The 57671-nt window shown below is 73.1% G+C and carries 47 protein-coding genes (2 of these 47 only partly in view); 28 read left to right on the top strand and 19 right to left on the bottom strand.

Going from position 1 to position 57671, the window contains the following annotated elements:
- The 10 genes from Q6349_RS06940 to Q6349_RS06895 all read right to left on the bottom strand — a co-directional run.
- Window positions 1-870 carry the 5' portion of an ABC transporter substrate-binding protein gene (locus Q6349_RS06940; RefSeq protein ID WP_304603455.1) on the bottom strand. The gene continues 735 nt to the left of window position 1, outside the view, so only the first 870 of its 1605 coding nucleotides appear in the window; the start codon lies at window positions 868-870; its stop codon lies off the left edge, out of view.
- Between the two features lie 245 nt (window positions 871-1115).
- Window positions 1116-1799 (bottom strand): ABC transporter ATP-binding protein, encoded by a 684-nt coding sequence (locus Q6349_RS06935; protein ID WP_304603454.1) that lies wholly within the window; start codon window positions 1797-1799, stop codon window positions 1116-1118.
- The gene (locus tag Q6349_RS06930) at window positions 1799-2680 is read right to left on the bottom strand and encodes an ABC transporter ATP-binding protein (protein WP_304603453.1); all 882 of its coding nucleotides are present in this window, start codon (window positions 2678-2680) and stop codon (window positions 1799-1801) included. The genes Q6349_RS06935 and Q6349_RS06930 overlap by 1 nt, the downstream gene beginning before the upstream one ends.
- An 18-nt stretch (window positions 2681-2698) precedes the next feature.
- A complete protein-coding gene (locus Q6349_RS06925; RefSeq protein WP_304603452.1) occupies window positions 2699-5494 on the bottom strand; it encodes an FtsX-like permease family protein in 2796 nt (931 codons plus the stop codon).
- Window positions 5491-8316 (bottom strand): FtsX-like permease family protein, encoded by a 2826-nt coding sequence (locus Q6349_RS06920; protein ID WP_304603451.1) that lies wholly within the window; start codon window positions 8314-8316, stop codon window positions 5491-5493. Before Q6349_RS06920 ends, Q6349_RS06925 begins: the two co-directional genes overlap by 4 nt.
- A gap of 9 nt (window positions 8317-8325) precedes the next feature.
- Window positions 8326-10080 carry an ABC transporter ATP-binding protein gene (locus Q6349_RS06915; protein WP_304603450.1) on the bottom strand — a complete coding sequence of 585 codons (1755 nt, stop codon included), beginning with the start codon at window positions 10078-10080 and terminating at the stop codon, window positions 8326-8328.
- On the bottom strand, window positions 10080-10988 hold the full coding sequence (locus Q6349_RS06910) for an ABC transporter permease (RefSeq protein WP_304603449.1): 909 nt from the start codon (window positions 10986-10988) through the stop codon (window positions 10080-10082). The genes Q6349_RS06915 and Q6349_RS06910 overlap by 1 nt, the downstream gene beginning before the upstream one ends.
- Window positions 10989-11033: 45 nt before the next feature.
- Window positions 11034-12551, bottom strand: coding sequence for an ABC transporter permease (locus tag Q6349_RS06905; RefSeq protein ID WP_304603448.1), 1518 nt, complete (start codon window positions 12549-12551; stop codon window positions 11034-11036).
- Between the two features lie 95 nt (window positions 12552-12646).
- On the bottom strand, window positions 12647-14488 hold the full coding sequence (locus Q6349_RS06900) for an ABC transporter substrate-binding protein (protein ID WP_304603447.1): 1842 nt from the start codon (window positions 14486-14488) through the stop codon (window positions 12647-12649).
- A 432-nt stretch (window positions 14489-14920) separates the two neighbouring features.
- The gene (locus Q6349_RS06895; protein WP_304603446.1) at window positions 14921-15445 is read right to left on the bottom strand and encodes a TetR/AcrR family transcriptional regulator; all 525 of its coding nucleotides are present in this window, start codon (window positions 15443-15445) and stop codon (window positions 14921-14923) included.
- Window positions 15446-15521: 76 nt separating this feature from the next.
- On the opposite strand from Q6349_RS06895, the gene Q6349_RS06890 reads away from it, so the two are divergent.
- From Q6349_RS06890 to Q6349_RS06865, 6 genes are all read left to right on the top strand, one after another.
- Entirely contained in the window at window positions 15522-16229 is a 708-nt protein-coding gene (locus Q6349_RS06890; RefSeq protein ID WP_304603445.1) for an MBL fold metallo-hydrolase, read from the top strand.
- A gap of 121 nt (window positions 16230-16350) precedes the next feature.
- The gene (locus tag Q6349_RS06885) at window positions 16351-18150 is read left to right on the top strand and encodes a sodium:proton antiporter (protein WP_304603444.1); all 1800 of its coding nucleotides are present in this window, start codon (window positions 16351-16353) and stop codon (window positions 18148-18150) included.
- 74 nt (window positions 18151-18224) lie between these two features.
- The gene (locus Q6349_RS06880; RefSeq protein ID WP_304603443.1) at window positions 18225-19529 is read left to right on the top strand and encodes an MFS transporter; all 1305 of its coding nucleotides are present in this window, start codon (window positions 18225-18227) and stop codon (window positions 19527-19529) included.
- The gene (locus tag Q6349_RS06875; RefSeq protein WP_304603442.1) at window positions 19522-20178 is read left to right on the top strand and encodes a metalloregulator ArsR/SmtB family transcription factor; all 657 of its coding nucleotides are present in this window, start codon (window positions 19522-19524) and stop codon (window positions 20176-20178) included. Before Q6349_RS06880 ends, Q6349_RS06875 begins: the two co-directional genes overlap by 8 nt.
- A 9-nt stretch (window positions 20179-20187) precedes the next feature.
- On the top strand, window positions 20188-20868 hold the full coding sequence (locus tag Q6349_RS06870) for an SDR family oxidoreductase (protein WP_304603441.1): 681 nt from the start codon (window positions 20188-20190) through the stop codon (window positions 20866-20868).
- A 61-nt stretch (window positions 20869-20929) separates the two neighbouring features.
- Complete coding sequence (locus Q6349_RS06865) at window positions 20930-22360, top strand: serine hydrolase (protein ID WP_304603440.1); 1431 nt, start codon at window positions 20930-20932, stop codon at window positions 22358-22360.
- Window positions 22361-22405: 45 nt separating this feature from the next.
- Here Q6349_RS06865 and Q6349_RS06860 read toward each other — a convergent pair whose 3' ends face one another.
- The 5 genes from Q6349_RS06860 to Q6349_RS06840 form a co-directional block, all read right to left on the bottom strand.
- Complete coding sequence (locus Q6349_RS06860) at window positions 22406-22597, bottom strand: dodecin family protein (RefSeq protein WP_304603439.1); 192 nt, start codon at window positions 22595-22597, stop codon at window positions 22406-22408.
- Between the two features lie 314 nt (window positions 22598-22911).
- Complete coding sequence (gene ychF / locus Q6349_RS06855) at window positions 22912-23997, bottom strand: redox-regulated ATPase YchF (RefSeq protein WP_171247846.1); 1086 nt, start codon at window positions 23995-23997, stop codon at window positions 22912-22914.
- A gap of 117 nt (window positions 23998-24114) precedes the next feature.
- The gene (locus tag Q6349_RS06850; RefSeq protein WP_304603438.1) at window positions 24115-25167 is read right to left on the bottom strand and encodes a GNAT family N-acetyltransferase; all 1053 of its coding nucleotides are present in this window, start codon (window positions 25165-25167) and stop codon (window positions 24115-24117) included.
- A 48-nt stretch (window positions 25168-25215) separates the two neighbouring features.
- A complete protein-coding gene (locus Q6349_RS06845) occupies window positions 25216-26820 on the bottom strand; it encodes a hypothetical protein (protein ID WP_304603437.1) in 1605 nt (534 codons plus the stop codon).
- Window positions 26790-27584 carry an ABC transporter ATP-binding protein gene (locus Q6349_RS06840; protein ID WP_304603436.1) on the bottom strand — a complete coding sequence of 265 codons (795 nt, stop codon included), beginning with the start codon at window positions 27582-27584 and terminating at the stop codon, window positions 26790-26792. Before Q6349_RS06840 ends, Q6349_RS06845 begins: the two co-directional genes overlap by 31 nt.
- An 81-nt stretch (window positions 27585-27665) precedes the next feature.
- Here Q6349_RS06840 and Q6349_RS06835 point away from each other — a divergent pair, with 81 nt between their 5' ends.
- On the top strand, window positions 27666-29195 hold the full coding sequence (locus tag Q6349_RS06835; RefSeq protein WP_304603435.1) for a DNA recombination protein RmuC: 1530 nt from the start codon (window positions 27666-27668) through the stop codon (window positions 29193-29195).
- Window positions 29196-29212: 17 nt separating this feature from the next.
- On the opposite strand, the gene Q6349_RS06830 is transcribed toward Q6349_RS06835, so the two are convergent.
- Window positions 29213-30217, bottom strand: a complete 1005-nt coding sequence (locus tag Q6349_RS06830) for a 4-hydroxy-3-methylbut-2-enyl diphosphate reductase (protein WP_304603434.1) — start codon at window positions 30215-30217, stop codon at window positions 29213-29215.
- Between the two features lie 90 nt (window positions 30218-30307).
- On the opposite strand from Q6349_RS06830, the gene xseA reads away from it, so the two are divergent.
- Entirely contained in the window at window positions 30308-31594 is a 1287-nt protein-coding gene (xseA, locus tag Q6349_RS06825; RefSeq protein WP_370375381.1) for an exodeoxyribonuclease VII large subunit, read from the top strand.
- 42 nt (window positions 31595-31636) lie between these two features.
- On the opposite strand, the gene Q6349_RS06820 is transcribed toward xseA, so the two are convergent.
- A complete protein-coding gene (locus Q6349_RS06820) occupies window positions 31637-33256 on the bottom strand; it encodes an ABC-F family ATP-binding cassette domain-containing protein (RefSeq protein WP_304603432.1) in 1620 nt (539 codons plus the stop codon).
- A 119-nt stretch (window positions 33257-33375) separates the two neighbouring features.
- Between Q6349_RS06820 and Q6349_RS06815 the strand changes: the two genes are divergently transcribed.
- From Q6349_RS06815 to Q6349_RS06795, 5 genes are all read left to right on the top strand, one after another.
- Window positions 33376-33645, top strand: coding sequence for an exodeoxyribonuclease VII small subunit (locus tag Q6349_RS06815; protein WP_304603431.1), 270 nt, complete (start codon window positions 33376-33378; stop codon window positions 33643-33645).
- Window positions 33642-34565 carry a carbohydrate kinase gene (locus Q6349_RS06810; protein WP_304603430.1) on the top strand — a complete coding sequence of 308 codons (924 nt, stop codon included), beginning with the start codon at window positions 33642-33644 and terminating at the stop codon, window positions 34563-34565. Before Q6349_RS06815 ends, Q6349_RS06810 begins: the two co-directional genes overlap by 4 nt.
- Entirely contained in the window at window positions 34562-35200 is a 639-nt protein-coding gene (locus Q6349_RS06805; protein ID WP_304603429.1) for a carbonic anhydrase, read from the top strand. Before Q6349_RS06810 ends, Q6349_RS06805 begins: the two co-directional genes overlap by 4 nt.
- Window positions 35201-35254: 54 nt before the next feature.
- Complete coding sequence (locus Q6349_RS06800) at window positions 35255-36688, top strand: aspartate ammonia-lyase (RefSeq protein WP_304603428.1); 1434 nt, start codon at window positions 35255-35257, stop codon at window positions 36686-36688.
- 87 nt (window positions 36689-36775) lie between these two features.
- Window positions 36776-38470, top strand: a complete 1695-nt coding sequence (locus tag Q6349_RS06795) for a DUF5979 domain-containing protein (RefSeq protein WP_304603427.1) — start codon at window positions 36776-36778, stop codon at window positions 38468-38470.
- Window positions 38471-38684: 214 nt separating this feature from the next.
- On the opposite strand, the gene Q6349_RS06790 is transcribed toward Q6349_RS06795, so the two are convergent.
- Window positions 38685-40037, bottom strand: coding sequence for a PhoH family protein (locus Q6349_RS06790; RefSeq protein ID WP_171247858.1), 1353 nt, complete (start codon window positions 40035-40037; stop codon window positions 38685-38687).
- A gap of 241 nt (window positions 40038-40278) precedes the next feature.
- Here Q6349_RS06790 and Q6349_RS06785 point away from each other — a divergent pair, with 241 nt between their 5' ends.
- The 15 genes from Q6349_RS06785 to Q6349_RS06715 all read left to right on the top strand — a co-directional run bounded on the left by Q6349_RS06785 (window position 40279) and on the right by Q6349_RS06715 (window position 55016).
- Window positions 40279-40827 carry a DUF1697 domain-containing protein gene (locus Q6349_RS06785; protein ID WP_304603425.1) on the top strand — a complete coding sequence of 183 codons (549 nt, stop codon included), beginning with the start codon at window positions 40279-40281 and terminating at the stop codon, window positions 40825-40827.
- 56 nt (window positions 40828-40883) lie between these two features.
- Window positions 40884-42239: a Na+/H+ antiporter NhaA gene (gene nhaA / locus Q6349_RS06780; RefSeq protein ID WP_370375609.1), complete on the top strand. Its 1356-nt coding sequence runs from the start codon at window positions 40884-40886 to the stop codon at window positions 42237-42239.
- 218 nt (window positions 42240-42457) lie between these two features.
- Entirely contained in the window at window positions 42458-43663 is a 1206-nt protein-coding gene (locus Q6349_RS06775; RefSeq protein ID WP_304603424.1) for a substrate-binding domain-containing protein, read from the top strand.
- Window positions 43664-43665: 2 nt separating this feature from the next.
- Window positions 43666-44445: an ABC transporter ATP-binding protein gene (locus Q6349_RS06770; protein WP_304603423.1), complete on the top strand. Its 780-nt coding sequence runs from the start codon at window positions 43666-43668 to the stop codon at window positions 44443-44445.
- A complete protein-coding gene (locus Q6349_RS06765) occupies window positions 44442-45155 on the top strand; it encodes an ABC transporter ATP-binding protein (protein WP_304603422.1) in 714 nt (237 codons plus the stop codon). Before Q6349_RS06770 ends, Q6349_RS06765 begins: the two co-directional genes overlap by 4 nt.
- Window positions 45152-46024: a branched-chain amino acid ABC transporter permease gene (locus Q6349_RS06760; protein WP_171247863.1), complete on the top strand. Its 873-nt coding sequence runs from the start codon at window positions 45152-45154 to the stop codon at window positions 46022-46024. Before Q6349_RS06765 ends, Q6349_RS06760 begins: the two co-directional genes overlap by 4 nt.
- Before the next feature lie 104 nt (window positions 46025-46128).
- Window positions 46129-47175: a branched-chain amino acid ABC transporter permease gene (locus Q6349_RS06755; protein WP_304603795.1), complete on the top strand. Its 1047-nt coding sequence runs from the start codon at window positions 46129-46131 to the stop codon at window positions 47173-47175.
- The gene (locus Q6349_RS06750; protein ID WP_304603421.1) at window positions 47172-48707 is read left to right on the top strand and encodes a class I adenylate-forming enzyme family protein; all 1536 of its coding nucleotides are present in this window, start codon (window positions 47172-47174) and stop codon (window positions 48705-48707) included. Before Q6349_RS06755 ends, Q6349_RS06750 begins: the two co-directional genes overlap by 4 nt.
- Entirely contained in the window at window positions 48704-49399 is a 696-nt protein-coding gene (locus tag Q6349_RS06745) for a TetR/AcrR family transcriptional regulator (protein WP_304603420.1), read from the top strand. The genes Q6349_RS06750 and Q6349_RS06745 overlap by 4 nt, the downstream gene beginning before the upstream one ends.
- A complete protein-coding gene (locus tag Q6349_RS06740) occupies window positions 49396-50151 on the top strand; it encodes a 3-hydroxybutyrate dehydrogenase (protein WP_171247867.1) in 756 nt (251 codons plus the stop codon). Before Q6349_RS06745 ends, Q6349_RS06740 begins: the two co-directional genes overlap by 4 nt.
- Complete coding sequence (locus Q6349_RS06735; RefSeq protein ID WP_304603419.1) at window positions 50148-51125, top strand: alpha/beta fold hydrolase; 978 nt, start codon at window positions 50148-50150, stop codon at window positions 51123-51125. Before Q6349_RS06740 ends, Q6349_RS06735 begins: the two co-directional genes overlap by 4 nt.
- Window positions 51122-51967, top strand: coding sequence for a CoA transferase subunit A (locus Q6349_RS06730; RefSeq protein WP_171247869.1), 846 nt, complete (start codon window positions 51122-51124; stop codon window positions 51965-51967). Before Q6349_RS06735 ends, Q6349_RS06730 begins: the two co-directional genes overlap by 4 nt.
- A gap of 3 nt (window positions 51968-51970) precedes the next feature.
- On the top strand, window positions 51971-52672 hold the full coding sequence (locus Q6349_RS06725) for a CoA transferase subunit B (RefSeq protein WP_304603418.1): 702 nt from the start codon (window positions 51971-51973) through the stop codon (window positions 52670-52672).
- 11 nt (window positions 52673-52683) lie between these two features.
- Window positions 52684-53802 (top strand): alpha/beta fold hydrolase, encoded by a 1119-nt coding sequence (locus tag Q6349_RS06720; RefSeq protein ID WP_304603417.1) that lies wholly within the window; start codon window positions 52684-52686, stop codon window positions 53800-53802.
- Window positions 53799-55016 (top strand): acetyl-CoA C-acetyltransferase, encoded by a 1218-nt coding sequence (locus tag Q6349_RS06715; protein ID WP_304603416.1) that lies wholly within the window; start codon window positions 53799-53801, stop codon window positions 55014-55016. Before Q6349_RS06720 ends, Q6349_RS06715 begins: the two co-directional genes overlap by 4 nt.
- A 136-nt stretch (window positions 55017-55152) precedes the next feature.
- Here the strand turns inward: Q6349_RS06715 and Q6349_RS06710 are convergent, their stop codons facing one another.
- Window positions 55153-57671 carry the 3' portion of an NAD-glutamate dehydrogenase gene (locus Q6349_RS06710; RefSeq protein ID WP_304603415.1) on the bottom strand. 2266 nt of this gene lie beyond the right edge of the window, so the window shows 2519 of its 4785 coding nt (coding positions 2267-4785); its start codon lies off the right edge, out of view; it ends in the stop codon at window positions 55153-55155.

Here is a 57671-nt window from a genome sequence, read left to right as displayed (position 1 = left end):
GATGACCTGGATCACCGCGGCCGGCTGGTTGACGGCACGCTCACCGAGGTCGTCCTCGAAGGTGGCGAAGGCCGACGACGGCACGTTCGGCAGCACGTCGAGGTTGCCGTCGAGCATGTCGTTGTACGCCGTGTCCTCCTCGACGTACGCGACCATCTCGAGCCCGCCGTTGGCCGGCTGGCGCGGACCCTCGTAGCCCTCGCGGGGCACGAGCGTGATGAGGCTGTCGTTCTCCCACGACTCGAGCTCGTAGGGGCCGTTGCCGATCGGGTCCTCACCGAAGCCCTCGGGGTCCTCGAAGAAGGCCTCCGGCATCGGGTTGAACGCCGAGTAGCCCACCCACAGCGGGAAGTCCGACGCGGGCTCCGACAGCTCGGCCGTGAAGGTCAGGTCGTCGACGACCTCGACGGCGATGTCGGAGGGCTCCTCGAAGCTGAAGCCCTCGAAGCCGTTGAAGAAGTACTGCTGGTTCTGGGCGTTGTCCAGGTTCGCGACGTACTTCCACGCGTCGACGAAGCTGCTCGCCGTGACGGGCGTGCCGTCCGAGAAGGTCCAGCCGTCCTGGATGGTGATCGTCCAGGTCTTGTTGTCCTCCGACTCGATGGACTCGGCGACCTCGTTCTCGATCGCGCCGTCCGCCGTGTAGTAGACGAGGCCGGAGTAGATGTTCTTGACGACCAGACCGCCGTAGACCTCGTTGGTCATACCCGGGGTCAGCGGGTTCTGCGGCTCACCGCTGCTGATCGAGACGATGCCGGCGCTCTCGCCGTCGCCCGATGCGGTCGAGTCGCCTTCCTCGGAGCTTCCGGAGCCGCCGCAGGCGGAGAGAAGCAGGGCCGAGGCCAGGGTGAAGGCCCCGATGCCTGCCAAACGTCCTCGAGGTGTCACGTGTCCTCCTGAGTTGGTGTGCACGCCACCGGAGGGATGCTCCGGCAGCGAGGGGGGCGGGAGCTGATCCGCTCCCGCAGCACAAGATGCGCCAAGGAGCCTAACCCCTGGATCGTGGCCCCGGTCACCATCTGCCGGAATTGATGGCGCGATCGTGACCTGATCGGAACGTGGCGTACATCTGGGAGCGTTCCCATGCACCCCGTGGCACCGGAATGTGACGCACCTCACAGGGTGACGTCGACCGCTCCGTCGTGCAGGTCCACGACCCGGTCGGCCCGCCGGACCAGCTCCGGGTCGTGGGTCGTGACCACCGCCGCGACGCCCTCGGCGTGCACGAGCTCCGCGAGGACGTCCATCACCCGGCGACCGGTCGCCGTGTCGAGCTGACCGGTGGGTTCGTCCGCCAGCAGCACCCGCGGCGCGGCCACCAGGGCGCGGGCGATGCCCACCCGCTGCTGCTGCCCGCCGGAGAGCTCGTAGGGCCGCTGGTCGGCGTGATCCGCCAGGCCGACCCGGTCCAGCGCGTCGGCCACCCGTCGCGTCCGGTCGGCGGCCGGGACCCGGCGCAGGCGCAGGGGGACCTCGACGTTCTCCGCCGCCGAGAGCACCGGGAGCAGGCCGAACGACTGGAAGACGTAGCCGATCTCGTCCCGGCGCAGGGCGAGCACCGTGTCCTCGTCCATCGCGGTCAGCTCGCGGTCGTCGAGCCACACCCGGCCCGACGTCGGGCGGTCCAGGCCGCCGAGCACGTTGAGCAGCGTCGTCTTGCCCGAGCCCGACGGGCCCCGCACCACCAGGAGCTCGCCCGGCGCGACGGCGACGGAGACCCCGCGCAGCGCGTGCACCTCGCCGGCACCCCGGCCGAACGTACGGCGGACGTCCTCGGTCCGCACCACCGGCGTCGTCATCACTGCCTCTCCCCCGTCGGGTCACGGTCCGGCCGGACCTGCACGTGGTCGTCCCGGAGCCGCAGCCGGACCCGGTCGCGCAGCTCGAGCGTCTCGACCACGTCGTGCGGCAGCTGCAGGCGGCCGACGCGGTCCAGCACGGCGAACTCCTCGGCGACGTCCCGCTGCACGCCGTCCGCGTCCGTCGCGGTACGGCGCAGCACCTCCGTGGAGGTCCGGCCGTCACGGATCTGCACGGTGCGGGCCACGTGCTCCGACACCGCCGGGTCGTGGGTGACGATGAGGGTCGTGGTGCCCGTGGCCGCGTTCACGGCCCGGAGCGCCTCCAGCACGTCCGCGCTGGTGGCCTCGTCGAGCTCCCCCGTCGGCTCGTCGGCCAGCAGCACCCGGGGCCGGTTGGCCACGGCCACCGCGATCGCCACCCGCTGCTGCTGCCCGCCGGACATCTCGGCCGGGTACCGGTCGGCGACGTCGGCCACCTGCAGCAGGTCGAGGAGCTCGGTCGTGCGCTCGGCCCGCTCCGACCGGGAGCCGCCACCGAGGTCGAGCACGAGGCGGACGTTCTCGGCCGCGGTCAGGTACGGCAGCAGGTTGCGGGAGGTCTGCTGCCAGACGAAGCCGACCGTCCGGCGCTGGTAGGTGACCCGGTCACGACGTCCCATCGTCAGCAGATCGGTGCCCGCCACGACGGCGGAGCCCCCGGTCGGCGTGTCCAGACCGGACAGGATGCCCAGCAGCGTGGACTTCCCGGACCCGGAGGCGCCGACCACGGCCACCAGGTCGCCGGCCTCGACCACCAGGTCCAGGCCCTGGAGGGCCTGCACCTCCACGCCGTCGGTGGCGAAGATGCGCACCAGACCGCGGCACAGGATCTCGCTCATCGTCCGTCCTCTCCCTCGTCAGTCCGTCGCCGTCCGCCACGCGTCGGTCCCGCGGCCCCGGCCGGTGATCCGCACCAGCGACGTCCCCGCCGCGACGGCGGCCAGCAGCCCGGCCGCCAGCGCGACCGGGCCCCACGGGTCCACGACCAGCGCCGGGGCACCGTCACCCCCGGTCAGCGGTGTCAGGTCGACCACGGCGACCACCAGCGCCGGCACCGCGAGGCCGACCACGCCGCCGGCCAGCAGCGCGGCGCCGGCCCACGGGCCGACCTCCCAGGCCACGAGTCCCCGCTCGGCGCGCCGGGGCAGGCCGAGGGTGCGCAGCACCGCGAGCACCCGGCTGCGCGCGGGAGTGCCGAGCACGAGCATGAGCGCCACGGTGGCGACGCACAGCGCCACCGAGAGCACCACGGCGACGGTGAACGCCGCCGCCAGGCCGCCGGTGGCCGGCGCGGCGAGCAGCGCCCGCTCCCCCGCCCGGGGGTCGTCGACCACGGCGGTCGGCAGCAGAGCGGCGATCTCCGCCTCGACCCGGTCCCGGCCGGCGCGGTCCGTGCCGTCGGCCAGGCCGAGCAGCGCGAGTCGTGCGGTACCCGGCTCGATCCCGGCCAGCTCCCCGGCGAGCGCTGTGTCCACGAGCAGCGCACCCGACGACGGGGGCAGGCCTGGCAGCGCGTCGACGCGGTCGACCACGACGATCTCCACGCGGGCACCGCCGGGTCCGGACAGCACCTGCCCCTCGGTCGGTCCGCTCGCGGCGTTCCCGGCCGCGACGACGGGGAGCCGGCCGTCGTCGGGTGTCGAGAGCCGGTCCAGGCCGCTCGGGGCACCCGGGACCTCGCGCTGGACGCGTCCCAGGGCGTCGGTGTCCGTCGTCCAGACCGTCACCGGCGTGCCGCTGCCGACGCGGCCCAGCGGGTAGCGGCCGGCGTCGGCCAGGGACGCCGCCGCGTCGACCTGCGCGACGGCCTCGAGCGCGGGCACGGTCTCGGCGCCGACGACGGGGCCCGCGACCCGCAGGTCTCCCCCGACCTCGCTCCAGGCCTCCTCGGTGATCGCCTGGCGCACGGTGCCGGACAACACGAGCGACGACATCGCGACCCCGACGGCGAGCACGAGCGCGACCGCCGGCAACGGACCTCCGGCCGGGTCGCGCCGCACACGCGCCGCACCCAGGAACGGCACGATCCCCGGTCGTCGCGCTGTGACCCGCTCGGCGGCGCGCACCACGGGCGGCACGAGGCGCAGCGTGAGCAGGGCGACGGCGACGCCCACCAGCAGCGGCGCCACGGCCAGGAGGGGGTCGACGCCGGTGGTGCCGGCCCCCGCACCGGACGCGACGACGCCGCGGTCGACCGCCAGCCACGACGTCCCCGCGGCCGCCGCCACGACCGCGACCTCCACGCCGAGGCGGGCCCGCCGGCGCCGTGCCGGGACCGTCCCGAGGTCCGCGCGGGCGGCGCGCAGCCCGGCGGCCGGGGTGACGGCGGCCAGGACGAGCGCCGGGGCGACCCCGCACGCGGCCGTCGCCGCCAGCTGACCGACCGTCACCTCACCGGGCACGACGAGGAGCCCCACGGCCAGCCCGACGGTAGCGGCGGGCAGCCCGACGACCGCACCCTCCAGCGCCACCACGGCACGGACCCCGGTCATCGAGGCACCCCGCGCCCGCAGCAGCGCGAGGGTCGGACGCCGCCGGTCGACCACCAGGCCGGCGGCCAGCACCAGGACGGCCACCAGGGCCCCCAGCGGACCGACCGCGAGCACCGTGACGATCGCGTCGACCCCTGCCCGTTGCCCCAGGGTCGTCTCGAGCACGTCGAGCAGGCCGGACGCCGGTTCGAGCACCGCGGCGTCCCCCTCGACGACGGTGGTGCTCCGCGCCGTCAGACCCCGCAGCTGGGACAGCAGCGCCGGCGCGCCCTGGGCCGAGACGTCGGAGGTGTCGACCGGGTACCAGATCCGCGTCGACGGGGCGTCCACCCACGCACCCAGCGTCGCGGGGTCGGCGAACACGCCCGCTGTGACGATCTTGCCGATGTTCGGGTCGAAGACGATCTCGGGAGTGGTCGTGCGCGGCACGTGGGTCCAGTAGTCGGCGGCACCGTCCCGGGGCTCCCACAGGCCGACCACCCGCAGCGGCGGCAGGAGCGGCTCGCCGGTGGCGTGCACCGACCCGAGCGTCCAGTCGAGCTCGGCGGCGACGGCGGTCGAGACCGCCACCTCCATCGGGTCCGGCTCGAACTCGACGACACCGTCCGAACCGGGCAGCAGCTGCGCCGTGTCGGACGGCACGCGCGTCACCTGCGGCCACCGTCCGTCGACGACCTCCACGTGCTCCGGAGCGGACGGCCCGGCCTGCGGCACGACGCCCGGCTGCGCGACGTCGTTGCCGTCGACCCGCTCCACGACCGTGCGGTCCGCCGCCACGAGCAGGTCGGGAGCACCGAGGACGGCGGACAGCGGCGCGGGCTGGTCGGCCGCCACGTCCTGCAGCGCGGCCAGGTAGCCGTCCAGGTCCGGTTCCGGCGGCACCACACCCGCGTCGTCGTCGCCGGTCTCCTCGCGGTGCACGCCGCCGTACGTCTCGTACCCCTCCCCGTACCCGGGGAAGGCCGGGGTCGTGGCGATGAGGTCGGCGGCGAGGGGGGACGACTGCGCCGTCACGTGGGCGAGCTGGTCGGCGTGCACGGCCGCCACCGCGCGCGGCACCGCCGAGAGCGTGCCGGCGGCCAGCACGGTGACCGCGACGAGGGCGGCGGTCGCACCGGCGGCGGTCCGCAGGTGACGACGCACCAGCAGGAGCAGGCTCATCGCACCTCCGTCCGGTAGGCGGTGTCCCGCGCCTGGGCGGCGACCCGCGACGAGACCGCACCCGCCACGAGGACGACCCCGAGCGCGGCCGTGGCGAGCAGCGGCGCGAGCACGCCGGGGCTGATGACGAGGTCGGGGACGACGCCGCCGCGGACCACGGCGTGCGCGAGACCGGGCACGGTGACCGCCGCCACCGCGGCCCCGGCCAGGACCCCGGCGCCGAGCCCCACCGCGCCGAGGACGACGAGCTCGACGGCGCGCCCCCGCCCCTGGGACCGCGGACCGACGCCGAGGGCGCGCAGCACCACGACCTCGTGCCGGCGGGCGGCGGACGTCGCCGCGGCGACGACCGCGAGCCCCAGGACCGCGAGAGCCGTCGCACCGGCGGCGGCGAGGACCATGGCGAGCCGGACCGGGGAGCCGCCGTCGGACCCGATGACGTCGGCGGCTGTCCGCACCTCGGTCCCGTCCGCCCCACCGGCACCACCCAGGGCGCCCTCGACGGCCTGCGCCAGGTCCCCGACCGCGGCGGGGTCCTCCGGGCGGGCAGCGCCCACCCACGCCTCGGCGGGCCGGGGCAGCTGGCCGGTCGTGGCCAGCAGCACGGCGTCCAGACGGCCCAGGTCGACCCAGGCCGCCTCCGCCGTCGGCCGGCCGGGCACGACGTCCGTGGTCCCGGCGACCTGCAGGACGACCTCGGTCCCGGTCAGCGTGATCTCCAGCTCCTCACCGACGGCGGCGTCCCACCGCTGCGCCGCGGCACGGGTGAGCACAGCGGGCACGACCGGGCGGGCGGTGGCCCCCGGGGCGGCCGTCCCGTCGTGGGCCACCAGGCGCAACCACGTCCCGTCCCGCTCCTCCAGGGTCAGCTCCGCACCCAGGACGTCCCCGTCCGTGACGGCCGGTGCCGTGCCCGCGCGGGACCAGGCCGTGCCGGCGAGGTCGAGCGGGGTGCTGCCCTCGGCGGTCCGGGCGTCGACGCCACGCACCGCGACCGTGGCGTCCGTCGGCACCAGGACCCCGTCGACGTCCCACTCGACGGCGGCCAGCCGCAGGTCGTCGGCGGCGGCGAGGCCCTCGGGCAACGGCACGTCCAGCCGTTCGTCGACCGGCTCCTCCCCGAGCTCGAGGCGACCGGCGTCGAGCATCGTCAGGCTGCCGGTCGCGTCGGCGACCCACAGCGTCACGGCCACGTCCAGGGTCGGGTCCACGCGACCCTGGTAGAGGGGAGCCAGCAGCGACGTGTCGGCGATCGCGAGCCCCGCCGCGTCGACCTCCAGCGCGGTGACACCCTCCGGCAGCGACGGCGCGCCGGCGAAGGGGTCCGGACCGCGCAGCGGGGTGGTCGCGTCGGCCGCGGACGCCGGGCGGACGACCCCGTGGACGGCCCCGACCGGGGTCGCGAGCAGCCCGAGCGGATCTCCCTGGACGGTCGCGTCCTCGGCCAGCACGGGCATCGCTCCCGCCGCCCCCTCCGTCCGGGCGAGCGGCTCGGTCCGCACCGGGGGCCGGCCCGGCGCGAGCCGTGCACCCGGCGCCACGACGGCCCGGACGTCGGTGCCGAGCCGTTGCGCGGCCAGGTCGGCGCGGGCCTGCGGAGCCGTGCCGGCATAGGCGGCGGCCAGGACGGACGCTCCCCCGGCGAGCACCAGCAGCACCACCGGGACCGCGGCGACCCCCAGAGCACGGGACACCTGCCGCGAGGCCAGCACCGCGGTGGCCCCGTCGCGCCGCGCGGCCAGTCGGGCCGCGGCCCGCGCGGCCGGGCCGAGGAGAGCCAGCGTGAGCAGTCCGAGCGCGGACAGGGCCACGGCCGGTCCGGCGGCGGCGAGGGGGTCCCAGGTCGTGCCGCCGTCGGCGACCACGAGCGGCGACCCCAGGTCGACCAGCCGCCACGTGCTCGCGGCAGCGAGCAGCCCGACACCGACGACCGTGCCTGCCGTCGCGGCGCGCCGCAGCCGCCCCGACCGGTCGGCGACCCGGCGGCCCGCGACCGCTCGGGCCCGGGTGCCGGTCACGACGGTGAGCACGGTGGTCCCGGCGAACGCGGTGAGCACGCCGCCGGCCACCAGCACCGTCGACGCCGGCGGGGGCGACCCGGTCGCGGCCAGCGCGGCCGCGGCCGCCGCGGTCCCGAGCGTGGCGGCCCCCAGGCAGACGACGAGTGCCTCGAGGCCGGCGGCGGCGGTGATCTGCCGGCCGTCGGCGCCGCGCGCGACGAGGATCTCGGTCTCCCGCTCCCGCGCCTGGGCGAGCAGGCGTGCGACCTGCACCAGCGCGACCAGGGCGACGAGGGCCAGCAGCGCAACCGGCACCGTGAGCACCGCCCGGGCGGCGGCCTGGGCCTCCTGCTCGGCGGCCGCGCGCTGCGCCAGGTCCCCCTCGACGGTCAGGCCGCGGACGGCCACGGCGTCGGCGGCGCGCAGCGCACCGTGGAGCGTGCTACCGCCCGCGGCGAACCCGGCCAGGTCCGCGGGCAGGACCTCGCCGACGACGGGGACGAGGGTCCACTCGACGAACGGGGTGTCGTCACCGTCGGGGCGTTCGGCGCGGTCGATGCGCAGCGGCGCGTCGCCGAACAGGTCGGCGACCGTGGAGCGCACCCGGGCGTCCTGGGCCGCCGGGTCCTCGGCGAGTCGGGTCGTCACCTGCAGCGACGCCGTCGAGCCGCCGCCGAGGGCCGCCCGGGCGGCGTCCGTCGTCGTGGCGGCGACCGCTCCCGCGGTCACCCCGCTCGTGGCCGCGATCGCGGCCACGAGCAGGGTGACGAGGGCGAGGAGGCCGCGGTGCGCGACGGCACGCCGCCACGCGGTGCGCACCATGGCGAGCGGTCAGGCCTGGTCGCGCAGCCGGATCTCGGCGACCTCGTCGCCGAACTCGGCCAGCAGCCGGTGCCTGTCCTCCCGGCGCTGCCGCTGCTCGTCCGGGTCCGGCACCGGAGCCGCGGCGAGCAGCCGCTTGGTGTACTCCTCGCGCGGTGAGCGCAGCACCTCGTCCCGGGTGCCCTTCTCCACGATGCGCCCCTCCTGCATCACGACCACCTGGTGGGCCAGGAGGTCGATGACGGCCAGGTCGTGGCTGACGAAGAGGCAGGCGAACCCGAACTCGCGCTGCAGCGAGAGGAACATCTCCAGCACCGACGCCTGCACCGACACGTCCAGCGCCGACGTCGGCTCGTCCGCGACCATCAGCTCCGGTTCGAGCGTGAGGGCGCGAGCGATGCTGACGCGCTGGCGCTGCCCGCCGGACAGCTCGTGCGGGTACCGGTTGTAGTACGACCGCGGCAGCTCGACGGCGTCGAGCAGCTCCATGACCCGCTTCTCGCGCGAGGCGGGGTCACCGATCTTGTGCACGGCGAGCGGCTCGTTGATGGCCTCGCCCACGGGGAAGCGGGGGTTGATCGAGGCCGCCGGGTCCTGGAACACGACGCCGATGCGACGGCGCAGGTCCTTGAGCTCCTTCTTGCGCAGCGCGCCGAAGTCCTCGCCGAGGATGCGCACGGAACCGGACCGCGCGGGGATGAGCCCGAGAGCACACTTGGCGATCGTGGACTTGCCCGACCCGGACTCGCCCACGAGACCGACGATCTCCCCCGCGCCGACGGTGAACGAGACGTCGTCGACGGCCCGGAACGGCGGCTTGCCGAGCCGGTGGTACTCGATGACGAGCTGGTCGAGCTCGAGGGCCGGCGTGCTCCCGCCGGCGTCCTCGGTGTCCGCGGAGCGGACCACCGCCTCGTCGTCCTGCCCCTTGCCCTCGCCGAGGTGCGGCACGGCCTTGAGCAGACGCTTGGTGTAGTCGTGCTGCGGGTCGGTCAGCACCTGGTGGGCGCTGCCGGTCTCGACGATGTCGCCCTTGTACATCACGGCGACGCGGTCGGCCATGTCGGCCACCACGCCCATGTTGTGGGTGATGAGCAGGATGCCCGTGTCGAGCTTGTCCTTCAGCGACCGCAGCAGGTCGAGGATGTCGGCCTGCACGGTGACGTCGAGCGCGGTGGTCGGCTCGTCGGCGATGATCACCTTCGGGTCGCAGGAGATCGCCATCGCGATGACGACACGCTGCCGCTGCCCGCCCGAGAGCTCGTGCGGGTACTGCTTGAGGCGACGCTGCGGTTCGGGGATGCCGACCATGTCGAGCAGCTCGGCCGCTCGGGCCATCGCCTGCTTGCCGAACGCGATGCCGTGCAGCTGCAGCGCCTCGGTGAGCTGGTCACCGATCGTCAGCACCGGGTTCAGCGCCGTCATCGGCTCCTGGAACACCATGGCGATGTCGTTGCCGCGCATCTTGCGCAGACCCGCCGGGTCCAGGTCGCCGACCACCTGGTCGCCGACCTGGACACGTCCGGAGACCCGGGCGTTGCCCGGCAGCAGACCGAGCGCCGTCGTCGACGTCACGGACTTGCCGGACCCGGACTCACCGACGAGCGCCACGACCTCGCCGGGGTGCACCTCGAGGGAGATGCCCTTGACGGCGTGGACGTCGCCGAACTCGGTGCCGAAGGTGACCTCGAGGTCGGTGAAGGACAGCACGGCTTCGCCGGGGATGGTGGCGTCCGGTGCGGAGGAGAGGTCGAGGGTGGTCATCAGGCCTTGGTCCTGTTCTGGCGGGGGTCGAACGCGTCGCGCAGACCGTCGCCGATGAAGTTCACGCTCAGGGCGATGGCGAGGATCATCAGTCCCGGCCACCAGAAGAGCCACGGGCGCGTCGTGAACGCCGTCTGGTACTCGGAGATGAGCAGACCCAGCGACGTGTCCGGTGCCTGCACGCCGTACCCGAGGAAGCTGAGCGCCGACTCGAGCAGGATCGCTGCCGAGATCGTCAGCGTCGCCGAGACGATGATCGTCCCGATGGCGTTGGGCAGGATGTGCTTGAAGATCGTCCGGCTGCTGCTCGTGCCGACGGCGTAGGCCGCCACGACGAACTCACGCTCCCGCAGGGAGAGCACCTCGCCGCGCACGAGCCGGGCGAGCCCGGTCCACGTGACGATGCCGAGCATGAGCGTCAACCCCCAGATGCCCCAGGAGCTGGCCATCTTGCCGAGCACGGCGGCGAGCACCAGCAGCGGGATGACGAGCAGCAGGTCGGTCATGCGCATGAGCACCGACTCGATCCACCCCCGGAAGTACCCGGCCAGCGCGCCGACGAGCGTCCCGATGACGGTCGAGATGAGCCCCACCCCGAAGGCGATGATCAGCGACTTCTGGGTGCCCAGCATGACGAGCGAGAAGTAGTCCTTGCCGCCCGTGTCCTGACCGAACGGGTGCGTCCACGTCGGGGAGCCGTCGTCGATCTTCGGGTACTGCAGCTCGGGCACCTTGTCCCACCAGCCCGGGATGGGCCCGATACCGATGGACGTGAACGCGACGAGGATCACGAGCGCCATGACCACCATCGAGATGATGGCGCCCTTGTGGCGGAAGAACCGCATCCGCACGAGCTGGCCCTGGCTGTAGGACTTCTCCTCGGCCGGCGGATTCTGGAGTTCAGTCATGGTGCGCTCCGCAGGTGTGGTGCGTACGGGGTCCGGTCATGGGTCTCACCGCCGGATCCGTGGGTCGAGGTAGGCGTAGGCGATGTCGGCGAGCATGTTCATCAGCACCGCCGCGGTGCCCGTCACCAGGAAGAACGCCATCACCGGGTCGGGGTCGACCCGGTTCAGCCCCTCCTGGAACATCGCACCCATGCCCCGCCAGCCGAAGACGCGCTCGGTGATGATCGCACCGCCGATGAGGCCCGCGAAGTCGAAGGCCACGATGGTGGTGATCGGGATCAGCGCGTTGCGGAAGGCGTGCTTGGTGATGACCGCCCGCTCGGACAGGCCCTTGGACCGGGCCGTGCGCACGTAGTCCTGGTTCATGACCTCGAGCATCGAGGACCGCGTGTACCGGGAGTACGAGGCGACCGAGACCAGGGTCAGCACGATCGTGGGCAGGATGAGCTGCAGTCCCGAGTCGAGCACGGACTCCCAGAAGTCGCCGGTGAAGTTCGGCGTCTGGGACCCGATCGTCGAGATCGGCCGCGACTTGAGCTGCAGGAACCCGGCCCAGTGCGCCACCAGGATGTCGAAGACGATCACACCGGAGGTGATGATCCCGGTGACCGCGGAGATGAACATCGCCTGCTTGCGGGCGTAACCACCCCACGCGGCGCCGATCCCGATCGACACCGCGATCGCCAGCACGAAGAGCCCGATGAGCTGCGGCCAGGTCGGTTCGAGCAGGATCCCGCTGAAGAGCAGGTAGCTCAGCGTCCCGACGACGGCCGTCGTCAGCGCCGCGTAGAGCACCCGGCGGTTGCCGAGCCCGGCGATGATGGCCGTCACCAGGACGGCTGCGCCCAGCGAGGTCAGCAGCACCATCCCGAGACCGAAGAACGGGGCGCGGTACCAGTTCAGGACGTTGAGCACGTAGAGCAGGACCGCGACGAAGGTGAAGGTGGCCGCGCCGGTGTAGATCCGACGTCGCCACGGCCCGCCGAGGACGGCGGGGATGATCAGCCCGGCGAACAGGGCGAAGCCGAGGATCATCGGTGGTTCCATGTCGCCGCTGGCGATCCAGTCGTTGAAGCGGATCGCGCCGTACTCCTTGAGGAGCACCGCCGCCCAGAAGACGGGCAGCGAGAAGAAGAGGAAGGCGAGGAAGGTGACGGTGTAGTCGAACCCGGCGTACTGCCGGATCGCCGAGACGATGCCCGCGGCGATGCCGACGACGATCGCCAGCAGCGTGGCGAGCGTGACGAGCCGCAGCGTCGAACCGGCGGCCTGCGCGGTGAGGTCGAGGACGTTGGCGCCGTTGACTGTCGTCCCGAGGTCGCAGCTGCCGGTGAAGCAGCCACCCACGCCGGACAGCCACTCGAGGTACCGCTCGTACCAGGGCTGGTCGAGCCCCATCTGCGCGGTGCGCAGGGCCATGAGGCTGTCTCGGTTCTCGGCGTTGGACTCGCGCAGATCTGCCAGGGGGTCACCCGAGTTGATCGTGAGCACGAAGATGAGCAGCGAGGCCGCCCACAGCACGAGGAACGAGATCCCCAGGCGTCGAAGGATGAACTTGAGCACGTTGTGCCCCTTTACGGTCAAGGCAGGCGTGTGGGGGCAGGGAGGTCTTCCCTGCCCCCACACGTTGCCTGTCAGGCGGTCAGGACGTCAGGACGTCAGGAGGCGCGAGACCACTGCTCGGCGTTCCAGACGATCCCGTCCTGGGCCGCGGTGAAGCGGACGTTCTCCAGGTCGGCCGAGTGCGCGACGACACCCGGGTGAGCGAACAGCGGGATACCGAACAGCGAGTCCCACAGCTCCTTCTCGATCACCTTGGTCTGCTCCAGGTGGACCGACTCGTCGACCGTGGAGGCCAGGGTCTCCCAGGCCTCGTCGACCGTCTCGTTCGAGTAGCCGCTGAAGTTCTGCGGGCGACCCGTGGCGTAGATGTTCTGGCCGGAGGCGATCTGGCCGGAACCGGCCCAGGCGAACAGGGCGATCTCCCAGTCACCGGTCTCCAGCGCACCACCGGCGGCGAAGAACTCCGGGTCACCGGCGTCGACGATGTTGAAGCCCACCTGGTCGCACGACGACTTGATGGCGGCGACCTCGTCGGCACGACGCGGGTTCGGCGCGGAGTAACCGATGCGGATCTCGGTGCCCTCCTCGAGACCGGCCTCCTCGAACTTCTCGGTGGCCATCTCCAGGTCGACCTCGTCGTAACGGCCGTCGTAGGACTCGGCGGTGACCTCGTCGTACTTCTCGGTCTGGTACGGGAAGACCTCGCGGGCGTTCATGACGACCGCGTTCTCGTCGATCGGCTTGATCAGGTCGTCGACGATCTTCTGACGCGGCACGCAGTAGGCGAACGCCTCACGGGCGGCCAGGTTGTCGGCGAACACCGAGCTGTCGCCGAAGTTGTAGTCCAGGTGCTCCCAGATCAGGGTCTGACCGGTGAGGACCTCGACGGACGAGCCGATCTGCTCGAGCTGCGGGATCGTGTCGACGGTGGCCTGCGGCTCGATGACGTCGAGGTCACCGTTCTGCAGCGCCTGCACGTGGGTGTCCGCGGCGGCGAAGCGGAAGGTGAGCTCCTTCGTCGCGGGCGGCGTGCCCCAGTAGTTCTCGTTGGCCGTCAGGGTGATGGACTGACCGGCGATCCAGCCGTCCTCCTTGAGCATGTACGGACCCGAGACCGGGACCGTCTCCGGGTCGGGCAGCTCGCCCGGGGTCGAGGACAGCCAGCCGGTGTTCCAGAACTCGGCCGCCGGCTTGAGGACCGACATGTCGACCTCTTCGATGGCCGTGACGAGCTCCTCGAGGCTGACGCCGGCCTGGTCGGCCACGATGTGGGCCGGGAAGGCGCCCGAGACGTTCAGCTGCCAGTCGGCGTAGACGCGCTCGTAGTCGTACTGGAACGACTTGGCGTCCGGCGAGTCCGCCTGCGGGCCCTCGGGGACGTAGTCACCCAGGGTCAGGCCGGAGACGTGGTTGAACAGCGGCTCCTCCGAGGCGTCCTCGGTGACCGCGCCGTCGGCGGTGATCGCCTGGGTGGCCCAGTCGAGCAGGTAGTCGGCGTAGGTGATCGGGGTGCCGTCGGACCACACCGCGTCGTCCGCGAGGGTGTACTCCACCTGCAGCGGGTCCTCGGAGATGGCCTCGAACGTGCCGTACTCCTCGTCCTGGCAGATGGTGCCGTCGACGCCGAAGTACATGAAGCCGCCCATCATGCGGTCATTCACGACGGAGTTGTACGTCGAGTAGGTGTCCGGCAGCAGGCCGTTGTAGCCCGCCCACTGGACCTCGCCGGCGGAGTACTGGATCTCGCCGTCCGCGGACTCGGTGACACCGGTGTCGACCTTGCAGGGGTCGCTGATCTCTTCGGTGTCGGCGGACTCCTCCGCCATCGACTCCTCGGTCTCCGGCTGGTCGTCCGCTGCCGGGCTGGAGCAGGCCGACAGCAGGAGTGCGCCGGTGGCGACGGCCGCGACGGCCGCGCTTGCACGCCTGATCTTCACTGGGTTCCTCCTCATGGGAAGGGCCCCCCGCCTGGCGTGACCGACCGCTCGAGTTGCGAGTGGCCAACCTCACCGCCGGAGGGTCCGTGGTGTTCGCCACACCGTACCCAGCGATCCGCAGCCGAAAATGCCACTTTCCGGAATTGGAGGTGATCGTTATGGATCTGAGACTGCCAAGAATCACGGGCGACGAACGCGGCGGTTGCGCCGAAACCGCGAAGAAACACCGTTCAGATTCCATCACATATTCGTCCTATTTCCATGTTATGGAATGGCGATGATGGAGGGAATTGCGCCTGTCGAGCCGTTTTGACAGCGACGCCTTTCCGTGACCATACGGCCGATGCGCCGTCCTCGCCGGACGAGTCCCGCTGACCGGACGCCGGCGTCCGGTGCGGGGTGGCGAGGGCGCCGACCCCGAGCCGGGCGAGGTCAGGCCCGCAGTCCGGCCACGAGGTGGCGCAGGCCGTAGTCGAAGGCCTGGTCGATGTCCCCACCCATCCGGAACGCTCCGGCGAGCTCCATGTGCAGGAACCCGGTCGCCCACGCGGTGAACAGCCGGGCCGCGTCGAGCGCGTGATCCTCACCGACGACGAGGGCGCACGCGTCCACGACGGGCCCCGCTGCGCGCCGCAGGACCTCCTGCGGGGCCGAGACGGCGAAGATCAGCCGGAACGCCTCGGGCCGTTCATGGGCGAAGGCGCGGTAGGCGACGGCGAGAGCCTCGAGCTCGGGTGCCGCCGCCTCGAGGCACCGGCCGAGCTCCTCGACGGACGCCCGGCTCACCGCGGCGACCAACGCCTCCCGGTCGTGGAACCGCTTGTACAGCGAGGGGGCACGGACACCGACACGCGTGGCGACGGCCTGCATGGTGAGCCCCGCCGGCCCGGCGGACTCGAGGACCTCCTGCGCGGCAGCGACGACCTGCGCGTTCGTCGTGCGTCGGGGTGTCGGCACGTCCGCCCTCCTTTGGCTATTGACCTTAGCCATCATGGCTACGTACCGTAGCCATGTCAACCGAGAGAGGTCCGCCATGAAGATCGCACCGCACCTGCACCGCCTGGGCAACGACATCGTCGCCTCGTACCTCGTCGACCTGCCGGAGGGGATCACGCTCGTGGACGCCGGGCTGCCCGGTCACTGGCGCGACCTGCACCGCGAGCTGGACGCGATCGGCCGCCCGCTCTCCGACGTCCGCGGCGTCGTGCTCACGCACGGGGACTCCGACCACATCGGCTTCGCCGAACGTCTGCGCCGCGAGGCCGGGGTCCCGGTCCTGGTCCACGACGCCGACGCGCACCGGGTGCGCACCGGGGAGAAGCCGAAGGTCCCGATGGGCCCCGCACGGTTCGGCCCGATGGTCGGCTTCCTGGCCTACAGCCTGTCCAAGAACGGGCTGCGGACCCGGTACGTGCAGGACGTCGTGACGGTCACCGACGGCGAGACGCTCGACCTGCCGGGCCGCCCGGTCGTCGTCGGGCTGCCCGGGCACTCCCCCGGCAGCATCGCCGTGCACGTGCCGGCCGTGGACGCCGTGTTCGTCGGCGACGCCCTCACGACCCGTCACGTGCTCACCGGGCGCGAGGGCGCGCAGCCCGCCCCCTTCACGGACGACCCGGCAGCGGCCCTGGCCTCCCTCGACCGGCTCGCCGACCTCAGCGCCTCGTGGGTCCTGCCCGGGCACGGCACCCCCTTCCACGGGTCCCCCGGCGACATCGCCGCCGCCGTGCGCGCCGCCTGACCCGGTTCCGCACGGCCCGGCCACCGCGACCGACCGGGAACCCGTCCCCGTGCGCCCGGGCGCGGGCGGCGGTTCACTGAGTACGGCGGCGTCTGCCGGCGCGGCCCGGGAGGGATCCGTCGTGGACGACGTGGACGTGTTCGTGAACGTGGGTACCGTGGTCGCCCTCGGCGTCGGCGCCCAGTGGCTGGCGCGCACCCTGCACGCCCCCGCCATCGTGCTGCTGCTGTTCGCGGGCATCCTCGCCGGTCCGGTCACCGGCCTCGTGGACCCGCCGGCCCTCTTCGGCGACAGCCTCGACCCGCTGATCACCCTCGCGGTCGGGCTGCTCCTCTTCGACGCCGGGTTCTCGCTCCGCTTCGCCGACATCGGTCAGAGCCGTACGGTCGTCCTGCGGCTGGTCACCGTCGGGCTGGTCGTCACCTGGGCAGTCGGCGCCGCGGCGTCCTACCTCGTGTTCGGGCTCGCACCGGGCGTCGCGGTGCTCCTCGGGGCCGTCCTCGTGGTCTCGGGACCGACCGTCGTCGGACCGATCCTGGCGCAAGCACGTCCGTCGTCCGCACTCAGCAAGCTGCTGACCTGGGAAGGGACGCTCCTCGACCCGATCGGTGCGGCCCTCGGCGTCGCTGTGCTGACCGTCGTCACCTCGGGAGCCGTCCTCGAGGGGGCCGGCCAGCTCCTCGCCACGGCCGGCCTCGGCATCGCCGTCGGTCTCGCCGGTGCCATGGTGCTCGTGGCCTCCCTGCGGTACTTCCTCGTGCCCGACGACCTGCAGGTCCCGGTGGCGTTCATGATGGCGGTCGCCGTCTTCGTCGTGGCCACCTCGCTGCTTCCCGAGGCGGGACTGTTCGCCACCCTGACGACAGGGCTGGTCCTCGCCAACCAGCGGTGGGCCTTCGTCTCCCGGGTCCGCTCCTTCGGGGAGACCGTCGGAACCCTCGTCATCGGCGTGTTGTTCATCGTGCTCGCTGCGCAGATCCAGCTCGACGACCTGCGTGCGGTCCTCGTCCCCTCGCTCGTCCTGCTCGGCGTGCTGGTGCTCGCGGCCCGTCCGCTGGCCACGCTCCTCAGCACGGTGCGCACCTCGCTGACCCGGGCCGAGCGCGGCTTCGTGGCCTCCGTGGCGCCCCGGGGCGTCGTCGCGGCGTCCACCGTGTCGGCCTACGCGATCTCCCTGTCGGCCGCAGGGCTCGATCCGGGACCGGTCGTGCCCGTCACCTTCGCGGTCATCATCGGGGCCGGCATCGTGTACGGGTTCGGTTCACCGGTCGTGGCGCGTCTGCTCGGCGTCAGTCGCCGGGTCCCGGGCGGCGTGGCGTTCTTCGGCCCCGAGGCCGTCGCACGCCCGTTGGCGACGCGCCTCGCCGAGGCCGGCGTCCCCGTCGTCGTGGTGACCGGCGACGTCGCGGAGCCTGCCGAGCAGGAGCGCCCGTACGACCTCTTCGCCGAAGGACTCGACGCCGACGAGCTGCCCGTCATGCTCGCGGACGCCGGCATCGGTTCCGCCGTCGTGACCGGCGGCTCGGTCGAGCACAACGCGGTGGCGATGGGACTCGCCGCCGGGGTGCTGGGGTCGAGCCGGGTGCACTACGTGCCCGGCCGCGCCGGGGACACCGTCCAAGGGATCGGCGCCGCGTGGCGGCGGCGCATGCCCGCCCGGCGGCGGGCGTTCGGCACGGACGTCACGCTCGCCACCTTGCGTTCCGTGGGCCACGGCGAGGAGGCGCTGACCTGGCTGCCCGTCGAGGCCGCCACCGCTGGATCGGGCACCGTGGTTCCGCTGTTCGCCGTCGGACCGCAGCACCGCGCGACCGTGGCGACGCCCCGCGCCCTGAGCCGGCTGGAACGCGCCCGGGACCGCGACCGGACGCGACTGCTGTGCCTCGTGCCCTCCACCACGGGAGACGCCGTCGACCGGTAGGACGGGACGACGGTCGTCGGCCCCTGGTACGGTCATTCCATCAATCCATGGAACGATCAGGTGAAGCACGAGGCATGAGCACCCCCACCTCCCCGGCACGGTCAACCCTCCCGATCCGTCTCGGGCTGCGCCAGAACGCGCCGCAGTTCGCCCTGCTCGTCGCGGTCAACGCGCTCGTCGGCGGCATGCTCGGCCAGGAGCGCACCGTCCTGCCCCTGCTCGGGGAGCAGGAGTTCGGGCTGCGCGCCTACACCGCCGGCCTGACGTTCATCGCGGTGTTCGGCCTGTCCAAGGCCGCCGTCAACTACGTCGCGGGCACCTGGGCCGACCGCTGGGGGCGCAAGCCCGTGCTGGTCGCCGGGTGGCTCGTGGCCCTCCCGGTGCCGCTGCTGCTCATCTGGGCACCGACGTGGGGCTGGGTGATCGTCGCGAACGTCCTGCTCGGCGTCAGCCAGGGCCTGACCTGGTCCACCACGGTGGTGATGAAGATCGACCTCGTGGGACCCGCCCGCCGCGGCCTGGCCATGGGGTTCAACGAGGCGGCCGGGTACGCCGCGGTCGCCGTCACCGCGCTGGCCACCGGGTACCTGGCGGAGGCCTACGGGCTGCGCCCCGCACCGTTCCTGCTCGGCATCGCCTTCGCTGCCGTCGGCCTCGGCCTGTCCACGCTGCTCGTGCGCGAGACCCGCGACCACGCCCGCCTCGAGGCGGCCCACCACGTACCGCGACCCGACGGCCGCCACGACCACCTGCACGCGGGACTCACCGACCGCCAGGTCTTCACCCAGACCAGCTTCCGCGAGCGCGCCCTGTCGTCGGCCAGCCAGGCCGGGCTCGTCAACAACCTCAACGACGGGCTCGCCTGGGGCCTCTTCCCGATCCTCTTCGCGGGGGCCGGCCTGTCCGTCGGGCGGATCGGTGTGCTCGCCGCGCTCTACCCCGCCGTGTGGGGCGCCGGCCAGCTCGTCACCGGCGCCCTGTCCGACCGCTGGGGCCGCAAGCCGATGATCGTCGCGGGGATGTGGCTCCAGGCCGGCGCCCTCGCCCTCGTCGCCGTCGCGGACGACTTCACGGCCTGGGCCGTGGCGGCCGTGCTGCTGGGCGCCGGGACCGCCCTGGTCTACCCCACGCTTCTCGCCGCCGTCGGCGACGTCGCCCACCCGGCCTGGCGCGCCCGCGCCGTCGGCGTCTACCGGCTCTGGCGTGACGGAGGCTTCGTCGCCGGGGCGCTGCTGGCCGGTGTCGTCGCCGACCTGCTCGGCGTCCGCGCCGCCGTCTGGACCGTCGCCGCGCTGACCGCCGCGTCCGGCGTCGTCGTCGCGGTGCGCATGTACGAGACCCTGCACCGCCCCGATCCCGCGGAGGAACGTCATGGGTGAGCGCCGCGCCAAGGACGCCCTGTTCACGCAGTTCGCCGCCGTCGGCAAGGCCCTGGGCAACCCCGGGCGCCTGGAGCTCGTCGACCTGCTGGCCCAGGGACCCCGCAGCGTCGAGGACCTCGCCGCGACCGCCGGGCTCGGCACGAGCACGTGCTCCGCGCACCTGCAGACCCTGCGCGAGGCCGGGCTGGTCTCCTCGCGACGTGTTGGCAAGCGCGTCTTCTACGCCCTGGCCGGTGACGACGTGGCCGCGCTGTGGGCCGCACTGCGCCAGGTCGCCCAGGACCGGCGCCCGCAGACCGACGCCGCCCGGCGGACGTACCTGGGCCCGGACGACACCGAGGCCGTCGGCACCGCCGAGCTGCGGCGCCGGCTCGCAGAGACGGACACCGTGCTGCTCGACGTGCGCCCGCGGGCCGAGTTCGACGCGGCGCACCTGCCGGGTGCCCGCAACATCCCGGTCGAGGAGCTGGTCGGGCGGCTGGCCGAGCTGCCCCGGGACGCGGAGATCGTCGCCTGCTGCCGCGGCCGCTACTGCGTCCTGGCCCACGACGCCGCCCGGCTGCTCGTGGAGCAGGGGTTCGAGGCCCGCCGGGCCGTCGACGGAGCGCTCGAGTGGCGGCTGGCCGGACTCCTGGTGGGGACGTAGCCTCCGACGATGGCATCGCACGCACCCCGCCGCGTCCTGGTCACCGACGCCGAGGAGTTCCTCGGGCCGGCCGCCGTCGAGCGGTTCACCGCGGAGGGCGAGGACGTCACCGCGCTGAGCGAGCCCCTGGGTTCGCGCGCCGACCTCGAGGCGGTCGTCGCCGCCGAGGGGCCGTTCGACGTCGTGGTCGCGAACCTCGAGGCCCCGATCACCGTGGCACCCGTGACCGCCTACGACGACGCGGTCGTCGACGAGCTGCACGCCCGCCTGGTGCGGCCGCTGTACTGGATCTTCGCGACCTGCCTGCCGTCGATGCTCGAGGCCGGGCGCGGCTGGATCGTCGTGCCGACGTCGGCCACCGCCCTGCGCACCGCGTCGAACCCGATCGCGGGGTACGAGTCGGCGCGCGCCGCCCAGGCCGCTCTCGTGCGGAGCGTGGCGTGGGAGGTGTCCGGGCGCGGTGTGCGGGTCAACGGCATCGCCCCGAACTTCATCGAGAACCCCTCCTACTTCCCGCCCGAGACGGTGGCCGACCCGGAGTTCCAGGAGGCCGTGCGCCGCGAGGTGCCAGCGCAGCGGCTCGGCGGTGCCGACGAGGCGGCCGCGGCGCTGTGGTGGCTGGCCTCACCGGAGTCGTCGTACGTCATGGGATCGGTGATCGCCACCGATGGCGGGTGGAGCCTCGGCTGACCCCCGCGCGGGGGCGCCCACGCCACGGGCGGGTGCCGACGCCGCTGCCTATCCTGGCGACATGTCGGCAGCCACGGCGATCGACCTCGACGCGGAGGTCGAGGCGATCCGTCACCGCCGGGCGGCGGTCGGGATCGCCGTCGGCCTGGTCGAGGACGGCGTGACGACGCAGGTCGCGACGAGCGGCCTCGCCGACCTGGCCACCGGCTCCCCGGTCTCGGCGGACACCGCCTTCCGGGTCGCGTCGATCACCAAGACCTTCACGGGCGTCGCCGTCCTGCAGCTCGTGGAACGGGGACTCGTCGATCTCGACGCCCCCGCGAACGACTACCTGCGCAGCTTCCGGCTCGCACCGCCGGGACCGGCGCCAATCACCGTGCGACAGCTCCTGACCCACACCGCCGGGCTCCCGGAGTCGCTGTCCCTGCGTCACGCGGTCCGGCCGGACTTCGGGGAGAGCACCCCGGCCGACGTGCCGGCACCTGCCCTCGGCGACTACTACGGCGGTGTCCTGCACGGTGTGGCCGAGCCCGGCACCCGGTTCTGCTACACGAACCACGGACCGGCGACCCTCGGTCAGATCGTCGAGGACGTCACCGGCGCCCCGCTGGCCGACCACCTCGCGGAGCACGTCTTCGCGCCGTGGGGCATGACCAGCACGGACCTCGACCAGTCCCGGCCCGGGGACCCGCGGCGGGCCACCGGCTACCGCCTGACGGCGCGGGGGCCCCGCCCGGTGCCCGTGACGAACATGGCCACCATCGGCGCGGCAGCCGCCTGGTCGACGCCGGTCGACATGCTGCGGTACGCCGAGGCACTGGTCGGCGGCGGAGCGAACGCGCACGGTCGCGCGCTGGCTCCCGGGACCGTCGCGGAGATGGACGCGCCGCACTACCAGCCGGACCCGCGGATCCCCGGGATGGGCCTCGCGTTCTTCCGCGGGCGCCTGGGCGATCACCCGACCGCCGAGCACCAGGGGATCATCCCCGGTTTCGACTCCGTCCTGGTCCTCGCCCCCGACGCACGGACCGCCGTCTTCCTCGTGGTGACCGGGGCACGGCTGGGCATGTTCTGGGTCCCCGACGAGGCCAACACGCTGCTCCGGCGGGTCCTCGGCGTCCCGCCCGCTGCGGTGCGGACCGACGTCGCCCAGCGCCCCGAGGTCTGGAACCAGGTCTGCGGCACGTACACGCTCCCGGGCGCGCTCGGCGACCTGCGGCTGCGCTCCGTCGTCGGGGCCGGGATCCAGGTGCTCGTCCGCCGGGGCCGGCTCGTGCTGCGCTGCCTCCACCCGGTCCCGTTCCTCTACCGTGGGGTCGAGCTGGCGCCCGACGACCCGGAGGACCCCTTCGCGTTCCGCCTCGACCTGACGCCCGCCGGGCTCTCCCCGATCCGGGTCGTGTTCGCCCCTGATCCCGAGTCCGGGCGGACGGCGATGCACCTCGAGGTCATGCCGCTGACGGCGTACCGACGTGGACGTGCGACGACGTGAACGTCCGCGCGCGACACTCAGCGGCTCACGGATACCCGGCGCTGGCTACTCCGACTCGTACTTGAACGACAGCTGGAGCCGGGTCCGGTAGACCAGTTCCCCGCCATCACCCATGACGACGTCCTGCTGGGTCACCTCAGCCACCCTGATGTCACGCAGCGATCCCTTCGCGGTTCTGATGGCCTCTGCCGCAGCGTCCTCCCAGGAGGAGGAGCTCGTCCCGATCACGTCGATCACCCGGTACACGCTCATGACAACCTCTCACCATCAAGAGTTGAATCCGTCAAGGATTGTTGTTCCCTCGGACCTTTCCATGATGTCAGTCAGGTACCGCCCTGCACGCTGTGCGTGAGGACGCCGTCGCGGATGGCCACCGCGGCCGTGGACCGGCTGCTCCACCACGCCCACGTCATCCACACCGAGGAGCTCGTGCCGTTGCACCCTGCCAGCCCGGGCCAGGACACAAGGAAGGGGCCAGACCCGACGATCTGGCCCCTTCCGTGGGGTCGCACTGCCTGACCAGCCTCTCGGCCGATCGTGGCGTCAGCCCGTCACACGTTGAAGCGGAACTCCACGACGTCGCCGTCGCGCATGACGTAGTCCTTGCCCTCGACACGCGCCTTGCCCGCGGCCTTCACGGCGGCGACGGAACCGGCCTCGACGAGGTCCTCGAAGGAGATGACCTCGGCCTTGATGAAGCCGCGCTCGAAGTCGGTGTGGATGACGCCGGCGGCTTGCGGGGCGGTCCAGCCCTTGCGGATCGTCCACGCCCGGGCCTCCTTGGGCCCGGCGGTCAGGTACGTCTGCAGGCCCAGCGTGTCGAAGCCGACGTGGGCGAGCTGGTCCAGACCGGACTCCTCCTGGCCGGTCTCGGCAAGCATCTCCGCGGCCTCGTCCGGCTCGAGCTCGACGAGCTCGGCCTCGAACTTGGCGTCCAGGAAGATCGCCTCGGCCGGGGCGACGAGCTCGCGCATCTTGGCCTGCATGGCCTCGTCGGCCAGCCCGGCGTCGTCGGTGTTGAAGACGTAGATGAACGGCTTGGCCGTCATGAGCTGCAGCGGGGCCACCTCGGCGAGGTCGAGGCCGGCGGCGGCCGCACCCTGGAAGAGGGTGGTGCCCTCCTCGAGGATCTCCTGGGCCTTCTTCGCCGCGGCGTAGAGGACGGGGTCGCCCTTCTTGATCTTGACCTCCTTCTCCATGCGCGGCAGCGCCTTCTCGAGCGTCTGGAGGTCGGCCAGGATGAGCTCGGTGGAGATGGTCTCGATGTCGCCGGAGGCGTCGGTGGAGCCCTCGACGCGGATGACGTCACCGTCGTCGAAGGCGCGGGTCACCTGGCAGATCGCGTCGGCCTCGCGGATGTTGGCCAGGAACTGGTTGCCCAGGCCCTCGCCCTCGGAGGCGCCCTTGACGATGCCGGCGATGTCGACGAACGACACCGTGGCCGGCAGCACCCGGTCCGAGGAGAAGATCTCGGCCAGCTTGCCCAGCCGCTCGTCGGGCAGCGGGACCACCCCGACGTTGGGCTCGATCGTCGCGAACGGGTAGTTCGCCGCGAGCGCGGAGTTCCGGGTCAGTGCGTTGAAGAGCGTGGACTTGCCGACGTTGGGCAGGCCGACGATGCCGATAGTGAGTGCCACGTCGGCCCATCCTACGCGCCACGCGGGGCCCGTCCCCTGTGAGATCGACCCCTCGGGGCCGGGATCGACGGCGGGTCGATCCCGGTCCGGACGGGTCGATCCCCGGGGAGGACCGCGTCAGTCGACCGAGATGTCCCGGTGCCAGGACTCGGTGACGTACTTCGTGCGCCAGCCCAGCTTGGTGTACAGCGACTCGGCACCGGTGGGGCTGTCCGCGTCGACCTCCAGGCCGACCCGGTTGCGCCCGCGGGAGGCGGCGTCGGCGATCACCGCGTACAGCAGGGCGGTCGCGACTCCCCGGCCCCGCGCCTCGGCGAGCGCACCGATGTAGTCGACGTAGGTGCCCCGCACCCCGGAGTCGTCCGGCGCCAGCTCGGACCCCACCAGCGCGCCGGCGGGGAACTCCTCGGCCTCCGGGTCCTCCGGGACGTCGAGGCAGGCGAGCCACCAGTGGTCCCAGCGGTGCCCGGGGTCCTCGCGCAGTCGCTGCACGAACTCCGTGAAGTACTCCTGGTAGGAGTTGAAGTGGTCCGTGAACGCGGTCTCGAGCACCTGGTGGACGGCGTTGAGGTCCTCGGCGACAGGCATGCCGTTGTCGTGCTGGGCCACCCGCCGGATCGACACGCCGGGCTTCGGGTCCGGGAAGGCCCCCGGCTCGGCGTCGGCGGGCGTGACCGGACGCGACATCTGCCACCAGGTGCGCACGTGCCGGAACCCGGCGTCGGTGAGCCAGCCGCGCAACCGGTCGTCCCCGGCGAAGGCACCGGCGTCGAGCTGGGTGGTGGACTCGCCGCGGAGCTGGGCCATCTCTCGCCCGATCTGGGCGAGCTCGGCGTAGCACCAGGCCGCGAGCAGGTCCTGCGTGCCCTCGGGCAGCGAGCGGTCGATCTCGATGCCCAGCACGCTGCGGCCGGCCGCGCGGTCGTGGGCGTGGGCCCAGGCGCGGATCACGCCGTCGGGGTCCTTGATCGCCAGGTGGCGCCGCGTCCAGGAGGCGGCGCCGGCGATCTCGTTCTCGATCTGGGCGGTGTCGGCGGTGTCGGATCCGGTGTGCGGAGCGGCCTGCAGCGCCCGGAGCTCGCCCAGCCGGGGCACGTCGGCAAGGTCCGGAACCACCACCGTCCAGCCCTCGGGCAGCGTCACGGAAGGTCGGTCGTTCTCGGGATTCACGACACCCATTCTTCCAGGTCGACCCGACACGCCCGAGCGCGGGGGTCGTCAGGCGAAGTTCTTGACCTGCGACAACAGCTCGGGTAGACGCCGCTCGTACACGCGGGCGCCCCACCGCGCACCGACGACGACGGCGGCCCCGCCGGTGGCGACGCCGACGACGCCGGTGGCCCACCACCATGCTCCGGCCCCGGTGACGGCTGCCGCGACACCCGCTCCCACGGTCGGCAGGAGCAGGGCCACGATGACGGCGACCGCGGCCATCTGCGCCACCAGCGTCGCCACGGTCGCGCCCTGCGGCGTCCGGAAAGGGCTCTCGCCCGGTCTCGGTACGGGATAGACGAGGCGCGCCGAGGCCACGCTGGAGGTGCCCAGCGTGGCTCCGAGCACCCCGAGGCCGCCGCCGAGCAACGCGGGCAGCAGATCCCACCGCCCGGCGACCCCGGCACTCGTGACGGACAGCGCGGCCACGAGCGGGACACCGAGCGCCAGCACCGGCAGCATGCGCCCCCAGCGGTCGGCGCGGCCCGGCACACCGGTCGCCACGTGCAGCGCGAAGGCGGTGTTGTCGTAGCCGACGTCGTTCGACACCGCGAAGCCGAGGACGAACGCCACGACCGGGACCACGAGCACGAGCAGCCCGGCACCCGACCCGCTGGAGACTCCAACGACCACGAGGACCACCGGGAGCAGCGGGACGACCGCCAGCGACGTCGCGTACCGCGGGTCCCGCAGCCAGTAGGTGGCGCACCGCGCCGCGACGGCGCCCATGGGGGTCGCGGGCAGCCGGCCGAACCATCCGAGCCCCCGGGCCGTTCCCGCGGCGGCACCTCCGCGCGGGCTGACCAGCGCCCGGGCCAGCGCCCGGTCCCAGATCACGGCGAGCAGCGCCAGGGTCCCCGCCGCGACGGCCACCCGCGCGCCGGCGAGTCCCCACGCGCCGTCGTGCACCGCCGCCGGGATCGACCAGGGCGCCCCGAACGGCGTCCAGGCGAGGACGCGTGCCGCCGGCGCCAGGGCCGACGGCACGAGCTCGTCAGGACCGACCGTCACCTCGCCCCGTGCGGCGGTCCTCGACGACAGCCAGGCGAAGAAGGGACCGATCGCCAGCAGCGGGATCACCGCGACGACCATGAGGACCTCGCGGTAGCGCCGCGACTCCAGCAACGGCGCGCAGAGCGCCGTGGAGGCCCGCGCCCCGACGACGCACAGCCCGACCCCCAGGACGGCGCCCGCGAGCGCAGCGACCAGCGCGACCGGGTCGGAGGCCCAGGCGAAGGAGACCCCGAGGGCGGCGAGGGACGTGACCAGGGCCGGCACCGAGACGAGCGCGGCCGCGGCCAGCCCCGCGACGAGCTGCCGGCGCGGGATCGCGTAGGTCGTGAACCGGAGGGGGTCGAGCGTCGCGTCCAGCCCGTAGGCGAACAGCGGCACGACCCACCAGCCCAGCACGACGACGGAGCCCACCAGCGTCACGAACTGCCCGGTCAGCACCGGGTCGGCCCGGCCGCCCACGACCGCGGCGCCCACGCCGAGGAACACCAGAGACAGCCCGTACAGCGTCGCCACCACGAGCCCGATGGTGTGCCACACGCTGCGGCGCAGGGTGTTGCCGAGCAGGGTCAGCTTGAGTCGGACGAGGTGCGCAACCACTCCAGCCCCTCCGACTCCTTGCGGCCCCCGACCAGGTCGACGAACCGGTCCTCCAGACTCTGCCCGGCGCGCACGGCGTCGACGGTGCCGGCGTCGAGCACGTGACCACCCGCGATGACCGCCACGTGCGTGCACGTGCGCTGCACGAGGTCCATGACATGGCTGGAGACGACCACGGTGCCGCCGTCGTCGGCGTAGCGCCGCAGGATGTCGCGGATGTTGGCCGCGCTGACCGGGTCGACGGCCTCGAACGGTTCGTCGAGCACCAGCACGCGCGGCGCGTGGATCATCGCGCCGGCCAGCGCGATCTTCTTGGTCATGCCCGCGGAGTAGTCGACCACGAGGGTGTCGCGGTCGGCGGCGAGGTCCATCGCCGCGAGCAGGTCCTCGCTGCGCCGGGCCACGGTGTCGCGGTCGAGGCCGCGCAGCAGCCCGGCGTAGGTCAGCAGCTGGCCGCCGGTGAGGCGGTCGAAGAGCCGCAGACCGTCCGGCAGCACCCCGAGCAGGGGTTTGGCCCGGTCCGGTTCGGCCCACAGGTCGACGCCGAGCACGTGCGCCGTCCCGAAGTCCGGTCGCAGGAGACCGGTGGCCATCGACAGCGCCGTCGTCTTGCCTGCGCCGTTGGGCCCGACGAGCCCGTAGAACGACCCGGCGGGCACGTCCAGGTCGATCCCGGCCACGGCGATCTTCTGGCCGAACCGCTTCCACAGGCCCCGCAGGCTGAGGGCCGCGGTGGTGTCGGGGGGCACGGCGGGATGCGTCACGGCCCCACCGTAGCCCTCCGTCGCACCTGCTCACGGTGGGTCGTCCTCGCGGTGTCGGTGGGCCGTGGCAGCCTGGCGTGCATGGAGACGACGACCGCTCTGCTGCTCGCACTCGGCACCCTCGCGGTGGGGGTGGTGCTCGGGTGGCTCTGGCACTCCTCGCGGGCCGTCGGACGGAACCGCTCCGAGGAGATCGAGACCGTCCGCCTGCACAGCGAGCTCGAGGGAGCGCGCCGCGAGATCGCCCACCTGCGCGAGCAGGTGGAGCTCGCGCGAGGCGACGGCGACCGTCGGGTGGCCGAGGCCGAGCAGCGCCACCAGCGCGAGGTGACCGCGGTGCGCGAGCAGGCCGAGCGCCAGGTGGCCGAGGTCAAGGGTGACCAGGAGCGCATGGCCCAGCAGTTCCGCTCGCTGGCCGGCGAGGCCCTGTCGTCCTCCAACCGTCAGTTCCTGGAGCTGGCCGAGCAGCGCCTCAAGCAGTCCACCGTCCGGCACGACGAGGCCCTCGCCCAGCGCGAGGAGGCCTTCAAGGCGCTCGTCGACCCGATCGGCCAGAGCCTGGAGAAGGTCCGCACGGAGGTGGCCGAGCAGGAGAAGCGGCGCATCGAGTTCGACTCCCGTCTCACCGAGAACATGCGCAGCCTCGCCGACGTCTCGGGCGAGCTGCGCAAGGGCACCAGCGACCTGGTGACCGCCCTGCGCTCCTCGCAGGAGCGCGGCGCCTGGGGCGAGCTGCAGCTCCAGCGTGTCGTCGAGGCCGCGGGCATGATCGAGCAGGTCGACTTCGACGTCCAGGTCCAGGCGACCAACGACGACGGCGAGACGTTGCGCCCCGACCTCGTCGTGAACCTGGCCGGCGGCAAGCACATCGTGGTCGACTCCAAGGTCGCGTTCCTCGGCTACCTGGAGGCCCAGCAGTCGGAGGACCCGGCGGTGCGCGACCAGCGCATGGCGGCGCACGTGCGTCACATGCGCAAGCACGTCGACGACCTGGCGTCCAAGCGGTACTGGGACCTGTTCGACAACGCCCCCGAGTTCGTCGTCATGTTCGTGCCGGCCGAGTCGTTCCTGTCGGCGGCGCTGGAGCGCGACCCCGCGCTCATGGAGGACGCCGCACGCAAGAACGTCATCCTGGCCAGCCCCGTGACGCTGCTGGCCCTGCTGCGCACCGTGGCCTACTCCTGGCGCCAGCAGGCCCTGGCCGACAACGCCCAGCGCGTGCTCAAGGTAGGCAAGGAGCTGCACTCCCGCCTGGTGACGATGACCGACCACGTCACCAAGATGGGCAAGTCCCTGGACGGCGCCACGAAGAACTACAACAAGATGATCGGCTCGCTGGAACGCAACGTGCTCACGTCCGCGCGCCGCATGGTCGAGCTCGACGTCGTCGACGCGCGGGACGAGATCGACGAGATGAAGGGCCTCGAGGAGACCACCCGCCCCATCACCAAGCCGGAGCTGCTCGCCGCCGAGGAGGGCGGCGTGGTCGGCATCGGCCAGGTGAGCATCGACGACGACCGCGACTCGGTCGAGGACCTCGTCGACACCGACCGCCGCGCTCTGCAGCGCGCACAGGCCGACACCCCCCCCGGCGAGTCCGCCGCCGGCTGAGCCCGGAGTGGCCGGGCTCAGGCGGGCTGGATCGGGAGCTGGCGCGCGTCGCGGGGCGGGCGCAGCTCGCGCGGCAGCGAGAACACCAGGTCCTCCGTCGCGGTGCGCACCTCCTCGGGCTCGCCGTAGCCGCGCTCGGCGAGCTGGCGCAGCACGTCGTCGACGAGGATCTCCGGCACCGAGGCACCCGAGGTCACGCCGACGGTGGTCACACCCTCGAACCAGGAGTCCTGGAGCTCGGCGGCCCGGTCCACGCGGTAGGACGTGCGTGCCCCGGCGTCCAGCGCCACCTCGACCAGACGCACGGAGTTCGACGAGTTGGCCGACCCCACCACGATGACCAGGTCGCACTCCGGGGAGAGCTTCTTGACCGCCACCTGGCGGTTCTGGGTGGCGTAGCAGATGTCGTCGCTGGGCGGGTCGGCCAGGTTCGGGAACCGCTCGCGCAGGCGGCGCACCGTCTCCATCGTCTCGTCGACGGACAGCGTCGTCTGGGACAGCCACACCACGTTGTCGGGGTCCGGGACCTCGACAACGTCGGCCTCCTCGGGCGAGTTCACCACGATGGTGTGCTCCGGCGCCTCGCCGGCGGTGCCCTCGACCTCCTCGTGGCCGTCGTGGCCGATGAGCAGGATCGTCTTGTCCGCCTTGGCGAACCGCACCGCCTCCTTGTGCACCTTCGTCACCAGCGGGCAGGTGGCGTCGATGGTCTGCAGGTCGCGGGAGGCGGCGGACTCGCGCACGGCCGGGGAGACGCCGTGGGCGGAGAAGACCACGCGGGCCCCGCGCGGGACCTCGTCGGCCTCCTCGACGAAGATCGCACCCCGTTCGCGCAGCGTCTCGACGACGTGCTTGTTGTGCACGATCTCCTTGCGCACGTACACGGGGGCGCCGTAGTTCTCCAGCGCCTTCTCGACCGCGACCACGGCGCGGTCGACGCCGGCGCAGTAGCCGCGCGGCGCGGCGAGCAGGACGCGCTTGGTCGAGGTCGGGGGGACGGGGGCCGGTGCGGTCGCAGTCACGGTGACAGTGTAGGAGGCCCGTGTGGAGGGTCGGTGACGGCCGACGCCGCAGGACCTCCCACGTCAGGAGCGCTGTGGGTGGCGTGGGGCATGCTGGGGGCCGTGACCGACGCGACCGGACCCGACCGAACGGGCCACGACGTCCAGCCGCTGCCCGAGCGGGCCGCCGAGACGACCGCCGAGCGGCCCTGGCCCGTGCGCCTGTTGTCGAACAAGATCCGCGACTACGTGGCGCGCATGTCCCCGGTGTGGGTCGAGGGTCAGGTCGTCGAGCACACCTACCGGCGCGGGTCCGGGATGCAGTTCCTCACCCTGCGCGACACCGACGTCGAGGCGTCGTTGCCCGTCAACATGCTCACCCGGGCGTTCGACGGCCTCGACGCCAAGCCCCAGGTGGGCGACCACGTCGTCGTGCACGCCAAGCCGGAGTTCTGGATCAAGGCCGGGCGGATGTCCCTGCGGGCCGCCGCCGTGCGCCAGGTCGGCGTCGGCGAGCTGCTCGCCCGGATCGAGCAGCTGCGCCGGGTCCTGGCGGCCGAGGGGTTGTTCGACGTCGAGCGGAAGCGCCCGCTGCCGTTCCTGCCGTCCGTCGTCGGCCTGGTGTGCGGCCGGGAGTCCAAGGCCGAGCACGACGTCGTGGTCAACGCCCGCGCCCGCTGGCCGCAGGTCCGCTTCGAGATCCGCGAGGTGGCGGTCCAGGGCGTCAACGCGGTGCAGGAGGTCGGCGAGGCTCTCGCGGCGCTGGACGCCGACCCGACCGTCGAGGTGATCATCCTGGCGCGCGGCGGCGGGTCGGTCGAGGACCTGCTGCCGTTCAGCAACGAGGCCCTGGTCCGGCGTGTCGCGGCGTGCACGACGCCGCTGGTCAGCGCCATCGGGCACGAGACCGACACCCCCCTGGTCGACCTGGTGGCGGACCACCGGGCCTCGACCCCGACGGACGCCGCCAAGTGCGTGGTCCCCGACGTCGCCGAGGAGCGCGACCGCGTCGTCCAGGCACGTCAGCGCATGCGAGGCGCCGTGCGCGCCATGCTGCAGCGGGAGCAGCACGGTCTCGACGCCGTCCGCTCCCGGCCGGTCCTGGCCCGGCCGGAGTCGATGCTCGACGGTCGCGCGACCGAGGTCGCCGAGCACGTGCGGCACGCCCGTCACCTGCTGCGCGCGGCCCTGCTGACGGCGTCCGGCGACGTCGGCCGGCTCGCCGCACAGGTTCGCGCCCTCTCGCCGGCCTCCACGCTCGACCGCGGGTACGCCGTCGTGCAGCGTGCCGACGGTGCGGTGGTGCGTGCCGCGGACGAGGTCGCCGCCGGTGATCCCGTGCACGTCCGACTCGCCGTGGGCGCGCTCGACGCCGAGGTCACCTCCACCTCGCCCTGACTCACTCACCCGCCCGCGTGGTCGTGGGCAACGCGTGCGGGGTCAGCGGACGCGTTCGACGCGGTCCTCGTCCCAGACCGGCTCGAGGGTCTCGCGCACCCGGCCGTCCGCGCCGAACACGAGGAACCGGTCGAAGCCGCGGGCGAACCAGCGGTCGTGCGTGACCGCCAGGACCGTGCCCTCGAACGCCTCCAGCCCCTCCTGCAGCGCGTCCGCGCTGGCGAGGTCGAGGTTGTCGGTCGGCTCGTCGAGCAGCAGCGCGGTGCAGCCGCCCAGCTCGAGCTGCAGGATCTGGAAGCGCGCCTGCTGCCCGCCGGACAACCGGTCGAACGGACGGTCCGCGGCACCGTGCAGCTCGTAGCGCCGCAGCGCCGACATGGCCGCGCCGCGGTCCTGCGCGTGGTCGGCCCACAGCACGTCCACCAGCGTGCGGCCGGCGAGCTCCGGGTGGGCGTGCGTCTGCGCGAAGTGCCCGGGGACCACCCGCGCGCCGAGCCGCCACTCCCCCGTGTGCGCGACGTCGGCCCCGGCCAGGAGCCGCAGGAAGTGCGACTTCCCGGACCCGTTGGACCCCAGCACCGCGACCCGCTCGCCGTAGAAGACCTCGAGGTCGAACGGCTGCATCAGGCCGGTGAGCCCGAGCGCCTCGCAGGTGACGGCCCGGGTCCCCGTCCGGCCGCCACGCAGCCGCATCCGGACCTCCTGCTCCCGGGGCGGCTCGGGCGGCGGGCCGGCCTCGGTGAACTTGCGCAGGCGCGTCTGGGCCGCCCGGTAGCGAGAGGCCATGTCCGGGCTGTTCGCGGCCGCCTGCCGCAGCGTGAGCACGAGCTTGGTGAGCTGCGCGTGCTTCTCGTCCCACCGCCGCCGCAGCTCCTCGAACCGGGCGAACCGCTCGCGGCGCGCGGCGTGGAACGTCGCGAACCCACCCCCGTGGACCCACGCCTCGGAGCCGTCCGCGCCGGGTTCGAGGGCCACGATGCGGTCGGCGACCCCGGCCAGCAGCTCCCGGTCGTGGGAGACCAGCAGCACCGTCTTGCGGGTCGCCCGCAGCTGGTCCTCCAGCCACCGCTTGCCGGGGACGTCCAGGTAGTTGTCCGGCTCGTCGAGCAGCAGCACCTCGTCCGGCCCGCGCAGCAGCGCCTCGAGGACGAGCCGCTTCTGCTCGCCGCCGGACAACGTGCGCACCTCCCGCCACTGCGCCCGCTCGAACGGGATCCCGAGGGCCGCCGTGGTGCACACGTCCCACAGCGTCTCGGCCTCGTAGCCCCGCACCTCCGCCCAGTCGGCGAGCGCCTGGGCGTAGCGCATCTGCGCCGCCTCGTCGTCGACGGCGAGCAGCTCGTCCTCCGCGGTCTCCACCGCGCGGGCGGCCTGCCGGATCCGTTCCGGTGCGACGGACGCCAGGAGCTGGCGCACGGTCGTGGTGTCCCGCACCGAGCCGACGAACTGGGCCATCACCCCGAGCCCGCCGCTGACGGTCACCGTGCCGCCGTCGGGGCGGGTGGCGCCGGTCAGGATGCGCAGCAAAGTGGTCTTGCCGGCCCCGTTCGGGCCGACCAGCGCGGTCGTGCTGCCCTCCCCGACGCGGAAGGACACGTCGTCGAGCAGCGCACGTCCGTCGGGCAGCACGTGGTCCACGTGCGCCACCTCCAGATGACCCATGTCCGGATCGTCCGTCGCCGGGGCCCGTCACGGCAACCGGATTTCGGTGCCGGCAGACCGGCCATCCGCTCCCCGGACCCGCCGGGCGCGATGTCGGGGACGTGCGGTTGACTGTCCTCGTGACCGACGCAGATCCCACCCACGGACCGACCGACGCCCCCGACGTCGGCACCCTGTCGTACGAGCAGGCGCGGGACGAGCTCGTCCGGGTCGTCACCCGGCTGGAAGCCGGCGGCGAACCGCTCGAGACGTCGCTCGCCCTGTGGGAGCGCGGGGAGGCGCTGGCCGCCCGCTGCCAGGAGTGGCTCGACGGGGCGCGCGAGCGGCTCGCCGCCGCGCAGTCCGCCACGAGCGCCGAGGCCGCGTCGTCGGACGGTGAGGGCCGATGACGTCGCACGTGCTCGCCGTCGGCGAGGCGCTGGTCGACGTCGTCGAGCGGCCGGACGGGACGCGCACCGAGCACCCCGGCGGTTCGCTGGCCAACGTCGCGCTCACGCTCGGACGACTCGGCCGCGACGCCCGCCTGGCCACCTGGATCGGTCGGGACGACCGGGGCGAGACGGTCCGGTCCTGGCTCGCCGCCTCGGGCGTCACGGTGACGCCGGGCAGCGACGCCGCGACACGGACCTCGGTGGCCCGGGCCACGCTGGACGCCGCCGGGACGGCGACCTACGACTTCGACCTCGAGTGGCGGGTACCGGCCGGGACGCGGGCCGACGCCGGGACGCTGGCCGTGCACACCGGCTCGATCGGCGCGGTGCTGGAACCCGGTGCCGCGGACGTGCGGGCCGTCGTCGAGGCCGCGCGCGCGACGTCGACCATCACCTACGACCCGAACGCCCGGCCCGTGCTCATGGGCGACGCGGCCTCGGCGCGGGAACGGGTCGAGTCGTTCGTGCGGCTGGCCGACGTCGTCAAGGTCAGCGACGAGGACCTCGCGTGGCTGGCACCCGAGACCGCCCCGCTGGACGTCGCGCGCGGCTGGGTGCACGAGCTCGGGGCGGCCCTCGTCGTGGTCACCTTCGGCGGGGAGGGCTCCACGGCCGTCACCGCGACGGGCGAGGTGCACGTGCCGTCCCGGCCGGTCCAGGTCGTGGACACGGTCGGCGCCGGGGACTCGTTCATGGGGGCCCTGCTCGACGGCCTGTGGTCGGCCGACCTGCTCGGGGCCGACCGCCGTGAGGCGCTGGCTACGATCGACCACGCCACGGTCGAGCGGCTGCTCTCGCGCTGCGCCGCCGTGGCGGCCGTGACCGTGTCACGTGCGGGGGCGAACCCGCCGTGGATCGACGACCTGGAGGATGCATGACCCCCAAGGAAGCCTGGGCCTCGCTGCGTGCCGGCAACGAGCGCTTCGTCCACGACCAGCCGGCCGAGAGGTCGCCGATGTCCGTCCGGCGCGCCGAGCTCACCGCCGCCCAGCACCCGCACACGGTGGTCTTCGGGTGCTCCGACTCGCGCGTGGCGGCGGAGTTCGTCTTCGACCAGGGCCTCGGCGACGTGTTCGTGGTGCGCACGGCGGGACACGTCGTGGACACCACGGTGCTGGGCTCGATCGAGTACGGCGTCGAGGTGCTCGGTGCCCCGCTGATCGTGGTCCTCGGCCACGACTCGTGCGGGGCCGTCGGCGCCACGGCGCACACCCTGCGCACGGGTGAGCACCCGCCGGGGTTCGTCCGCTCGGTGGTCGACAAGGTGATCCCCTCGATCGCCGAGCTGACCGGCCCGGCCGACCAGGAGGAGGACGAGCGGGTGCTGGCCGACCGCCTGCGGACCGCCCACGTGCGGCACACGGTCGAGACCCTGCGGGGCTACTCGCGGGCGCTCGACGCCGCCGTGAACGAGGGGCGTGTGGCGATCGTGGGCGTCGAGTACGACCTCGCCGAGGGCTCGGCGCGGCTCATCGAGGTCGCCGGCGACGTGGGCGAGGAGCCGCTGCGCTGAGCGCGTGACACCTCTCACGCACGGCGGCGGTGCCGGGTGCGGCACCATAGACGCATGACTTCCGACACCGCCGCCGGTAGCGCCGACGCGCCCGCGACCGAGTACCGCATCGAGCACGACACGATGGGCGAGGTGCGCGTGCCCGCCCACGCCCTCTACCGCGCCCAGACCCAGCGCGCCGTGGAGAACTTCCCGATCTCCGGCACGCCGCTGGAGCGCAGCCACATCGAGGCGCTCGCCCGGGTCAAGAAGGCCGCCGCACTGACCAACGCCGAGCTGGGGGTGCTCGACCGCGACGTGGCGGACGCCATCGCCGCCGCGGCCGACCAGGTCGCCTCGGGCGAGCTCGACGAGCACTTCCCGGTGGACGTCTTCCAGACGGGGTCGGGCACCTCGTCGAACATGAACACCAACGAGGTGCTCGCGACGCTGGCGACCCGTTCGCTGGGCCGAGACGTGCACCCGAACGACCACGTCAACGCCTCGCAGTCCTCGAACGACGTGTTCCCCACCTCGGTGCACGTGGCCGCCACGGCCGGCGTCGTCCGCGACCTGATCCCCGCGCTGCAGCACCTCGCCGACGCGCTGGGTGCGAAGGCCGAGGAGTACGCCGGGGTCGTGAAGTCGGGCCGCACGCACCTGATGGACGCCACGCCCGTCACGCTCGGCCAGGAGTTCGGCGGGTACGCCGCCGCGATCCGCTACGGCATCGAGCGGGTCGAGGCCGCGCTCCCCCGCGCCGCGGAGGTCCCCCTGGGCGGCACCGCCGTCGGCACCGGCATCAACACCCCGGCCGGGTTCCCGCAGCGCGTCATCGAGCTGCTGCGCGAGGACACGGGCCTGCCGCTGACCGAGGCGCGCGACCACTTCGAGGCGCAGTCGGCCCGCGACGGCCTGGTCGAGCTCTCCGGGGCGCTGCGCACCATCGCCGTGTCGGTGACCAAGATCTGCAACGACCTGCGCTGGATGGGGTCCGGCCCGAACACCGGGCTCGGCGAGATCGCCATCCCGGACCTGCAGCCGGGCAGCTCGATCATGCCGGGCAAGGTCAACCCGGTCATCCCCGAGGCCGTGCTCATGGTCGCGGCGCGCGTGGTCGGCAACGACGCGACGGTCGCGTGGGCGGGGGCGACGGGCTCGTTCGAGCTCAACGTGCAGATCCCGGTCATCGCCCAGGGCGTGCTCGAGTCGATCCGCCTGCTGTCCAACGCCTCGCGCGTGCTCGCGGACAAGACGGTGACCGGCCTGACGGCCAACGTGGAGAAGGCCCGCGCCTTCGCCGAATCCTCCCCGTCGATCGTCACGCCGCTGAACCGCGTCATCGGCTACGAGGCCGCCGCGAAGGTCGCCAAGAAGGCCGTGGCCGAGGGCATCACGGTCCGCGAGGCCGTGGTGGCGCTCGGGTTCGTCGAGCGCGGCGAGGTCACCGAGGCCCAGCTCGACGAGGCCCTCGACGTGCTGTCGATGACGCGTCCCGCCCAGGGGTGAAAAACCGCTGAATACCCTGCCGTCCGTCGGCCCCCGAGATCTACACTCCGAGAAGATCGCAGGAGTACGGACACGGGGGTTCGGATCATGGTCAGCATCAGCATCAGACGGATCGGCGCGGTCGCCGCGGCGGCGATCGGACTCTCGATCGCCGCTGCGGCACCGGTCACGGCGGACGAGCACCTCGACGACTCCTCCGATCCCCGCGCGACGGTCCTCCCGGGCAACGTCAACTCCTGCGCCGAGGCGGGGTTCCCCGATGCGATGGAGCTTACCGGGGAGACGAGCGGCAACAGCGACGGGAACATCTCCGCGACGGTGGACACCTACTCCGGCGACGTCGACGCGTACCAGGGCAAGACCGCCGTCAACGTCGAGATCACCGAGGACGGCGAGGACGCCGGCGTCGTGATCCTCGCGGTGGTGGTCAAGGGCAGCAACGACGCCAACCTGTACCAGGCCCCGTACCTCCCGCCGGACGAGCCGTCCCCGCAGAACTACATCTCGCCGCTCACCGACGGTGGTCAGCTCGCGGACGTCAGCAACTGGACCGTCTGCTACGTCTTCGAGGAGGAGGAGACGGGCTCGCTGACGGTCGACAAGGTCGTCGAGGCCTCCGAGCACGCCGTCGAGGTCACCGACCCCTTCGAGATCACCGCCACCTGCACCCTCGACGAGGACCAGGTCGCCGAGGAGACGTTCACCTTCGACGCCGAGGGCAACCCCACCGGTGACCCCACGATCAGCGACCTGCCCTACGGCACCGTCTGCGTCGTGGTCGAGACCACCGACACCCTGCCCGCCGGCACCGAGGTCACCTACGACCCCACCGGCGCGGACACCGAGGGCGTCCTGATCGACGACAACGAGCCGAACGTCACCGTCACCGTCACCAACCACCTCCCCGACCAGGAGAAGACCGGCTCGCTGACGGTCGACAAGGTCGTCGAGGCCTCCGAGCACGCCGTCGAGGTCACCGACGACTTCGAGATCACCGCCACCTGCACCCTCGACGAGGACCAGGTCGCCGAGGAGACGTTCACCTTCGACGCCGAGGGCAACCCCACCGGTGACCCCACGATCAGCGACCTGCCCTACGGCACCGTCTGCGTCGTGGTCGAGACCACCGACACCCTGCCCGCCGGCACCGAGGTCACCTACGACCCCACCGGCGCAGACACCGAGGGCGTCCTGATCGACGACAACGAGCCGAACGTCACCGTCACCGTCACCAACCACCTCCCCGACCAGGAGAAGACCGGCTCGCTGACGGTCGACAAGGTCGTCGAGGCCTCCGAGCACGCCGTCGAGGTCACCGACCCCTTCGAGATCACCGCCACCTGCACCCTCGACGAGGACCAGGTCGCCGAGGAGACGTTCACCTTCGACGCCGAGGGCAACCCCACCGGTGACCCCACGATCAGCGACCTGCCCTACGGCACCGTCTGCGTCGTGGTCGAGACCACCGACACCCTGCCCGCCGGCACCGAGGTCACCTACGACCCCACCGGCGCCGACACCGAGGGCGTCCTGATCGACGACAACGACCCGAACGTCACCGTCACCGTCACCAACCGGCTCCCCGACAAGCCGAAGCCCACGCCGACCCCGACACCGAAGCCCACGCCGACCCCGCCGACGCCGACCCCACCGACCGTGCCGACGGCGCCGGACCTCCCGACCACCGGTAGCGACCTGACCCTCCTGTGGGTCGCGCTCGCCGTGCTCGGGCTCGGCACCGGATCGGTCCTGGTCTCGCGCAGGCTGCGCCGGTCGAGCTGACCGGTCGACGACCGGCCGTCGTGACGACGCCCGGGTCCGGAGTGCTCCGGACCCGGGCGTCGTCATGAGCGCGGGCACATGATCGGCGGGGCGGCCTCCCGCCCCGCCCAGGCCCGACCCCTCCCGCGTCGTTGTGGGCGTGAAATCTACGGTTCTCCGTCGTCAGGAACCGTGGATTTCACGCCCACAACGCCCCCGGGGGCGGGGGCCGAACTCAGATCTCCAGCCCCTCGAGCATCTCCGTGACGAGGGCCGCGACGGGCGACCGCTCGGACCGGGTGAGGGTGACGTGGGCGAACAGCGGGTGCCCCTTCATCGCCTCGATGACCGCCGCGACGCCGTCGTGGCGGCCCACCCGCAGGTTGTCACGCTGCGCGACGTCGTGGGTGAGGACGACCCGCGACCCCTGCCCGACCCGGGAGAGCACCGTGAGGAGGACGTTGCGCTCCAGCGACTGCGCCTCGTCCACGATGACGAAGGCGTCGTGCAGGGACCGGCCGCGGATGTGCGTCAGCGGCAGCACCTCGAGCATCTCGCGGTCGATGACCTCGTCGACGACGTGCGGGGAGACGAGCGCGCCCAGGGTGTCGTAGACCGCCTGGGCCCACGGGTTCATCTTCTCGGACTCGGAACCCGGCAGGTAGCCCAGGTCCTGCCCGCCGACGGCGTACAGCGGTCGGAAGACGAGGATCTTGCGGTGCTGCCGCCGCTCGAGCACCGCCTCGAGGCCCGCGCACAGCGCCAGCGCCGACTTCCCGGTGCCGGCGCGGCCGCCGAGGGACACGATGCCGATGTCCGGGTCGGTGAGCAGGTCGATCGCGACCCGCTGCTCGGCCGACCGCCCGTGCACGCCGAAGACCTCCTGGTCCCCGCGCACCAGCTTGATCCGCTTGTCCGCCGTGACCCTGCCCAGCGCCGACCCGCCACCACCGTGGACAACCAGCCCGGTGTGGCACAGCAGGGGTGAGGCCTCCGCCATCACCTCCGGGGCGAGCGAGGTGAGCTCGAGCTCGGTCCCGTCGTACAGGGCGGAGAGCTGGTCGTCGGTGACGGCGATCTCGCGCATGCCGGTCCACCCGGAGTCGACGGCGAGCTCGTGCCGGTACTCCTCCGCGCGCAGGCCGACCGCCGAGGCCTTGACCCGCATCGGCAGGTCCTTTGACACCAGGGTCACGTCCCGCCCCTCGGCCGCCAGGTTGGCGGCGACGGACAGGATGCGGGTGTCGTTGTCCCCGAGCCGGAACCCCGCCGGCAGCACCTCCGGGTCGGTGTGGTTGAGCTCGACACGCAGGGTGCCGCCGTCCTCCCCGATCGGGATCGGGGCGTCCAGGCGTCCGTGCGTCACGCGCAGGTCGTCCAGGGCGCGCAGCGCGCTGCGCGCGAAGTAGCCGAGCTCGGCGTGGTGGCGCTTGGCCTCGAGCTCGGTGACGACGACGACCGGCAGCACGACGTCGTGCTCGGCGAACCGCTGGATCGCGCGGGGGTCGGACAGCAGCACGGACGTGTCGATGACGAACGTCCGGGCGGCGGGGGTGGTTTCGGTGTGGGCCACGGTGTGCTCCCTCATGCAGAGCCGAAGGGCGGGTGGGGCGGGCGACCGGCCTCGTGCACGACGTGCACCAGGACCGGGGCCGGCCCTCCTGCACGGAGCGAGCACTCCATCGGTTGGCCTCCCGGGGACGCCCTGGGTGGGTGTCCTGAGCGACACGCTACGACCCGCGGGACGTGATCGGGGTCACACGGACGGCGTGGCGCGAAGACGTCATCGAGAATTCACACCGACGTGGCCGACGCGGCACGATGGCGGCATGACGAGCTTCGTGGTGCTGCTGCGCGGGGTCAACATCGGGTCGAACCGTCGCGTCGGCGCCGCCGACCTGCGCGCCGCGGCCTCGGCCGCCGGCCTGACGGGCGCGCGCACGTACGCGACCAGCGGGAACCTCGTGGCGACGGCGGACGGCGGGGACGCCGAGGACGTGGCTGCCCGCACGGCGAACGCCCTGGCGGCCGCCCTCGGGACCGAGGTCCCGCTGCTGGCGCTGTCGGCGGCACGGCTGGCACACCTGGTCGCGGCGAACCCGTTCCCCGATGCGGCCCGCGACGACCCGTCGCACCTGCAGCTGCACGTGGGTCCGACGGCGGTGGACGAGGAGGGCGTGGCCCGACTGGCGGCCGACCACGACGGTCCGGAGCGGCTCGCGACCCGCGGCGGGGCCCTGTTCGTGCACTACCCGGCAGGGATCGGCCGCAGTCGGCTGACGAGCGCGCGTCTCGACCGTGCGACCGGGACCTGGACCACGGGCCGCAACTGGCGGACGGTGCTGCGCATGGAGGCGATGCGTGACGGGTCGGCGTGACCGCAGGGCACGCGGCGGGTCCCCGGGTAGCATGATCCCCTGGCGAGCCGGGAAGTCTGGTCGGTGAAGTCGGCTGGAACGCCGGCCCGTGCCCATCGACGACCCGGGAGCATGCCCTGAGCCACGACACGACGACCCAGTCCTTCGGCACCCGTCTCGGGAACTTCCTGCGACGGGAGACGACCGGCGGCGCCCTCCTCATCGGCGCCGCCGCGATCGCCCTGGTGCTCGCCAACTCACCCTGGCGAGAGGCCTACGAGACCCTCTCCCAGACGGTGGTGGGACCGGCCTACATCGGCGGTGTGTACATCCACCTCGACCTGTCGCTGGCCTCCTGGGCCGCTGACGGCCTGCTGGCGATCTTCTTCTTCACGGTCGGCCTCGAGCTCAAGCACGAGTTCGTCGCCGGCTCGCTCCGCAGCCCCAAGCAGGCCGGGGTCCCCATGCTCGCTGCCGTCGGTGGCATGGCACTGCCGGCGATCATCTACGTCGTCATGGTGCTCTCCCTCGGCAACTCGGAGGCGCTGCACGGCTGGGCCATCCCGACGGCCACGGACATCGCCTTCGCCCTCGCCGTCCTGGCCGTCTTCGGCAAGGGGCTGCCCGTCGCGATCCGCACGTTCCTGCTGACGCTCGCCGTGGTCGACGACCTGCTGGCGATCATCATCATCGCGGTGTTCTACACGAGCGAGATCAACGGCGCCTGGCTCGGCGGGTCGCTGGTCGTCATCGCGGTCTTCGCCTGGTACATCCGCACCCGGTCGCCGAAGTGGTGGCTGCTCATCCCGCTGTTCGTCGTGGCCTGGGCGTTCATGCACGCCTCGGGCGTGCACGCGACCATCGCGGGCGTGCTCATGGGCTTCGCGGCCACCGCCCGCCCGATCTACGGCGAGACCGACACCCGCACCCACCACTACGAGCACGTGGTCAAGCCGTGGTCGCAGGGGCTGGCGCTGCCGATCTTCGCGTTCTTCTCGGCGGGCGTGAACCTGGTCGACGGCGGGGGTCCGGCCGAGATCCTGGGTCAGCCCATCGTCTTCGCCATCGTGGCCGGTCTGGTGCTCGGCAAGCTCATCGGCATCCTGGGCACGACCTGGCTCGTCACCCGGGTCACGCCGTTGCGGCTCGCCCAGGGCATCGGGGTGCGCGACCTGCTTCCCGTCGCCTTCCTTGCGGGGATCGGGTTCACCGTCTCCCTGCTCATCGCGGAGCTCTCCTTCGAGGAGGGGTCGGAGTTCACGCTCGGGGCGAAGGCAGCCATCCTCATCGCCTCGGTCCTCGCCGCGACGCTCGGCGCCCTGACCCTGCGGTGGGACGTCAAGCAGGAGCGCGGTCCGGACATGAACCGTGACGACCTGCCCGACGAGGTCACCACGCTCATCGGCGACGAGCAGGACCGCAAGGACCACTGAGGTCCGGTCGCCGTCCCGGCAGCCCGGGACCACCGTCCCGAAGGCCGTCGCCCACGCCGGGCGGCGGCCTTCGTGCTGCCACGGCGCCACGCCCGTGACCGGATCGTGACCGGATCCGCGCCGCACCGTCTTGACAGTCGGACACCTCCGCACCCAAGATCCTCATACCTGAATCACCTGTCATGTTTGCGGGTGGTATCCCAACGAAGGGCGGAGTCATGCGGGTCACGAAGAGGTCCCTCGCACTGGCCACCACCGCTGTCACGGCGCTCACGCTGGCCGCGTGCGCACCGGCGGACGGCGGGGTCGGCGGTACCGAAGACAGCGGCGAGAGCGCCGCGGCCGAACCTGTCGAGGTCGGCATCATCTACTCCAAGACCGGGCCGCTCGCCGCCTACGGCGAGGCGTACCACGAGGGTTTCGAGGCCGGTCTGGACCACGCCACGGACGGCACCGGCGAGGTGGACGGACGCCCGATCGAGGTCACCTATCTCGACGACGCCGGCGACCCGGACAAGGCCGTCAACCACGCGAAGGACATCATCGGCCAGGGCGTGCAGATCATGGGCGGCACGGTCTCGTCCGGCATCGCGCTCAAGCTCGCCGAGCAGGCCGAGCAGAACCAGGTCCTCTACGTCTCCGGCCCGGCCGCCGCCGACGCGATCACCGGCATCAACGACTACACGTTCCGGTCCGGCCGCCAGTCCCTCCAGGACGTCGCCACGGCGGGCACGTTCGTCGACCCGGACGGCGCCAAGGTGCTCGTCTTCGCCCAGGACAACGCGTTCGGCCAGGGCAACCTCGCCGCCGTCGAGGGGGTCCTCGGCGCGCAGGGCGCCGACGTCGACAGCGTCCTCGTCCCCGAGGACGCCACCGAGTTCACCCCGTTCGCCCGGCAGGTCGTCGACGCCGACCCCGACCTCGTGTTCGTCGCGTGGGCCGGCGCCTCCTCCGGCGCGATGTGGCAGGGCCTGGACCAGCAGGGCGTCCTGGACGCCACCACCGTGGTCACCGGCCTCGGCGACGCGGCGACCTTCGACGCCTACGGCGACGCCGCGGGCAAGGTCGACTTCCTCAACCACTACTTCCCCGGCGCCCCGGACAACGAGGTGAACGACGCGATGGTGTCCGCGGTCGAGGAGGCCGGCGGCACCCCCGACCTCTTCACCCCGGACGGTTTCGTCGCGGCGCAGATGATCGTCCACGCGATCGCCGAGGGCGGCGACGACGTCGACGCCATGGTGGGCGCGCTGGAGGGCTGGACGTTCGACGGCCCGAAGGGTTCGACGACGATCCGCGAGACGGACCACGCGGTCATCCAGCCGATGTACCAGGTCGGGCTCGTCGAGTCCGACGGCTCCTGGATGCCCGAGCTCGTCGAGGAGGTGCCCGCCGACGCGGTCGCCCCGCCGGAGGCCGACTGACCATGCCCCAGCACCAGCCCGGCACGGACCCCTCCGTGCCCGCCCTCGCCGTCCGCGGCCTCGGACTGCAGATCGGCGGCGCGCAGATCCTGCACGACGTGACCCTCGAGGTCGCGCCCGGCGAGATGATCGGCGTCATCGGCCCCAACGGGGCCGGCAAGACGACACTGTTCAACCTCGTCTCCGGGGTGCTGCGCCCCACGGCGGGCACCGTCCGGCTCGCGGGCCGTGACGTCACGGGCGGCCCCGTCGCCCGGCGGGCCCGTGCCGGGCTGGGCCGCACGTTCCAGACGTCCAGCGTCTTCCCGCGGCTCGACGTGCTCGAGAACGTCCGGCTCGCGGCCCAGACCCACCTGGGCCGCAGCCTGTCGGTGCTCGCGTTCCCGCACCGGGGCGACGCCGCCACCCGGCGCGCGGTCGAGCACCTGGCCGAGGTCGGCCTCGCGCACCGGCTCGACGTCGCCGCCGGGGACCTCTCCCACGGCGACAAGCGCAAGCTGGAGATCGCCGTGCTGCTCGCCACCGACCCGAGCGTCATCCTGCTCGACGAGCCCATGGCCGGTGTCTCCTCGTCCGACGTCCCCGGCCTCAGCGAGGTCATCCGCCGGCTGCACCGCAGCGGCCGCACGGTGCTCATGGTCGAGCACCACATGGACGTGGTCCTCGGGCTCGTGGACCGGGTCGCCGTGATGCACCACGGCGAGCTGCTGGCCTACGACACCCCGGAGGCCGTCATGTCCGACCCCACCGTCCAGAGCGCCTACCTGGGAGACGTCGCGTGACCGAGCCCATCCTCGAAGTCCGGAACCTGCGGGCCACCGTCGCCGGCCAGCAGGTCGTCGAGGACGTCACCTTCGACGTCCCGGCCACCGGCGTGACCGCCGTCCTCGGGCGCAACGGCGTCGGCAAGACGTCGACCCTCAAGGCGCTCCTGGGCCTCTACGACCGTACCGGCGAGGTGACCCTGGCGGGCGAGCGCATCGACCGCCTGAGCACCGACCGCATCGTGCGCCGCGGGGTCGGCTACGTGCCCGAGGACCGCGAGGTCTTCGCCGGGCTCACCGTCGCCGAGAACCTGCGTCTCGCCGAACGGGACGCGTCGCCGCGCCGCGAGCTCGTCTCCGACCTGTTCCCCGACCTGGTCAAGCGGTCGGCACAGCGGGCGGGGACGCTCTCCGGCGGGCAGCAGCAGATGGTCTCGCTCGCCCGGGCGCTGCTCAACGACAACCGCCTGCTGCTGGTCGACGAGCCGACGAAGGGCCTGGCGCCCAAGATCGTCACCGAGGTCGCCACGGCGCTGGCCGAGGCGGCCGCGAGCGCCCCGGTGCTCCTCGTCGAGCAGAACCTCGAGGTCATCTCCCGGCTCGCCACCACGGTCGTCGTCATCGACGCCGGACGCGTGGTGCACACCGGCGACGCCGCCGAGCTGCTCGACGACCCCGACCGCATCCAGCGCCTGCTGGGCGTGCACACCTCGGAGAACGCCGCATGAGCACGATCGTCCTGCTCCTGATCACCGGGCTCGGCCTCGGTGCCCTGTACTTCCTCGTCGCCTCCGGGCTGTCCCTCATCTACGGGCTGATGGGCGTGCTCAACTTCGCCCACGGCTCGTTCCTCACCCTCGGCGCCTTCGCCGGCTGGGAGGTGGCCCGTCGGCTCGGCGCCGACAGCTGGGGCATCTTCGGCCTCGCGCTGGTCGTCGGCGCCGCGGTCGGCGCCGCGTTCGCCGCCCTCACCGAGCTGCTGCTCGTGCGCCGTCTGTACGAGCGCCACATCGAGCAGGTCCTGGTGACCGTCGGCCTGGCGCTGGCGACGGTCGCGCTGTTCGAGGGGACGTGGGGGTCCGACCCCGAGTTCATCGAGGGGCCCGCCTGGCTGCGCAGCACGACCGACGTCGCCGGCGCCCCGATCCCCAACGACCGGTTCCTCGCCATCGGTGCGGCCGTGCTCGTCCTGGTCGGCATCGTGCTCTTCCTGCGCTACACGCGGTTCGGCCTGATCATCCGTGCCGGCGTGGAGAACCGCGCCATGGTCACGGCGCTGGGCATCGACGTGCGCAAGGCCTTCACCCTGGTCTTCGCCGTGGGCGGTGCCGCCGCCGGGCTCGGCGGGGTGCTCGCCTCGCAGTACTTCGGGTACGTGTCCCCCCACCTCGGCGCGCACCTGCTCATCTTCGCCTTCATCGTCACCGTCATCGGTGGGCTCGGGTCCCTCACCGGGGCCGCGGTCGCCGCCGTCCTCGTCGCGGTCCTGCAGCAGTTCGCGAACTACTACTGGGGGGTCGGCGACCTGGTGGTCGTCCTGCTCCTCGCGCTCGTGCTGCTCGTCCGTCCCTCCGGCCTCCTGGGGAGGAGCGCATGACCAGCCAGCCGACCACGCAGCAGACCTCGACGCCGCCCGACCGCCCGGCCGCGCCGCTCCCCCACGACGAGAACGTCCCCGCGCCCGCCCGGCGCCGGTGGCTGATGCTCGCCGGCGGGTTCGGCCTGGTCGTCCTGCTGGCCTGCCTGCCCCTGCTCGCCATCTCCCTGCCCGGCGTGCTCCCCGGGCCCACCTACACCCCGGGCACGCTGCAGGTGCTGGCGCTGGCGCTCCTCGTCGGGGCCCTCGCCCTGAGCTACCACCTGCTGTTCGGCGTCGCCGGACTCCTGAGCTTCGGGCACGCCCTGTACTTCGCCGTCGGCGTCTACGGCCTGGCCATCGTGCTCGACCGCACGGACCTGCCGCTGCTGCCCGCCGCCTGTGTCGTGCTCGTCGGCGGGATCGTCGTCGCGCACGTCGTCGGCGCGATCTCGTTGCGGGTCACCGGGATCTCGTTCGCCATGGTCACCCTCGCGTTCGCGCAGGCCGGCAACGTCCTGGTCCGGCGCAACCCGGCCGGGGCCACCGGCGGCGAGGAGGGGCTCGCGCTGGACACCACCCATGTGCCCGACGCGCTCGTCGGGGTGATGAACACGCGCAACCTGTACTGGCTGGCCCTCGTCGTGCTGGTCGTCGTCTACGCCGTCGTGCTGTGGGTCGAGCGCTCCCGTGCCGGGCACGTGGCCGCGGCGACCCGCGAGAACGAGATGCGGGTCCGCGTCGTCGGCGGGCGCCCCTACCTGGTCAAGCTGCTCGTCTTCGTCGTGGCGGCCACCCTGGCCACGGCGGTCGGCATGGCCTACCTGCTGCTGCAGTCCGGGGCCGTGCCCCGGGTGACCTCGGCCGACTTCACGCTCACGCTGCTGGTCATGGTCGTGCTCGGTGGTGTGGGCTCCCGGTGGGGCGCCGTCGTCGGCGGCGTGCTGTACACGCTGCTGGACCAGCGGCTCGGGGCGCTCGCCGCCTCCGAGGCCATCGCCGGTCTGCCGTCCGTCCTCCGGGTGCCGCTGAGCGAACCGTTGTTCATCCTGGGAACGCTGTTCATCCTCGTGGTGCTGTTCCTGCCGGGCGGGATCGCCGGCGCGGCGCAGCGGCTGTCGCACCGGCGACGTCGCGAGGGGGCGCGCGACCTCATGGAGGAGTCGGCATGACGGACCTGCACACGCTGGGCCGCTGGACGCGGGACCGGGCGACGTCCACGCCGCGCCGTGTCGCCGTGGACGACCGCGGGGTCACGCTCACCTACGCCGAGCTCGACGACCGCGCGGCCCGCCTCGCCGCGGCCCTGCGCGCCGCCGGGTACGGGGTCGGCGACCGCGTCGCCACCGTCACCGGCAACAGCGCCGACCAGGTCGTGCTCTTCTTCGCCTGCGCCCGGGCGGGGCTGGTGCTGACGCCGTTGTCCTGGCGGTCCTCCCCGCGCGAGCTGGCCGACCAGCTCGACCAGGCGGACCCGGCCCTGGTGCTCGTGGAGCAGGAGTTCGCCACCCTGGCGCGCGCGGCCCTCGACCGTCTCGCCGTGCCGCCGCGGTCCGCGGCGCTCGGCCGCTCCGGCGTCGAGGCCGCCGTGCCGGCGCCCACGCGCCGCGGCGCCGACGACGCCCCGGAGCAGCGCGAGGTCCGCGACGACGACGCGTTGCTGCTGCTGTTCACGTCCGGCACCTCCGGTCGGCCCAAGGGGGCCGTGCTCACGCACCGGAGCTGCTTCTGGACCAACCTGGCGTTCAGCCGCACGGTCGAGATGTCCCACGACGACGTCGTGCTCAGCGTCCTGCCCCAGTTCCACGCCGGCGGCTGGAACATCCAGCCGCTGCTGGCCTGGTGGAGCGGCGCCACCGTCGTGCTGGAACGGACCTTCGAACCCGAGCGGGTGCTGCGCCTGATCGCCGAGCGGCGCGTCACCACCATGATGGGCGTGCCCACGCAGTACCTGCTGCTGGCCGAGCACCCGGGATTCGCCCGCGCCGACCTGTCCTCGCTGCGCACCGCCGTCGTCGGCGGCGCCCCCATGCCCGAGCCGCTGCTGCGCACGTGGCACCGCCGCGGCGTCGCGCTCACCCAGGGGTACGGCCTCACCGAGGCCGGCCCGAACGTGCTGTGCCTGCCCGACGACGAGGCCCGCGACCGTCCGGGGTCGGCCGGCAAGCCCTACCCGCACGTCGACGTGGCGATCGCCGACCCGGCCACCGGCGAGCACCTCGAGGGCGCGGCGACCGGGGAGCTGCTGGTGCGCGGGCCGGGGATCTTCACGGGGTACTTCCGCGACCCGGAGGCGACGGCGGCGGCGTTCGCCGGCGGCTGGTTGCGCACCGGGGACCTCGTCGAGCGGGACGCCGACGGGTACCACCGGATCGTCGACCGCCTCAAGGACCTGTTCATCGTCGGCGGGGAGAACGTCTCCCCCGCCGAGGTCGAGGCCGTCCTGCACCGTCACCCGGGGGTCGCCGAGGCCGCGGTGGTCGGTGTGCCCGACGCCCGGTGGGGCGAGGTCGGGCACGCCTTCGTCGTCCCCCGGGCCGGCTACGCCACGGACGCCGAGGAGCTCGAGACGTACTGCCGCGGCGAGCTGGCGCACTTCAAGGTGCCGCAGCGGTTCGAGCTGGTCGACCGGCTCCCCCGCACGTCCCTGCACAAGATCCCCCGGCACGCCCTGCGGGCGCGCCGTACCGAGGAGGCCCGATGAGCACCGCTCCGCGCACCGCCCGCGGCAACCGCACCCGGGCGAAGATCCTCGCCGCCGCCGAGCAGGTGTTCGCCGACCTGGGCTACCACGACGCCTCGATCGTGAAGATCACCGAGGCGGCGGGCGTGGCGATGGGCACGTTCTACCTGTACTTCGAGGGCAAGCACGAGGTGTTCGTCGAGCTCGTCGACGACCTCAACCAGCGCGTGCGCCAGGCCATGTACGAGGCGAGCTCGCAGGCACCGAACCGGCTGGAGGCCGAGCGGGCCGGGTTCCGGGCCTTCTTCCGGTTCACCGCCGAGCACCCGGCGCTGTACCGGGTGATCCGCCAGGCGGAGTTCGTCGCGCCCGACGCGCTGCGCCGCCACTACCAGCGCATCGTCGAGGGGTACGTGACGGGCCTCGACAAGGCCCGGGCCAACGGCGAGGTCGGTGACGTCGACCCGACCGTCGCCGCCTGGGCGCTCATGGGCATCGGCGAGATCGTCGGGATGCGCTGGGTGCTGTGGGGCGGTGCCGACGGTCCCGCGGACGGCGCCGGTCCCGGTCAGGAGGACCGCCTGCCCGAGATCCCCGAGGACGTGTTCGACCAGACCATGCAGTTCATCGAACGAGCGCTGGCGCCGCGTGCCGACCCCCCGTCGGCACCCGGGGCGTCAGGCCCGACATCGCAGGAGGGACCCCGCGCATGAGCGACGAGACGTACCTGGACGGCCGCCGCGCCGTCGTCACCGGCGGCGGCAGCGGTATCGGTGCCGCCGCCGCCGCGGCGCTCGCCGCGCGCGGGGCCCACGTGGTCGTGGCGGACCGGGACGCGGAGGCGGCCAAGCGGGTCGCCGACGACGTCGGGGGCGAGGCCTGGGTCGTCGACCTGGCCGACACCCGCGAGCTCGACCACCTGTCGCTGGACGCCGACGTGCTGGTGAACAACGCCGGCATCCAGCGGGTCAGCCCGCTGGAGGAGTTCGACCCGGAGGCGTTCCGGCTCATCCAGCGCATCATGCTCGAGGCGCCGTTCCTCCTGGTCCGGGCGGTGCTGCCCGGCATGTACGAGCGCGGCTGGGGCCGCGTCGTCAACCTCTCCTCCGTGCACGGGCTCGTCGCCTCGCCGTTCAAGTCGGCGTACGTCGCGGCCAAGCACGGGCTCGAGGGGCTGTCGAAGGTCACGGCGCTGGAGGGCGGGCCCCACGGCGTGACGAGCAACTGCGTCAATCCCGGCTACGTGCGCACGCCGCTGGTGGAGAAGCAGATCGCCGACCAGGCCCGCGTGCACGGCATCGACGAGTCCGAGGTGCTCGAGAAGGTGCTGCTCACCGAGTCGGCGATCAAGAGCCTCACCGAGCCCGCGGAGGTCGGCGAGCTCGTCGCCTGGCTCGCCGGGCCGTCGGCCCGCATGGTCACCGGGGCCTCGTGGACCGTCGACGGCGGCTGGAGCGCGCGATGAGCGCCGCACCCGCCGTCCCGACCCTGCGCCACACGGTGCCGGGCCACCGCTACGGCACCCTCGACGTCCCGGTGGACGGCGGTGCCCTGCGGATCGGCGTGTGGGACCCGGTCGACGACGCCGGCGACGTGGTCGCAGGGGCACCGACCGTGCTGGCGGTCCACGGCATCACCGCCTCGCACCTCGCCTGGCCGCTGCTGGCCGGCGCGCTGTCCGGCGTGCGGGTCGTGGCGCCGGACCTGCGCGGACGGGGCCGCAGCAGCGACCTGCCCGGTCCGTTCGGCATGGCCCGGCACGCCGACGACGTCGCCGCGGTCGCCCGGGCGGTCGCCGACGGGCCGGTGCCGGTGGTCGGGCACTCCATGGGGGCCTTCGTCGCCGTGGTGCTGGCCGACCGGCACCCCGACGTCGTCGCCGGCCTGCTGCTCGTCGACGGGGGTGTGCCGCTGCCGGAACCTCCGGGGCTGGACCCCGCGGCGACCCCGGCCGAGCGGCTGCGGGTCGTGCTGGGGCCCGCCGCGGAGCGGTTGCGCCGCACCTTCCCGGACGCCGCGGCGTACCGGGCGTTCTGGTCGGAGCACCCGGCGTTCACCGCGGTGTGGGGTCCGGTCGTGCTGGACTACGTCGACTACGATCTGGTCCCGTCCCCGCAGGGCATGCGCCCCGCCTCGAACCCGGAGGCGGTGGCGGCGGACTCCCTCGACCTGCACGCCGACGGCCCGGTCGCCGCCGCGCTGGGCCGTCTGCAGCGCCCGACGACCCTGCTGAGGGCCCCGCGCGGGCTGCTGGACGAACCGGTGGCGCTGTACGACCCCGAACACATGGCAAGGTGGGTCCAGCGGGCCCCGGCGCTGCGGCCCCGCGACGTGCCGGACGTCAACCACTACACGATCGTCATGAGCCGCGACGGCAGCGCCGCCGTCGCGGCGGAGACGGGCGCCCTGCTCGGCGCCCTCACCGAGGAGGTCCGATGAGCACACCCCTTCCCCCCGCCGCAGAACCGACCGGTCTGGACAAGGTCGTCGGCAGCGCTGCCGAGGCCGTGGCCGACATCCCCGACGGCGCCTCGCTCGCCGTCGGCGGGTTCGGCCTGTGCGGCAACCCGATCGCGCTGATCGAGGCGCTGCTCGAGCAGGGCACGCACGACATGTCGGTCGTGAGCAACAACTGCGGAGTGGACGACTGGGGGCTCGGCGTCCTGCTGAACGCCGGGCGCATCCGCAAGATGACGTCGTCGTACGTCGGCGAGAACAAGGAGTTCGAGCGGCAGTTCCTCACCGGTGAGCTCGAGGTGGAGCTGACCCCGCAGGGCACGCTCGCCGAGAAGCTGCGCGCCGGCGGCGCCGGCATCGCCGCGTTCTACACCCGCACCGGCGTCGGCACGCAGGTCGCCGACGGCGGTCTGCCGCGACGCTACGACGGGTCCGGCGGGATCGCGGTCGGCAGCCCGGCCAAGGAGATCCGCACCTTCCCGGTGGTGGCGGCCGACGGCGTGCACGAGCAGGAGTTCGTCCTCGAGGAGGCGATCAGCACCGACTTCGCGCTCGTCCACGCCGCCAAGGGCGACCGGTTCGGCAACCTGGTCTTCCACCGCTCGGCACGGAACTTCTCCCCGCTGGCGGCCATGGCGGGCCGCGTCTGCGTGGCCCAGGTCGAGGAGCTGGTCGAACCCGGCGAGATCGACCCCGACGACGTCCACCTGCCCGGGGTGTTCGTGCACCGGATGATCGTCGTCGGCCCCGACGCCCCCAAGCGGATCGAACGCCGCACCGTCCGCACCACCGACGAGTCCGCCACGGCGGGGAAGGAGGGCTGAGCGATGGCGCTCACCCGCGACGAGATGGCCGCCCGCGCGGCCCGCGAGCTGCTCGACGGCTGGTACGTCAACCTCGGCATCGGGCTGCCCACGCTCGTGCCCAACCACGTGCCGCCGGAGAAGCACCTCGTGCTGCAGAGCGAGAACGGCATCCTCGGCGTCGGGCCGTTCCCGACCGAGGACGAGGTCGACCCGGACCTCATCAACGCCGGCAAGCAGACCGTCACGACGCTGCCCGGCGCGGCGATCTTCGACTCGGCCACGAGCTTCGCCATGATCCGCGCCGGCAAGATCGACGCCGCGATCCTCGGGGCGATGCAGGTCTCCGCCACCGGCGACCTGGCCAACTGGATGATCCCCGGGAAGATGATCAAGGGCCCGGGCGGCGCCATGGACCTCGTGCACGGCGCGTCACGGCTCATCATCGTCATGGAGCACACCGCCCGGGACGGCTCGCCGAAGATCGTCCACGAGTGCTCCCTGCCGCTGACGGGTCGGGAGGTGGTGCACCGCATCATCACCGACCTGGCGGTCATCGACGTCACCCCGGACGGGCTGGTGCTGCGCGAGCTCGCCCCCGGCGTCACCGAGGACGAGGTGCGCGAGCGCACGGAGCCCGAGCTGACCGTCGAGCTGGACGACGCCCCCCTCGCCTCGGCCCCGCACGCCGTCCGGCCGCCCGCCGTCGTCGGCGGCGACGCGTGACGGCGCGGTCGGTGCACCGCACCGACGTGACGACCGGGCGCGGCACGTTCCACGTGCGCGACACCGGTCCGGGCGGGTCGGCGACGCTGCTGTGCGTGCACGGCAACTGCTCGTCGTCGGCGTTCTTCTCCCGGCTGCTCGCCTCCCTGCCTGCCGACGTCCGCGGTGTCGCCGTGGACCTGCGCGGGTTCGGCGACAGCGAGCCGCTGCCGATCGACGCCACCCGCGGCCTGGGCGACCTCGCCGACGACGTGGCGGCCGTGGTCGACGCCCTCGGGCTGGCCGGGGCGGACGCTCCCCCGCTGACGGCGCTCGGCCACTCGGCCGGCGCCGGGGTGGTGCTGCAGCTCGCGATCGACGACGCGTCCCGGTTCGCCGCCCTGGTGCTCGAGGCGCCGATGTCCCCCTACGGGTTCGGCGGCACCCGGGACCTGGTCGGCACACCGACGGCCCCGGACCACGCCGGGTCGGGAGGCGGGACGGCCAACCCGGACTTCGTGGCCGCCATCGCGGCCGGGGACCGGTCCGACGACCCCGGGTCGCCCCGTGGCGTCCTGCGGGCGTTCTACGTGGCCGACGCGGCCACGATCGCCGCGGACGAGGAGGACCTGCTCGACTCGGTGCTCAGCACCCGGACCGGTCCGGACCACTACCCGGGCGACCTGACGACCTCCGACCACTGGCCGGGGGTCGCCCCGGGGACCCGGGGCATGAACAACGCCATCGCCCCGCGGTACCTGGACCTGTCCGGGTTCGCGGCGGTCGAGCCGCAGCCGCCGGTGCTGTGGGTCCGCGGTGCGCTGGACGCGATCGTCTCGGACACCTCGGCCCTCGACCTGGCCCGCCTCGGGGAGCTCGGTGCCGTCCCGGGGTGGCCCGGGGCCGTGGAGTGCCCCCCGCAACCCATGGTCGGCCAGACCCGGGCGGTGCTGGATGCCTACGCCGCCCGCGGCGGGGCGTACCGTGAAGAGGTGCTCGAGGACGTCGGCCACTCGCCGCACCTCGAACGCCCGGAGGAGGTGCTCGCGCTCGTCGTGGACGCCGTGCGCGCCACCGTCCGGACCACCCCAGCCGTGGCGGCCGTCGGCGACCCCGACACCGCCCTCGACGACGAGGAGCGAGCCTCATGACCAGCACGACCGAACCCCGACCCGACGACGTGGTCGTCGTCTCCGCCGCCCGCACACCCCAGGGGCGTCTGGGCGGGGCCCTCGCCTCGCTCTCGGCGGTCGAGCTCGGCGCCGTCGCGGCCCGGGCGGCGCTGTCCGAGGCGGGCGCGGTCGCCGGGGACGTCGACACCGTCGTCTTCGGCCAGGTGCTGCAGGCCGGCGCCGGCCAGAACCCGGCCCGCCAGACGGCCGTCGCCGCGGGCGTGCCGATGACGGTGCCCGCCGTGACCGTCAACAAGGTGTGCCTGTCCGGGCTGACCGCGGTCATCGACGGTGCCCGGCTGCTGCGCACCGGCGAGGCCACGGCCGTGCTCGTCGGCGGACAGGAGTCCATGACGAACGCGCCGCACCTGCTGCCGGGGGCCCGTGCCGGCTTCCGGTACGGGGACGCGACCCTGCTCGACGCCGTGTCCCGCGACGGGCTGTCGGACGCCTTCGACGGCCAGGCGATGGGGCTGAGCACCGAGGAGCACAACACCGGCTCGGTGCACGTCGATCGCGAGGAGCAGGACCAGGTGGCGGCGGCGTCGCACCAGCGGGCCGCCCGTGCCGCCAAGGACGGCGTGTTCACCGCCGAGCTGGCACCGGTGGAGGTGCCGCAGCGCAAGGGCGACCCGATCGTGGTCTCCTCCGACGAGGGGGTCCGGCCGGACACCACGACCGAGAGCCTGGCCCGGCTGCGCCCGGCCTTCTCCCGCGAGGGCTCGATCACGGCGGGCAACGCCTCGCAGATCTCGGACGGCGCCGCGGCACTCGTGCTGACCACCCGGGCCCGGGCCGAGGCGGCCGGGGTGTCCGTGCTGGCCACGGTCCGGTCGGCCGGCCAGGTCGCCGGACCGGACACCTCGCTGCACTCGCAGCCGGCGAACGCGATCTCCGCGGCGCTGGCGCGCGAGGGATGGACCGCGGACGACCTCGACCACGTCGAGATCAACGAGGCCTTCGCCGTCGTGTCGGCGGCCTCGCGGCGGGTGCTCGGGATCTCCCCCGAGATCGTCAACCCGCACGGCGGCGGCATCTCGCTCGGTCACCCCATCGGGGCGTCCGGCGCGCGGCTCGCGGTGCACGCCGCGCACCAGCTGGCCCGGCGCCGGGCCGACGGGCAGACGGGCCGGGCAGCGGTCGCGCTGTGCGGCGGCGGCGGGCAGGGCGAGGCGCTGCTGCTCGAGGCCTGAGCCGTCCCGGGCGGGGGGCGCCGACGGCACCCCCGCCCACCGGCCGCCCGGCCCGGGGTGGGCATCAAGGAGGCGCCCCACCGCCGGGGGGGGGCCCCATATTACTTGCCCACAGCGGTGAGCGGGTCAGCGCGGGTCAGCGGGCGAGCGAGCGCAGCTGCCGCAGCGCGACCGACAGCGTCGCGATCCCCGGGTCCTCCACGGCATCGGCCGTGGCCATCGCGTGGAGGGCCCGCTCGGCGGTCGTCCCCCCGGCCGCGATCCAGGCGTCGATCCGCTCCGTGGCGTCCCCGGGATCGGTGTGCTCGAGCACGGACGCCGTCAGCGCGATCGTGACCGCGTAGAGGTCGTCACGCAGCGCGGCCCGGGCCATCGAGTCCCAGCGGTCGTCCTGCGGCAGGGCCGAGACGCGGGTGAGCATGTCCGGCACGCCGAGCCGGCCCGACAGCGTGAAGTAGGTCTGCGCCACCTCGTCCAGGTCCCACTCGCGCGTCGCCGCGAGCTCGGCGACGTCGAGCAGCGGCAGGGCGCCGAGCAGGCTCGCGCCGCGCCGGGCGAGCTCGGGACCGCACCCCGCCTCCTCGAGGGAGGCGAACTCGGCCTGGTACTGCCGCAGCTCCTCGCCCTGGTAGAGCTCACCGAGCCGCGAGGTGTAGGACCGCACGGGCTCGGCGAACGCCTCGATCTCGGCGCCGACGTCGATGAGGTCGGACCGGTGCTGGACGAACCACCGTGCGGCCCGGTCGAGCAGCCGGCGGAACTCGAGGTACAGGTCGGTCTGCACCTGGGAGGACACCACGTTGTCCGTGGCCTCCACGACCTCCACGAAGCCCTGCAGGTCCATGATCTCGCGCGCGGCGACGAACGCCCGGGCGACCTGCTCGGTCGGGGCACCGGTCTCGTCGGCGGCCCGGTAGGCGAACGTGATGCCACCACGGTTGACCATCGAGTTCACGACGGCGTTGACGACGATCTCGCGGCGCAGCGGGTGGTCGACGAGGTCGTCGGGGAACAGCTCGCGGACCTCCGTCGGGAAGTAGTCGGCCAGGGTGCGGGCGAACCAGGGGTCCTCGGCGAGGTCTGTCTCGTTGAGGTCGTCCTTGAGGGCCAGCTTCGCGTAGGCCATCAGCACCGCGAACTCCGGGCGGGTGAGTCCCTGCCGCTGCTCGATCCGTTCGGCGATCTCGGCCGGACCGGGCAGCACCTCGAGGGCACGGTCCAGGTCGCCCCGCTCCTCGAGCGAGGTCATCAGCCGTGCGTGCACGGGCAGCATGACCGCCGCGTTGGCCCGGGAGTTGCCCAGCAGCACGTTCTGCTCGTAGTTGTCGCGCAGGACCTGGGCCGCGACCTCGTCGGTCATGGACTGCAGGAGCTTGTTGCGGTCGGTGATGTCCAGGCGGCCCTCGCGCATCACCGCGCCCAGCAGGATCTTGATGTTGACCTCGTGGTCGGAGGTGCCCACCCCCGCCGAGTTGTCGATCGCGTCGGTGTTCACCTGCACGCCGGACAGCGCGGCCTCGATCCGGCCCCGCTGGCTGACGCCGAGGTTCCCGCCCTCGCCGATCACCCGTACGCGCAGCGCGGACCCGTCGACCCGGATGGCGTCGTTCGCCCGGTCGCCGATGTCCTCGTTCGTCTCCGTCGACGCCTTGACGTAGGTGCCGATGCCGCCGTTCCAGAGCAGGTCCACCGGAGCCAGCAGGACGGCCCGCTTCAGCTCGTTCGGGGTGAGCGCCGTGACGCCGCGGTCCAGCCCGAGCGCCTCGGCCATCTGGGGGCTCACCGGCACGGACTTCGCCGACAGCGGGAACACTCCGCCGCCGGCGGAGATCAGCTCACGGTCGTAGTCGTCCCAGGTCGACCCGGCCAGCTCGAACAGCCGCCGCCGCTCGGCGTACGACGTCGAGGCGTCCGGGTCGGGGTCGACGAACACGTGCCGGTGGTCGAAGGCGGCGACCAGCCGGATGTGCTCCGAGAGCAGCATGCCGTTGCCGAACACGTCCCCGGACATGTCGCCGACACCCACCACGGTGAAGTCCTCGGTCTGGGTGTCGTGCCCGAGCTCGCGGAAGTGCCGCTTGACCGACTCCCAGGCGCCGCGGGCCGTGATGCCCATCGACTTGTGGTCGTAGCCGTCCGACCCGCCGGAGGCGAAGGCGTCGTCGAGCCAGAAGCCGTACTCCGCGGAGATCCCGTTGGCGATGTCCGAGAACGACGCGGTGCCCTTGTCGGCCGCGACGACGAGGTACGGGTCGTCGCCGTCGTGCCGCACGACGCGCTCCGGCGGGACCACCTCGCCGCCGTCACGGTTGTCGGTGACGTCCAGCAGGCCGCGGATGAAGGTGCGGTAGGCCGCCTTCCCCTCGGCGAGCCAGGCAGCCCGGTCCGACGGGTCCGGCAGCTGCTTGGCGACGAAGCCGCCCTTGGACCCGGTCGGGACGATGACCGCGTTCTTGACCATCTGGGCCTTGACCAGCCCGAGCACCTCGGTGCGGAAGTCCTCGCGCCGGTCGCTCCAGCGCAGGCCACCGCGCGCCACCTTGCCGAACCGCAGGTGCACACCCTCGACCTGTGGGGAGTACACCCAGATCTCGGCCATCGGGTGCGGCAGCGGCAGGTCCGGCACGCGCGAGCAGTCGAGCTTCATCGAGACCC

It is taken from the genome of Isoptericola sp. 178 (genome assembly GCF_030586525.1).
GTDB classification, from domain to species: domain Bacteria; phylum Actinomycetota; class Actinomycetes; order Actinomycetales; family Cellulomonadaceae; genus Isoptericola; species Isoptericola sediminis.
The sequence above is the reverse complement of the archived record's forward strand: the minus strand, read 5'-3'. Positions and strand labels throughout refer to the sequence as shown.

Excerpts from the sequence above, each read along its gene's own strand:
- Q6349_RS06935 (WP_304603454.1), bottom strand. The coding sequence starts at position 1,799 with ATGACGACGCCGGTGGTGCGGACCGAGGACGTCCGCCGTACGTTCGGC.
- Q6349_RS06930 (WP_304603453.1), bottom strand. The coding sequence starts at position 2,680 with ATGAGCGAGATCCTGTGCCGCGGTCTGGTGCGCATCTTCGCCACCGAC.
- Q6349_RS06925 (WP_304603452.1), bottom strand. The coding sequence starts at position 5,494 with ATGAGCCTGCTCCTGCTGGTGCGTCGTCACCTGCGGACCGCCGCCGGT.
- Q6349_RS06920 (WP_304603451.1), bottom strand. The coding sequence starts at position 8,316 with ATGGTGCGCACCGCGTGGCGGCGTGCCGTCGCGCACCGCGGCCTCCTC.
- Q6349_RS06915 (WP_304603450.1), bottom strand. The coding sequence starts at position 10,080 with ATGACCACCCTCGACCTCTCCTCCGCACCGGACGCCACCATCCCCGGC.
- Q6349_RS06910 (WP_304603449.1), bottom strand. The coding sequence starts at position 10,988 with ATGACTGAACTCCAGAATCCGCCGGCCGAGGAGAAGTCCTACAGCCAG.
- Q6349_RS06890 (WP_304603445.1), top strand. The coding sequence starts at position 15,522 with ATGAAGATCGCACCGCACCTGCACCGCCTGGGCAACGACATCGTCGCC.
- Q6349_RS06880 (WP_304603443.1), top strand. The coding sequence starts at position 18,225 with ATGAGCACCCCCACCTCCCCGGCACGGTCAACCCTCCCGATCCGTCTC.
- Q6349_RS06875 (WP_304603442.1), top strand. The coding sequence starts at position 19,522 with ATGGGTGAGCGCCGCGCCAAGGACGCCCTGTTCACGCAGTTCGCCGCC.
- Q6349_RS06870 (WP_304603441.1), top strand. The coding sequence starts at position 20,188 with ATGGCATCGCACGCACCCCGCCGCGTCCTGGTCACCGACGCCGAGGAG.
- Q6349_RS06865 (WP_304603440.1), top strand. The coding sequence starts at position 20,930 with ATGTCGGCAGCCACGGCGATCGACCTCGACGCGGAGGTCGAGGCGATC.
- Q6349_RS06835 (WP_304603435.1), top strand. The coding sequence starts at position 27,666 with ATGGAGACGACGACCGCTCTGCTGCTCGCACTCGGCACCCTCGCGGTG.
- xseA (WP_370375381.1), top strand. The coding sequence starts at position 30,308 with ATGCTGGGGGCCGTGACCGACGCGACCGGACCCGACCGAACGGGCCAC.
- Q6349_RS06820 (WP_304603432.1), bottom strand. The coding sequence starts at position 33,256 with ATGGGTCATCTGGAGGTGGCGCACGTGGACCACGTGCTGCCCGACGGA.
- Q6349_RS06810 (WP_304603430.1), top strand. The coding sequence starts at position 33,642 with ATGACGTCGCACGTGCTCGCCGTCGGCGAGGCGCTGGTCGACGTCGTC.
- Q6349_RS06805 (WP_304603429.1), top strand. The coding sequence starts at position 34,562 with ATGACCCCCAAGGAAGCCTGGGCCTCGCTGCGTGCCGGCAACGAGCGC.
- Q6349_RS06800 (WP_304603428.1), top strand. The coding sequence starts at position 35,255 with ATGACTTCCGACACCGCCGCCGGTAGCGCCGACGCGCCCGCGACCGAG.
- Q6349_RS06795 (WP_304603427.1), top strand. The coding sequence starts at position 36,776 with ATGGTCAGCATCAGCATCAGACGGATCGGCGCGGTCGCCGCGGCGGCG.
- Q6349_RS06790 (WP_171247858.1), bottom strand. The coding sequence starts at position 40,037 with ATGAGGGAGCACACCGTGGCCCACACCGAAACCACCCCCGCCGCCCGG.
- Q6349_RS06785 (WP_304603425.1), top strand. The coding sequence starts at position 40,279 with ATGACGAGCTTCGTGGTGCTGCTGCGCGGGGTCAACATCGGGTCGAAC.
- Q6349_RS06775 (WP_304603424.1), top strand. The coding sequence starts at position 42,458 with ATGCGGGTCACGAAGAGGTCCCTCGCACTGGCCACCACCGCTGTCACG.
- Q6349_RS06770 (WP_304603423.1), top strand. The coding sequence starts at position 43,666 with ATGCCCCAGCACCAGCCCGGCACGGACCCCTCCGTGCCCGCCCTCGCC.
- Q6349_RS06760 (WP_171247863.1), top strand. The coding sequence starts at position 45,152 with ATGAGCACGATCGTCCTGCTCCTGATCACCGGGCTCGGCCTCGGTGCC.
- Q6349_RS06755 (WP_304603795.1), top strand. The coding sequence starts at position 46,129 with ATGCTCGCCGGCGGGTTCGGCCTGGTCGTCCTGCTGGCCTGCCTGCCC.
- Q6349_RS06750 (WP_304603421.1), top strand. The coding sequence starts at position 47,172 with ATGACGGACCTGCACACGCTGGGCCGCTGGACGCGGGACCGGGCGACG.
- Q6349_RS06745 (WP_304603420.1), top strand. The coding sequence starts at position 48,704 with ATGAGCACCGCTCCGCGCACCGCCCGCGGCAACCGCACCCGGGCGAAG.
- Q6349_RS06740 (WP_171247867.1), top strand. The coding sequence starts at position 49,396 with ATGAGCGACGAGACGTACCTGGACGGCCGCCGCGCCGTCGTCACCGGC.
- Q6349_RS06735 (WP_304603419.1), top strand. The coding sequence starts at position 50,148 with ATGAGCGCCGCACCCGCCGTCCCGACCCTGCGCCACACGGTGCCGGGC.
- Q6349_RS06730 (WP_171247869.1), top strand. The coding sequence starts at position 51,122 with ATGAGCACACCCCTTCCCCCCGCCGCAGAACCGACCGGTCTGGACAAG.
- Q6349_RS06725 (WP_304603418.1), top strand. The coding sequence starts at position 51,971 with ATGGCGCTCACCCGCGACGAGATGGCCGCCCGCGCGGCCCGCGAGCTG.
- Q6349_RS06715 (WP_304603416.1), top strand. The coding sequence starts at position 53,799 with ATGACCAGCACGACCGAACCCCGACCCGACGACGTGGTCGTCGTCTCC.